This is a genomic window from Bacillus sp. CDB3 (assembly GCF_002081505.1).
GTDB lineage: Bacteria > Bacillota > Bacilli > Bacillales > Bacillaceae_G > Bacillus_A > Bacillus_A cereus_AT.
Genome location: NZ_ALBR01000011.1, coordinates 115343 through 170605, shown reverse-complemented (window position 1 = coordinate 170605; position 55263 = coordinate 115343). Strand labels below are relative to the sequence as shown.

Below are 55263 nucleotides of genomic sequence, written 5' to 3'. Positions count from 1 at the left end.
TGATAGATTTTTGCTTTGACAATAAATTAAAAAGTCATTTAAATACCATTCCGTTTCCGATACCTTCATGAAATCGCTCCTTTTCACAAATAAAAAATACCCAACGAATAAAAATCATTCATTGGGTATGTATCAAAATATTTATTGGATTGAAATCATGTTTATTGGCTTTTACCAATTACAAGATGAGCATTTAAACCCTTGTCGCTATTGAATCAGCTAGCCTTATGTTCAAGTCTCAGCTTATCCGCAACCATTGCGATGAACTCGGAATTCGTAGGTTTTGCTTTTGACATCGATACAGTATAACCAAATAAGGACGAAATAGAATCAATATTCCCACGGCTCCAAGCCACTTCAATTGCGTGACGGATTGCGCGCTCGACACGACTTGCTGTTGTATTATATTTCTTTGCGATATCTGGATATAATACTTTCGTAATAGATCCTAGTAATTCGATATCATTGTACACCATAGAGATTGCTTCTCGTAAGTACATGTACCCTTTAATATGAGCGGGTACACCAATTTCATGAATGATACTTGTAATACTCGCATCTAAGTTTTTCGGTTTTCCATCGATCGTTGTTGCTGATCGGAAAGATGGTAATGGACGTTTAATGGTAGCATTTGCTTTACCACTCACTTGACGAATATGACTCGTTAAATTCTCCATATCAAATGGTTTTAATATGAAATATGATGCACCTAAATCAACCGCTTTTTTCGTCACATCTTCTTGTCCAAATGCTGTCAACATAATAACGCTAGGTTGTCTTAACCTTTCAATATGTCGCATTTTCTCTAGCACAGCTAGACCATCTAAATGTGGCATAATAATGTCTAAAACGAGTACATCAGGCTGCTTGTCTGTCAATAAGTTTAAACATTCTTGACCATTGTAAGCAGTTCCGATCACTTCCATATCATCCTGAGCAGCAACATAGCTCTCTAGCATTGATACCAATTCTTTATTATCATCCACAAGACATACTTTAATTTTCTCCACAGTTTTTCCTCCCTTACCGAATCGATTCTTCCGACATGTGTAAGCTTCTAGGCTACATGAATTGTTCGACAATTGTGTGAAAATTCCCTTTTAAAGTTTCTTACTTTCCGATAAAAACACAAAAAAATATATTTATCGCCCATTTACTTTCTTTCGCAACACATTCCATCATAGAATTACAACGAAACGTTCAACCCTTTTCTTATATTTTACAACAAAAAACAGCTCTTGCGGAGCTTTTACAAAATTTCAACGAATTTTTCAATAGAAAAGCGAGCTAATATGCATTAGCTCGCTTTTTTCTCTTGATCATAAATATTAATTCCAGCCTCATGTAACATCCATTCAATATGAACACCGTATCCTGACGTTGGATCATTTACAAATACATGTGTAACAGCACCAATTACTTTCCCATTTTGTACAATCGGACTTCCACTCATCCCTTGTACAATACCACCCGTTTTTGCTAGTAAACGTTTGTCTGTCACTTTTATAACCATACCTTTTGTAGCTGGGAACTTTTGCGGTACCGTACTAATAACTTCAATATCAAACGCCTCAACTTTATCTTGATCAATAACTGTTAATATTTTCGCCGGTCCTTCTTTTACTTGATGGGATAATGCGATAGGCATTGCTTTATCCATTATGCCGTTTGTCATATTTGTATTTAATTTCCCGAAAATACCATACGGGCTATTTACTGTAATATTACCAATCACTTCACGATCCGGTGAAAATCTTGCTAATTTTTCTCCTGGATTCCCGTGACTTCCTCTTTCAATAGAGGTTACGGTCGAGCGCATAATTTGTCCATCTTCTACTTGAATTGGCTTTTTTGTATCATTATCAGAAATGACATGACCAAGTGCCCCGTATTTCATGGAATCCGGATGAACAAATGTCATTGTTCCAATTCCAGCTGCCGAGTCACGAATATATAAACCAATACGATAAGACGATTCCCCGCTGTCTTTTTGTGGTGTTAACTTAGTGCGAATGTATTTTCCATCTCTTAGCAAAACAAGATTAAGCGGTTCACCTGTTTCTCCACTATTATGAATAAATGGTGCTACATCACTCATTCTTTCAATTGTTTTCCCATTAATTGCAGTAATCATATCCCCAATCTGTACACCAGCTGTTTCACCAGGAGATACTTTACCCTTTTCAGTTTGAATTAAATGATGGCCTACAACAAGTACACCTTTTGTGTTCAATTTCACACCAATCGATTGTCCACCGGGGATAACTTTAAAATCTTTCAATACTTTTACATTTACTTTTTTCACTGGAAAACCAGCGAGTTGAAACACCATATCAGCTTCACCATTTTGGTGAGAATTCACCATAAGCTCTTGTTCATTTGAACTTACTGTAAATACATTACGATTTGTAGATGAAGCCTTAAAAACTGGTAATGATGCTATTTCTGATTGTTGTCCTTCAAAAACAACAAGTTGTTTCGGGGATGAAATAAACGTTCGAAGCGGTTTAAAACATCCAATAAAAACTAAAGAAACAAGGAGACAAAGACCTATTATTTTTCGAAATCTTTCTAATTTCAATTTGTTCACTCTCCTCGCTCCTACCCCACATTCAGCCTCTTGGCTTCACTTTTTAATCTCTCCTTGCAGTGCTTTATTTATAACCGGAAGAATTAAGAAATCATCATTTGAGAAAAAAAGCTATCCATTACTGGATAGCCTCTGCTGTCTGTTTGAAATGATGTGCTTGCGTAAGTAACTCTTTCGCATGTTCTGTCGTTAAATCTGTAATTTCTACACCAGAAATCATCCGAGCAATTTCTGTTACTTTTTCATCCGTACTTAGCACCGTAACAGATGTAATCGTCCGATCATTCGCCACTTGTTTTCTAATAAATAAATGCGAGTCCGCCATTGAAGCTACCTGAGGTAAGTGCGTAATACAAAGTACTTGCGAGTTTACCGATACACGATAGATTTTTTCCGCAATAGCCTGTGCAACCCGACCACTCACACCTGTATCCACTTCATCAAAAATAACTGAAGCAACACCTTGATGCTTAGAAAAAATACTTTTTAAAGCCAAAATAATACGAGATAACTCTCCGCCAGAAGCAACCTTTGAAAGCGGCTTTAACGGTTCACCAGGGTTCGTTGAAATATAAAACTCCACGTGATCGTAGCCATCCGCTGTAAGTTTCACCGGTGTTCCTTCTACAAGAGGTTCTTCTGCATTTCCTTCCCTCTTCATTATTCTCACTTCAAATTTCGTTTTTTCCATATATAATTCTTTTAATTCTTGATGAATAGCGTTTGTAAGATGGTCTGCCAGTTCATGACGCATATCACTTAACAACGTCGCTTCTTTTAAGATAACACTTTCTAATTCCTTTAGCTGCTTTCTCGTCGTTTCAATATGTACGTCTTTATTTTCAATTGTAAAAATTTCTTGTTCAATTTTATCAGCATACGCTAAAATCTCTTCTACAGTATTTCCATACTTTCTCTTTAACATACGGATTTCATTCAACCGTGTTTCAATTTCATCTAAACGTTTCGGATCATATTCCATCATATCTAACTTTTCTCTAAGCTGATATGCAACTTCTTCTAATAAGTAATAGCTATTTGCAATTGAATCATGGTTTTCTTGATACGCCTCATCTAAATGCGTAATACTCTCCATTTGGCTCATTGCATTCCTTACATGATCTAGCCCTTGGCTGTCCCCACTCAACGAACGATACGCATCCCCTAACGCTTTATAAATCTTTTCAAAATTGGATATTTTCAATCGTTCCTCAGTCAATTCATATTCTTCATCCATTTTTAAATCCGCCTTACGAATTTCTTCATGTTGGAATTGAATTAAATCTAGACGATGAGCCATTTGTTGTTCATTTTCACTTAAAGATTTCAGCTGTTTTTTTAATTTTTCATAGTCTCCGTATACGTTCTGATATGTGTCTAATTGTTTAACAATACGATCTCCATCAAAATGATCTAGCATAAACATATGACGCTCTTCATTCATTAAATCTTGCGTTTCATGCTGTCCATGTATATCAACAAGCGTTTTTCCAATCTCTTTTAATATACTAAGTGTAACAAGCTTCCCATTTACACGGCATACACTTTTTCCATTCGCAGCGATATCACGTTTCAAAATAATCATGCCGTCTTCTATTTCTATATCTAATTCTTCTGCCTTTGCGATACATGGATGCTTATCATCTTCTACATAAAATAAACCCTCTATTTCAGCCTTTTCTGTTCCATATCGAACAAACTCCGCTGAACCACGGCCGCCAACAAGCAAACTAATCGCATCAATAATAATCGATTTTCCGGCTCCTGTTTCACCACTTAAAACGGTTAAACCTTTTTGAAAAGAAATATTTAATGCCTCAATAATAGCAAAGTTTCTGATCGATAATTCCGATAACAATGCCCCATTCACCTCGTTATAAACTAATCCCCTACTAAGGGCTTTTTTTAAGTACTCTTCATTCAAATAGTTATACTATATGTTTATATGTATAAATTACTCATCTAACCCGCTCCATTGTACCAAACATTCGTTTTACGGGTCAATCCACCTATTTTCTAACTTTATTTAAAGAAAATATTATATTGCATTTAATAATTCATATTTTTAACCAATAAAAATATCTTGTTTACTTTCCACTTTACAGAGGAAAGTAAACAAGATTTTTTTGTTACAGCATATTTAAGAAACGATCAGAGACAACACCTGTATCTTCAGGTGTACGGCAAATAATTAAGCAAGTATCATCACCACAAATGGTTCCGATAATCTCATCCCACTCTAAATGATCAATAAGTGCCCCAAGTGAATGAGCGTTACCAGGCAATGTTTTTAGCACAAGCATATGTCCTGCCGTGTCTAATTTTACAAATGAATCCACTAGATTTCGTTTTAATTTTTGCAACGGGTTAAATCGTTGATCTGCTGGTAAGCTATATTTATAGCGTCCATCATGTAATGGCACCTTAACTAAGTGCAGTTCTTTAATATCGCGCGATACTGTTGCTTGCGTTACATTAAATCCCTCATTACGTAAAATATCAACTAGTTCATCTTGTGTTTCAATTTCTTTGTTCGCAATAATTTCCCTGATTTTAATATGGCGCTGACCTTTATTCATACATTTGCACCTCACACTATCTCTTACCATAGTTTAAACATTGGTATACTTCACTTATTTATGTTAACGTATAATTCGTTTCTTGTACACAATTGTTTTTACAATCATTATACAATTACAACAAAAAGAGGAACAACATATGTTATTCCCCTTTCCCTTTTTGTTTTAGAACGTCATGCGCTTCTGTAACAACTTGCTCAATAGAAACCGGCGAATGATTTTCGCCATTCTCACGCTCTCCATGCCATTTTAAATGGATTAAAAATTCAATATTACCATCCCCGCCCGTAATTGGCGAGAATGTTAAACCTTCGACATCATAGCCTTCCTTCAGAGCAAAATCGACAATCATTTCCACGACAGCTTCATGTACTTTTCTATCACGAACAATGCCTTTTTTCCCAACTTGTTCTCGTCCAGCTTCAAACTGCGGTTTAATTAATGCAGCTACGTCACCATTTAACATAAGCATTGTTTTTAAAACCGGCAATATTAGCTTTAGTGATATAAATGAAACATCGATACTTGCAAACTGAGGTAACCCGCGCTCTAAGTCTGCCGGTGTCACGTAACGGAAGTTCGTTCGTTCCATCACAACAACACGCTCATCTTGACGCAATTTCCACGCAAGTTGATTATATCCTACATCTAATGCATAAGATAACTTCGCTCCATTTTGAAGCGCACAATCTGTAAAACCACCAGTTGATGAACCAATATCTATCATAACTTTATCTTGTAAATCAAGTTGAAATGTCTCTAATGCCTTTTCAAGTTTATAACCACCACGGCTTACATACGGCATAACTTGCCCTTTCACCGTAATCTCTGTATCTTGTGAGATTTTCTCTCCTGGCTTATCGAGTCTCATTTCATTCGCATATACGAGCCCTGCCATAACAGCACGTTTAGCCTTCTCGCGCGTTTCTATAAGTCCTCGCTCTACTAATAGTACATCTACTCTTTCTTTTTTTACGCTCATTTGTTACGCCCTTTTTTGTTTTGATGGAATCATTGTATGAATACGGTCTACAACAGCATCTGTCGTTAAACCAATTTCTTCTAATAATTTTGTTACACTACCGTGCTCTATGAAACGGTCTGGAATACCCATTCTTTCAATTAATGCACTATGGTATCCATTTTCAGATGCAAATTCAACTACTCCTGTTCCAAAACCTCCGATTAAACACGCTTCTTCAATCGTTAAAATCGGTATATTTTTCCCTAAAAGCTCATGTAAATATGCTTCATCCATTGGTTTAATAAAGCGAGCATTCACTACTTTGACTGAAACTCCAGCCTTTTCAAGACGCTCAGCTGCTTCCATTGCCATCGGGATTGTCGTACCAAACGTTAAAATTGCTGCTTGTGTGCCTTCTTTTAACGTTTCCCATGAACCAATTGGAATCGCCTTTAATTCTTCATCCATATGAACGCCAAGTCCATTACCGCGCGCATAACGCAAAGCAATCGGTCCATCTTCATATTGCATCGCCGTATAAACTAAATGTTGACCTTCATTTTCATCTTTCGGCATCATAAGCACCATATTCGGCAAGTGACGTAAAAACGCGATGTCAAATACCCCTTGATGCGTTTCACCGTCTGCTCCTACTAATCCAGAGCGGTCTATTCCAATGAAAACATTTAAATTTTGACGACAAATATCATGAACAACTTGGTCATATGCTCTTTGTAAAAATGTTGAATAAATTGCTAAGAATGGCTTCATCCCTTGTGTTGCCATACCAGCCGCCATTGTTGTAGCATGCTGTTCCGCAATACCTACATCAATCATGCGATCCGGAAATTCTTTTTGGAATTTCTCAAGTTTCGATCCAACAGGCATTGCAGGCGTAATTGCAACGATACGTTCATCCGTTCTTGCTAGATTAAGTACAGTATCACTAACAACAGCACTCCATGCTGGTGCAACTTCCTTCGGTTTAACGAAGTCACCTGACTCGATTTTATACGGTCCTGTTCCATGCCAAGTTCCAATAACGTCACTCTCAGCTGGTTTATAACCTTTTCCTTTTTTCGTAATTACATGAACAAGTACTGGGCCTTTTGTTTTCTTTGCATATTGCAACGTTTCGAATAACTTTTCATAATCATGCCCATCGACCGGACCTAAATATGTAAAGCCTAATTCTTCAAAAAAGACGCCTGATACTAGTAAATATTTTAGACTATCCTTTATTTTCTCTGCTGTCGCAGCAACTTTCCCGCCAACTGCTGGGATTTTCTTTAATATATACTCTAATTCATCTTTTACCCAATGGTACTTCCCTGCGGTACGTAAACGACCAAGTACATTATGAAGCGCACCGACGTTTGGTGCAATTGACATTTCATTGTCATTCAAAATAACAATCATGTCCGTTTTTTCATGACCAATATGGTTTAATGCCTCTAAAGCCATTCCGCCTGTTAATGCACCATCGCCAATGATTGGTATAACGTATTCTTCCGTTTTCTTTAAATCACGCGCTAGAGCCATTCCCATTGCAGCAGATAATGACGTCGAACTATGACCAGTTTCCCAAACATCATGCTCACTCTCGCAGCGTTTTGGGAAACCACATAGACCTTGGTATTGCCTTAATGTGCCGAATTCTTTCGCACGCCCTGTTAAAATTTTATGTACATAGGATTGATGTCCTACATCCCATAAAAACTTATCTTTCGGACTATCAAATAATTTATGCAGAGCAATTGTGAGTTCTACTACACCTAAATTAGGTGCAATATGTCCACCTGTTTGAGAGAGCTCTTCAATTAAAAACTTACGAATATCCTCACTCAATCCCTCTAGTTCACTAATAGACATATCTTTCAAAAAACTAGGGTTTTGAATTTGCGTTAGATCCACACGGATCACTCACTTTCATTTCATAATCTGTCAACATGTCAAATATTATAAGAAATATTTACACAACACAAGAAATTCTCTTTCTATTCTTTTTATCTTGTCCTGCTTTCAGAAAACACTTCCATTTTTTTCACTTATCATATTATACATCATATTTCTTTACGCGATGAAAAAAATAGCCGCTAACACGAAGTGATAACGGCAATGTAATCTACATATATTTTTGCCAATAACAAGAAAAGAAAAACCTTTTCCTACATTTATATCATAAAATGATGAATGACTCAACAAATGAAAACGCTGTTATATTAGTTATTACGTTTTGCGATCAAATCACAAATAGATAGTAAATATTCATCTTGTAATTGCAAGGAGCTAATAGAATCTTTTGCTTTTGCAATTTTTTCCTCTAAAATAGATTTTGCTCTATCTACAGTAAATAACGTCGTATATGTACTCTTTTCATTAGAAACATCACTACCAATCGGTTTTCCAATCTCTTCTTCTGTGCCTTCTACATCCAAAATATCATCTCTAATTTGGAAAGCTAGACCGATATATTTCGCAAATGCAAGTAACTTCTCTTCCTGCTCTTCTGTAGCATCAGAAAGTATCGCTCCTGCAAGTACAGCAAACTCAAGCAGTTTACCTGTTTTATGCTTATGGATGTACTCTAATTCATTAATTGTAAGTCGTTTTCCTTCAGCTTCCATATCTGCCACTTGTCCAGCAACCATTCCTTCAGGTCCTGCTGCTTTCGCAAGCTCAAGTACAAGTCTTACTTTCTTTTCAGCAGAGATTTCTTTATGCTCATATGCCATAATGACTTGAAAAGCATATGTCAACAAACCATCTCCTGCTAAAACTGCCATTGCTTCACCAAATACTTTATGATTTGTAGGCTTTCCTCGTCTTAGATCATCATCATCCATACAAGGTAAATCATCATGAACTAACGAATATGTATGAATCATTTCAAGGGCACAAGCTGCACCCACTCCAAGATTTTTTTCTTTCCCAAACGCTTGTAACGTTGCAAATAAAAGTAACGGGCGGAGACGTTTCCCACCCGCTTCCAAAGAATATGCCATCGCTTCACGAAGCACATTTGGACATTGTAATTCATTTGCATAGCTTACAAGCTTTTCTTCTACGAAAGTTTTACTCTCTTTCAAAAAAGCATCAAAAGCTATATGTGTCACTATGCTTCATCTCCTAAAGCAGTAAACGGTTTAAGCTCTCCATCTTCCCCAAGGATAACTGCCATTTGTTCTTGTACATCTTTCAATTTCTCATCACAAAGCTTAGATAATTCCATGCCTTCTTTAAAATAAGAAATCGCTTCCTCTAAAGGTACATCACCTTGTTCAAGCTTAGAAACGAGGTGCTCAAGCTGCGAAATTGCTTCTTCAAAGCTTAACTTATTTTCCATTATTCAATTCACGCTCCTCTATGCTTGATACGCTACAATCTAGTATTCCATCTTGTAATTGAACTGAAACAGCATCTCCAAGGCTAACATCTTTCACGCTTTTTAATACTTGTTTCTCTTCATCGTATACAAGCCCATACCCTCTCATCATTACTTTAAGCGGGCTTAATACCTCAAGCTTTTGAGCCGCTCTCACAAATACGAACTCCTTCGTTTGAAGTAATGTTTGCATTTCACGTTGCAACTGCTTTTGCAACGTTTCAATTGCCGTTTTCGTTTGTATAATTTTTTGAGATGGGTGGTGCTTTTCTAAATAAAATGAAAGTTGCTTTAATTGATTTACTTTTTTATCTATATAACGCTCTTTCGCTAAAACAAGTTGTTCAAGAGCCCTGTCTAACTGCTCTTCTTTTTGTTCGTACACTTGCCTTGGATAACGGAACGCATAAGATTTTTGTAACACTTGCAGTTTTTCTTCTTTTTTATGTACTCTCTCTCTCATTGCTCTTTGCAATCTCAGAGTTCTTTGTAATACCTTTTCTTGTAACTCTATAATATTAGGTACCGCCAGCTCAGCTGCTGCAGTCGGTGTTGGTGCACGTAAATCCGCGACAAAATCTGCGATTGTAAAATCTGTTTCATGGCCTACAGCCGAAATAATCGGAATCTCACTTGTAAAAATTGCTCTTGCAACTACTTCCTCATTAAAGGCCCATAATTCTTCAATAGAGCCTCCACCACGTCCAACAATTAAAACGTCAATATCTCCCATTTCATTCGCTGTACGAATCGCTTGTACAATCGAGGGAGCTGCTGACTCCCCTTGTACAAGTACTGGAAACACAATAACATTCCCAATTGGGTAACGACGTTTAATCGTTGTAATAATATCACGAATTGCTGCTCCTGTTGGCGACGTGATTACACCTATTGTTTTAGCATACGGAGGAATTGTTTTTTTATAAACTTGAGAAAACAACCCCTCTTCCTCTAAACGAACTTTTAACTGCTCATAAGCTAAATGCAAGTTCCCAATTCCATCAGGCTGCATGTCTTGAATATAAATTTGATAAGAACCACTCGCCTCGTAAACAGATATCTTTCCTTTTACAAGTACTTTCATTCCATTTTCCGGTCTGAATTTAATGTTACGATTATGACCCGCAAACATAACCGCTGCAATTCTTGCATTTTCATCTTTCAATGTAAAATACATATGACCACGACTATGATATTTAAAGTTGGAAATTTCTCCTTTTAACCAAACAGACTGTAAATGCGGATCATACTCTATTTTTGTTTTAATATAGCGTGTCAATGCTGTAACGGTTAAATATTGTTTCTCCATTGCTCTCTCCTCATAGCCGATTCAAATTATTGACAAACAACACCTGCACGCTTTGCAGACTCCACAGTATTGTGAAGAAGCATTGTAATAGTCATTGGGCCGACTCCTTTTGGCACAGGCGTAATGTATCCTGCAACGTCTAATACGTTATCAAAATCAACGTCACCACAAAGTTTACCTGTGTCTAAACGGTTAACACCAACATCAATTACAACTGCACCTTCTTTAATATAATCAGCTGTTACCATTTTCGCTCTTCCAACAGCTACGATTAAAATATCAGCTAACTTCGATAATTCTTTTATATTTTGCGTCTTTGAATGACAATATGTGACAGTTGCATTTTCATTTAAAAACAGTTGTCCCACCGGTTTACCAACAATATTACTTCTTCCGATTACAACAACATGTTTTCCAGAAATATCAAGATTTGTTTCTTTTACTAATTCCACAATACCGTGCGGTGTACATGGAAGGAATGTATCTTGTCCCGTCATCATACGTCCAACGCTGATTGGGTGAAATCCATCTACATCCTTTTCAGGTGAAATTCTTTCAATGATAGCTTTTTCTTCAATATGTTTTGGTAAAGGTAATTGTACTAATATGCCATTAATACGGTCGTCTCCATTTAAGCGATCGATTTCAGCAAGCAAACGCTCCTCAGTAATCGTTTCAGGAAGTTCAATTAGCTCTGAATAAATCCCTACTTGCTCACAGCCTTTTTCTTTTCCTTTTACATAAGAACGCGATGCTGGGTCTTCTCCAACTAAAATAACTGCTAATCCTGGTACAATCCCTTGCTCTTTTAACTTCACAACTTCTTCTTTCAATTGTGCTCGTTTTTTCTCCGCAACTTCATTTCCTTTGATGATTACTGCTACCATTTTAAGATTCCCCCTTAAAGAAATTACAGTGTATCTTTTATATTAGATAAAACGCCGTTAATAAAACGACGAGATTCCTCATCCCCAAATGTTTTTGCAATTTCAATCGCTTCGTTAATTGTTACATTGTGTGGAATTTCTTCCATGTATTTCATTTCATACACAGCTACACGTAAAATACTGCGATCAACAATACTAATACGCTCAAGCTTCCACTTCTTTAAATTTTGACGAATTGCTGCGTCAATCTCTTCTTTGTTGTCTACAAATCCTACAACAAGTGATTCTAGAAACTCATTTGTTTCTTCACCTTCGTCTAGCGTATTTTCCACCGCTACTTTCGGTTCTAATTCACCTGTAATATCCATTTGGTATAATGCTTGCATAGCTCTTTCTCTAGCCGTCCTACGTTTCATTGTAACTCTCCTTTATACTTCAAGTCTTTCCTTATGCTTTGTTATATTATTATAATTTATAAGCCGTCAATTCACTTACTCTTGTAGTTTTCATTGATTTTCCAACCTTATAATACAATGATAATAACACAATTTATCGTTTCACACACGGGGTACAAGGCTGAAAAATAATAAAAAGATTAACTTCAAGTTCCATATCTTATCACAATGTACGTTTTTTGGAAAAATGAAACATTCCCTTTTACATTTCTTATTTTTTGAAATAGTATAATAATTTAGAGGTTTTTAATTTGTGAAGAACTGAAACGATAAAAAAGGCGCCTACGTTACTAGGCACCTTTTTCACTCTTACACTGGTTCGATTTCTGTTTTTTGTGTTTCGAATGTTACGCCAACGATGTGAACATTCACTTCTTTTGGCTCAAGTCCTGTCATTGTAAAGAGTGCCTGGCGTATATTGTCTTGAATTTTTTGTGCAACAACTGGAATTGCTACACCAAAATACATAACAACATAAAGGTCAACAATAATATCTTCGTTTGCTAGCTCAACCTTTACACCTTTACCGTGATTTTTCTTACCTAACTTCTCAACAACATCTGTAGCAAAATTACCACGCATTGCCGCTACACCTTCTACTTCAGCAGCTGCAATACCTGCAATTACTTCGATTACTTCTGGTGCAATTTCTACTTTTCCAAGAGTTGTATCTTGACCCATATCTAACATATGTTCAGCCATGAAAAAAACCTCCTTTAATGTATCACTGCGTCACAAGTTCATGCTCTTCCAAAAATTTCGTGTTAAACTCACCTTTTACAAAATCAGGATGATCTAGCAATTGCAAATGGAACGGGATTGTTGTATGTACGCCTTCAATGACAAACTCACTGAGTGCTCGCTTCATTTTTGCAATTGCCTCTTCACGTGTTTTTCCGTGAACAATTAATTTAGCAACCATCGAATCATAGAAAGGTGGAATTGAATATCCCGGATATACAGCTGAATCGACGCGAATACCAAATCCGCCTGGTGGCAAGTACATTTCTACTTTACCTGGAGATGGCATAAATTTTTTGGCAGGGTTTTCCGCATTAATTCGACATTCAATTGCCCAACCATTAAATTGTACTTCTTCTTGCTGTAACGATAACTTTTCTCCAGAAGCAACACGAATTTGTTCTTTAATTAAATCCATCCCTGTTACCATTTCTGTAACTGGATGCTCAACTTGAATTCTCGTATTCATCTCCATGAAATAAAAGCTTTTCGTTTTATATTCATAAATAAACTCAACCGTACCAGCACCTGTATAATCAACCGCTACCGCTGCTTTAACTGCTGCGTCACCCATTTGCTGACGAATATTTTCATCAAGTGCAGGTGATGGACTTTCTTCTAATAGTTTTTGCAAACGGCGTTGAATTGTACAATCACGCTCTCCTAAATGAATGGCATTTCCATGTGTATCTGCCATTATTTGAATCTCAACATGGCGGAAATCTTCAACGTACTTTTCTAAGTATACACCAGGGTTCCCAAAAGCGGTACTAGCTTCTTGCTGTGTAATTTGAATTCCTTTTACAAGCTCTTCTTCATGGCGCGCAACACGAATACCTTTTCCGCCGCCACCTGCAGTCGCTTTAATAATAACTGGATATCCAATTTGATTAGCAAGCTCGATCGCTTCTTTGGTATTTTTAATAATCCCTTGTGAACCTGGTACAATCGGAACCCCTGCTTCTTTCATTGTATCACGTGCAACGTCTTTTGTGCCCATCTTTGAAATAGCTTCTGGGCTTGGACCGATAAAAATCAAGTTACACTCACGGCACAATTCTGCAAAATCCGCATTCTCTGCTAAAAATCCATATCCCGGATGAATTGCATCACAACCTGTTAATTTCGCAACACTAATAATGTTCGTCAAATTTAAATAGCTTTCTTTCGAAATCGTTGGTCCAACACAATACGCTTCATCTGCAATTTGCACATGAAGTGACTCTTTGTCTGCTTCTGAATAAATTGCAACTGTTTCAATATCCATTTCTTTACAAGCTCGAACAATTCGTACAGCAATTTCCCCACGATTGGCTATTAATACTTTTTTTATCATCACAAAGACTCCCTTATTACGCTTTTACAAGAAATAGCGGTTGTCCATACTCAACAAGCTGTCCGTTATTAACAAGAATTTCAACAATTTCGCCTTCTACATCTGCGTCAATTTCGTTAAATAATTTCATAGCTTCAACAATACATACGATAGAATCTTTCGATACTTTGTCCCCAACACTTACATATTGAGGTGTATCAGGCGAAGAAGAGGAATAAAATGTTCCTACCATCGGTGATGTGATTTTATGCAGGTTTTCATTTTGAACAGCTGTCTTCTCTTCTTGTTTTGGCACTTCTACTTGTGCTGCCGCTACTGTTGTTTCTACTTCAACAGGTGCTGCTGGTTGCATGACTTGTTTCGTTACAGGTGCTTGCACAGTAATTACTTCATTACCACGTTTTTTCATTTTAATTGTTGTACCGTCTTTTTTGTATTCAAATTCATCAATATTAGAGCTATCAATTAATTTAATTAATTCACGAACTTCTTGAATTTTAAACATGTAAAATCCACTCCCATACTCTTGTTTGTCCCGTTTTTACAGATTCTCATCACTAAAACTAGATTGACTGTAAAAATACGATGTATTCTATTAGAAAATTTATTTCATTTACTAATAGAAATATTTACTATTCCCATCTTACGATAAATTTTTTAAACATTCCAATTTATATTTCTTTGTAATAAATCGAAACTCCTGTAAAAATATTATTCCACTAAAAAATTATTACCTAGTAATAATACCAAGTTTCACATAAAATTGGCAAGACCACTTCCTAAAAAAACATTTTTCACTTTTCAAAACTTCACATTGTAAACACGTAATTCCCTAACCACTCTTCTTTTTTCTAAGATAAAAAACATATTTTTACCAAATATTATTTTTTTGTTTACGTGCCGTTCATTCTTCCTTCATATAAGAATAGTATGTTCAAAGTGTATAAAATTTATTGTAGTGAGGTGTGGACATATGATATGGCTCATTCTATTCTTGCCTGCCGTAGTGATTTGGGCATTGGTCCTCTTCATCCACGTCAAATCTGGAAAAAGTAATCACCATTATCATGAACCATTAATCTTTTACTCACAGCGTATTTCCCCGTTTCCAATTGAAAAGACTAAATACAACAACAAAGATGAAATAGAAAAAAGCTATCGAAATCGATAGCTTTTTCTATTATTCTTTTATCTCATTTGAAGCAGCAACACCTATTATAATTTCAATTTATTTTACTGATGGATCAAATTTCACACCTACATCTTTTGAACCACCTTCACTTCTTACAAGCTGAATAATTTTATTCGCTTCTTTTTGTGAATGCTTTGCTGATTTAACCGTTACTTTAATGTCAGTTCCATCAGCTCTTACAAGAGCATCTTTATATCCACCTTGAGATTTAATCACTGTCTCAAGTAATTGTTGCTTCGTTTCCATTGTAGTGATTGCATCAAGATTATCTTTCGCTTTACTCTTTTCTTCTGCTGAAGATTTTGATGACTTCATTACATTTTGTAGCTTTTCTTTCTCTACACTACGCTGATCTTCCATTTGCATACGTAGCGCTGTGAAATTCTCATCGCTTGATTGAACTGTTACGCTAGCCTCTTTTTTACTTGTTTCCTTTTTGTCATTCTCTTTTTTGTCTGTTTCTTTATTTGTAGTTTCCTTGCTTGTACTTTCTTTTGTTGTTTCTTTTGTAACTGCTTTATCAGCACCTTGTTTTTCTTGCCCCATCTTTTCACCCGTTGCCGGTGCTGCTGTATTCATTTTTTCAGGAGTTGTTACGTAATAAACAGATAGTACAACCACTAAACTTAACATCGTTAATAGCCAAACCGTTTGTTTTTTTAACACTTTATTTCCTCCCTATCAATTTTTCGGTGATACTGAAACGCGATGAGATGGTACATCTAACAATCGCGTCACAGCTTCTTTTACCATTGCTTTTATTTGTATATTATCCACTCCCTTTGCTACGACAAGAACACCTCGTACTTTCGGTTTCTCTGTTCGCAAAACAATTGGAGTTTCTTTATCACCTTCACGTATAATGACGGTCTTTTCATCAAGAGACTCGTCCTCTACTTCCCTTTTACCGCCTGCTTTATCAGTTTCACCTGTTGTTTGCGAGCGTTTCACTGTATTTTTTTCGAGTATTTTTTCTTCAGATGAATCTAAGTTCACTTTAATAGTTACGTCTTTTACTCCAGCTATCTCTTCTAAAGAAGCTTTCAATTCTTGTTCATACGCTTTTTCATATTTTTCTACATTTGACATATTATCATTGTTTTTTTGTCCGAAAGTTGGTACATCTTTATCTTGGTTTTGACTTGTCTTTTCTTTAAACACAGGCACTTCTTCTTTTTTAGGTGCAAAGAAATTACTAGAAAACATAAGCACAATCCCAAGTATGAGTAGGACAAGCAAAAACTTAGGTGTTACTTTTTTCCCCTTCTCATTACTTTCTTTTTCATCCCCATTCAATAAGTTTCGAAAAAATGAGAACCTCGAATTTTTATCTTTATTGTCCATTTACGCTACCTGTCCTCCCTTCCATCTGAACTTGGATTTGTTTATCCTCTAGTTGCCACCTGCTTGAAAAGAAATTTTCCATTTCTACATTCGTTTCTTTTAATTTTTTTGGTGGTTCTTTCGTATTAATTTCAATTGACTTTACTGTTTCGATTGCATCATTTTTACTACGCTCTTTTTCTTTCAATGTCACAACAACAGATTGAATATCTTTCGCTGACTTTACTTCTTCTGCATGTTTCACTGCGACTATTTGTATTTCAGAGACTGTCATACCATACTTTTTCTCAAACTCTTTTCCTACGTCTTTTTTCATTTTGGTAGCCATCTCTTCTAAACTATATGCACGTGTTAGAGCTTGTATTTCTTTTTTCTTCGAATCTATCGAATTTTTTACTGATCCATCTGCTACGGACTTTTCTTCATTGAAATTTGCGATAACTTCATTTACATCTGTTTGTAACAACTTAAATAGAGGCGTTAAAATTAATACAACTAACAATAGACTTACAACGAATTTAACGTACTTTTGTAAATTTGAATTCGGAAGAATAAGATGAAGCATTGTCGCTAAGAGTAAAAAAACGATAATATTTCTAATCCACTCTGTAACAAATTGCATACTCTTCACCTCCTATCGCATCATGAGCGTAATGTTCCCCGCAGCAATAATAATCGTGATACTTAAAAAGAACATAAACGACACGATAGCTAAACAAGCAAATACGTAAATGATACTTCGTCCGATAATATCTAAACATTGAATAATTGCGCCTCCGCCAACTGGTTGCAATACTGCCGCTGCGAATTTATAAATAAATGCGATACAAAATATTTGAATCGCTGGAAAAGCGACAATTAGGCACAGAATGACGAGCCCGATAATCCCGACTGTGTTTTTTAATAATCCAGATGCACTAATAACGGTATCCGCTGCCTCAGTAAACATCCTTCCTACTACAGGAATGAAGTTTCCTGTTACAAATTTAGCAGTTTTCACAGCTATGCCATCAGCAACGGCTGAAGCGGTTCCTTGTACAGATAATACCCCTAAAAAAACCGTCAAAAAGATACCCATAATCCCAACACTAACGTTTTGCAAAAGCTTGGACAATTTCGTAACTTTATATTGATCACTCATCGTACTTACAATACTTAATATAGTTGCAAGTAATAAAAGTGGTAGAACAATATAATTCATAAGAAGCCCACTCGTGTTCATTAAGAAAATGATGATTGGATGAAAAAACGCTACAGACACGACACCGCCACCGGTTGCAATGAGTGCAAGTAAAATTGGTAATAATGCTAGTATGAAATCTACCATTGTTTGTATCGTCTCTCTTGCATATGTCATAACAACATAAAAACTATTTAAAGCGAAAATAATAAGTACCATGTATACGACTGCATCAGCAATTTTACTTACGCTACTCTTTGAAAAAGCAGATTGCAGTGATTGTAGTAATGCACTAAAAATTGTGAGCATAATGAGCGTTCCAAGTAATTTTCCATTTGCAACGAGCTCGTGAAATAAATATTTTAATAACCCTAGCATCCACTCTTTTATGGAGAATTCTTTCTCTCCCTTTACAAACTCCATAAAGCTTCCTTTTTGACTCTCTGGTAAATAACCTCCATATTTTGTAACAAGCCCGTCCCAAAATTGCTTCACATCTTCAATTCCGAGCTTATCCAATTGTTGATCCATGACGTTTGTTTCTATAGGAGAAGCTTGTACAACAATCGGTAAAGAAAAGAAAAGGAAGCAAGCAAATAGCAGCTTAGCTCCGAACTTCCTCAACATTCACTCCCCCTTATCCCGTAGGCAAAAATCCGAGAATAGTTTCAATTACAACCGTCAAAATAGGAATCGCCATGACGAGAATTAAGATTTTTCCAGCTAATTCAATTTTCGAAGCAATCGCGCTTTGACCAGCATCTTTTGTTATTTGCGCTCCAAACTCAGCGATATAAGCAATCCCAATAATTTTCAATAACGTTTCTACATATACGTTACTAACTTTCGCTTCACTCGCCACTCTCTCAATCATTTGTAAAATAGCGTGGATTTGATCAATTAACAGAAGAAACATCACGCTACCAATGAACACAATAAATAACGATGTAATACTAGATTTATGCTGGTTCAAAACAGCAGCTAAAAATGTAGCAACGAGGCCTAATCCGACAATTTGTATAATTTCGATTCGAACCGCCTCCTTTATTGGAAGAGAAAGACACTTTTAATCTTGTCGAACAGAGTATTAATTAAAAATGCAACATGAAATAAAATAACAACGAAACCGACAAGGATAACCCAATTTGCAATATCCTCACGCTTTAATTCTTTTAGTACGGTATGAATGAAAGCTAAAACAATGCCGATTCCGGCGATTTGAAATATTAATCCAACGTCAATGGACATCGCCTTTCTCCCCCCTATAGCAGTAAAATTACGATAAGTAGCCCTGCTAGTACCCCTAAACTCTTTATCATTTTTTCGTATTGTAGTTGTAAAGCTTTTGCTTCGCCTTCTTCTCTTTCCAAATGCGTAATACATAAGCGAATATGTTTTTGTTGTGATTCACGATCATGTTGTCCGAGTGTTTCACCAAATTGTTGCAAAATCTCATACTCAGTTTGTTTAAACGCCGTTAATGACCAGTTCTCCTTCAAGCTATCAATCCAAGCTTCTCTAACTGTTTGTTCCCCGCTTTCTAGACGTCTCGAAAAGCTTTGAAATATCCAATTTAATGGCTTGGGCATTTGCTTAACTAATCGCTCTGCAGCTTCAGATAAAGGTGTGTGCCCATACATAATTTCAGCTTCTAATGATTGTAATGCCGCCTTCAATAACCTAAGCTGCCGCGGTCTCTCACTATACCGCTTAGCGTATGAAAATCCGAAAAAAGTGCTAACAGCAACTATTAATACCGCACCAAATATTTTCACCATACGCCTTGAGCCTTTCTATGAGGTAATACTGGTTTTCCATCTCTGTCTTTCACTTGCATAACCGTTCCTGGTCCTCTCGCTTTTGACAATTCCACAAACCTATCAAATACACCGAGTTCCAGCACCGCCTGTAACGATGGACGTTTCACAACATCATCATAAGAAAATCCGTGTGCACTTATAAAAAGCTGAACGCCAGCATGCACCGCCTCCATAATCGCTTCACTATCTTCTTTACGTCCAATTTCATCTACGATTAATATGTCTGGACTCATAGAACGAATCATCATCATCATTCCTTCAGCTTTTGGACAAGCATCTAATACATCTACTCGCGTGCCAAAGTCATATTGCGGGACCCCTTTCACACAGCCCGCAATTTCTGATCGTTCATCCACAATTCCCACTTTACATGAAGGAATTTTCGAAGCACTCACACCTTGACTCATACAGCGTGCTACATCTCTTAAAAGTGTTGTTTTCCCCGTTTGCGGTGGGCCAATTACCATCGTGTTTAACCATCGTGATTCATAAAGATATGGTAGAAGCGGCTCAGCAATCCCTATTTTTTGACGGGCAATACGAATATTAAAAGAAGAGACATCCCGAATCATTTTCACCGCACTTTTTTCTGTAATGACTTTTCCGGCTAGGCCAATTCTATGTCCTCCTCGTAGTGTCACATATCCACGTTTCAATTCCTCTTCCATCGTATAAATCGAAAATTGACTTAATTTATTCAATAAGTAGAGTGCATCTTCCGCTGTAGCGATATAGTCATAAAAAAACACTTCTCCATGCGCGATACACTCTAGCGGCCTTCCAATTCGAACGCGAATTTCTTCTAGAGCATCGTATTGCTTACAACCTTCAACTAACTGTTTCATCGTTTTCGGTAATACCTCTAATACTTCTTTCATAAGCTTCTCCCCACTATACTCGACTTACTATTTCAACAACGCGATAAAAATGCAGCCAATTCCAAGCGCTAGAAAAAAGAGTTTCAGGAAAGAAATTTCACTTGCTACACTCGCTATGCCAATTGTCATTGTTAAAATTAATACGGTCGGTCCAACAAACGCCAACATACCATTTATAAACAATGCTTTCTTCGCATCATTCACATAAAGCATAAGCAAAGCGGCGAATATTTCCGCGCTACCTGAAAACAACCGAAGTAATCCCATCACAAGCACGGATGTTTCCATTGCCGCTAGCCACTGTTTCATTCTCTCACCTTCTCCCATAACGGTTACTAGTTCCTTATTCTAAAAAAGAATATATTTGTACAACCATATGCAGAGGTTGTCTATTTCAGAAGTAAAAACATAATTTTCCTATTCCGACCTTAATAGAATCTGAATATTCTTATTTTTTATGATATATTTAATAGAAAGGAGTATGGACGATGCAGCACGTTACTTTATTACCACTCGATTTTCGCTATGCAAATGTGATTTTCGAGCTATCAAGCAATCCACATGTAAAAAATGCATTAGGGATACAGGTAGAAAAAATTGAAGACACGAAGGCGTTTCTTCTTTTCGCAATAGAAGAAGAACGCCAAAAGAAGTCTTTATCCAGAATGATTGTAAATGAAAAAAATGAAATAATTGGCCTCACCACACTTAAACATATTAATTATGAGAAGAAGCAATCTCATATTGGTAGTTGGATTGGCTATCCATACTGGGGAAAAAGCTATAATGAGGCCGCTAAAAAAGAAATCTTTAAAGTCGCTTTCCTAGACTTACAACTCACATACGTATTCGCTGGTGCTAAAACGACTAACATTCGCTCTTTAAAGGCGCAAGAGAAACTACCTTATATTTCATTGCATGTGGAAAACAAGTTTCCCGGCGAACACGCTGCACTTGAGAAAGAAGTAAAGTCACCTTGCTCACTACATGTCGTATCACGCAAGAATTTTTTAAATTGGCTGGACGTACAAAATGAGGGGGGAAAATATGAAGGTATTGAAAATTAGTTTAACAATTGTAGTAGAATTAGCTATTATTTATCTTTTTTCAAAGATGGTCTCTTGGTCATTTATGGAGAGTTTTTTCCTTGGCAGCTTAGCAATATTTGCAATTACGTGGTTAATTATTATGAGTAACCATAGAAATAACATTACAGATCACGCAGTAAGTAAGACATTAACTGGTGTTGAAACTGGTGAAATAAAACCATTCCAAATCGTTTTCACTCCATATATCACGGGTACTCTTTCACTTGTCTTAGTTAGTTTTGTTATAACTGCCATTTACTATCTACCCTACTTTCTATAAAAAAAGCACTCGTGATAATCACGAGTGCTTTTCTACTATGCACGAGAAACGTATTTACCTTCACCAGTGTTGATGATAAGCATTTCGCCTTCGTTAATGAAGATTGGTACTTGTACAACAAGACCAGTTTCTAATGTAGCTGGTTTTGTTACGTTAGAAGCTGTGTCACCTTTAATACCAGGTTCTGTCTCTGACACTTTTAATTCAACAGTATTCGGAAGTTCAACACCAAGTACTTCATCTTGGTATGTCATAATAGATACTTCCATGTTTTCTTTTAGGAATTTTAATTCGCGCTCAATTTGGTTTTCACCAAGTTCGATTTGCTCATAAGTTCCGTTATCCATAAATACGTGAGACTCACCACTCGCGTATAAGTATTGCATACGACGGTTTTCGATGTGTGCTTTTTCTACTTTTTCACCTGCACGGAATGTTTTCTCTTGAACAGATCCTGTGCGAAGGTTACGTAGTTTAGAGCGAACGAATGCAGCACCTTTACCTGGCTTTACATGTTGGAAATCCATTACTTGCCAAAGGGCATTGTCCACTGAGATTGTTAAACCTGTACGAAAATCGTTTACTGAAATCATGTAAAAAAATCCTCCTGTGTATTACAAAATAATAAGTTCTTTTGGTGATTTCGTTATTACTTCATTACCTTCACTTGTTACAATGATATCATCTTCAATACGTACCCCGCCAACACCTGGAATATAAATACCTGGTTCTACTGTTACAGCCATACCTGGTTCAAGTACTGTATCAGAACGGAACGCTAAACCTGGTGCTTCATGGATTTCAAGACCGATTCCATGACCAGTAGAGTGTCCGAAGTATTCACCATATCCTTTTTCCGTTATGTAATCACGCGTTAATGCATCAGCTTCACGGCCCGTTAAACCAGCTTTAATACCGTTCACACCACGTAGTTGTGCTTCTAAAACGATATTATAAATTTCTTTTAATTTATCAGACGGTTCACCGACTGCAATCGTACGAGTAATATCAGAGCAATATCCTTTGTAATAAGCGCCGAAGTCTAATGTAACGAAATCTCCTTTTTCTATCACTTTTTCAGATGCCACGCCGTGCGGTAATGCCGAACGAAGACCTGAAGCAACGATAATATCAAACGAAGAAGATGTCGCTCCTTGTTTTCTCATGAAAAATTCAAGTTCATTTGACACTTCAATTTCAGATACTCCCGGGCGAATGAATGATAGAATATGCTCAAAGGCAGCATCTGCAATCTGTGCAGCTTCCTTTAATATCTTAATCTCTGAATCAGTCTTTATCAAGCGTAACTTTTCTACAAGCCCAGAAGTTGGGATAAATTCAGCTTCGATCGCTTCATTATGCGTTACGTAAGAGCTATATGTAAGAGTATCTTGTTCAAATCCTAGTTTTTGAATTCCTAGTTCTTTAACTTGTTTCGCAACTTCATCAAGAATTAATCCTGCATGCTGTACAATTTCATATCCAACCGCTTGCTTACTAGCTTGCTCTACATAACGGAAATCTGTAATAAATAGAGCACGTTCTTTTGAAATTAGTACAACACCAGCTGTTCCTGTGAAATTCGCCATATATCTACGGCTATGTTCATTCGTTAATACGATACCGTCAATACCAGCCTCATCAAAAGCACTTCTTAATCTCTCGATCTTTCCCATTACTTTATGCCTCCCTCAATTTCTCCATTAATGCAAATAACGCTAGCTTATAGCCATAAAAACCAAATCCAACAATTTGTCCTGCACAAACAGCCGCCGTCACAGATTCGTGACGGAACGATTCACGCTGGTGAATGTTAGAAATATGTACTTCAATAACCGGAATCGAAACACTTGCGATAGCATCCCGAATCGCATAGCTATAATGCGTAAATGCACCTGGATTTAGAATGATTCCTTCATATATGTCATCAGCCTCATGAATAATATCAATAATAGCTCCTTCATGATTCGATTGAAAACATTCTAACTCCACTCCCATTTTCTCTGCTTCTTGTTTCATATCTGTTTCAAGCGTCGCTAACGTTCCTTCTCCATATACATTTACCTCTCTGACACCAAGGCGATTTAGGTTAGGACCATTTACGAGGAGTAACTTTTTCATTTTCTTAAAACTCCTTAATATTAAAGAATGTCTATACGACATTTTAACATACGAATCACTTATTTGAATAGTTTGTCTTCTCGAGCCCTTCTCCTCTATTTGTATTGTTCGCTTCGAATGCAACAGAGTATGAAATAAAGACACCATATAATATAAAGATACATGCTGTTGTTACAATTGTTCCTTTCGGTAAATGAAGTGCACTTTTTATAACTGGTGCCATTATCCCCATTCCCAAAAATAATAATGCCCACCAAAATAAACCGTATAGTATACCAGGTAATACGCCTTCAAACTTTTTAAAAAGAGCTTTATAGAGCAAGGCCACTAAAATTGAAAGAAGTCCCATACAAACGATGCCTAGCATATTTCCCCAAACCCCTTCTTTCCAATCTCCAAACGCAAACGGTAAAAGGAAATAATTAGGTCCAGCTTCTGTAAACGAGAATATATGAAGGAAATACCATATACTTCCCCAAAACAAGCCTCCAAATAAACCAATTTGTACAAAGTTCCTTATCGTTGATTGTTCTTGATTCACATTGACACCTCCGCTCAATAGTATGCCCGAAACTATTTTGAAGCATGTTTAAATTCTGCGAAATTTGTCTATAAAAAGAATAAGAAATGTCCTACTCTCGTAACATTTCCCCTTGTCATCTGCTTGTATTTGTCGATAAAATAAAGGAAACTCGGTGATTGTCTCATTTCAAAATGGCAGGACCAAGTATGACAATTACCTCTTTTTCTACATAAGAGAGAAACAAATACAGGTTGGTGTTAACATGGCAGAAGAGTCAAAACAAATATATGGCGGGCAAGCAGTCATAGAAGGAGTTATGTTTGGCGGTAGAGAATATACTGTTACAGCGGTTCGTCGTAAAGATAAATCGATTGAATTTTATCGATTACCACGCGTTCGTAATAAAGCATTATCTATCCTAAAGAAGATTCCATTTATACGAGGTATTGCCGCTATCGTGGACGCAAGTGCGAATGGAGCGAAGCATTTAAACTTTGCTTCAGAACGATTTGATGTCCACCCAGAAGAAGATGAACAAATTGCAAATAAAAAAGAAGAACAATCAAAATTAACGATGATATTAGGAGTTGCAGCAGTTGGCGTTTTATCGTTCATATTCGGTAAAGTAATTTTCACAGCAGTTCCTGCACTATTAGCTGAACTAACGAGACCGATTTTCCCATCTCATACAGGGCAAATCATTGTCGAAAGTGTCATTAAGCTCATGTTATTATTGAGCTATATATACTTTATTTCTTTAACCCCACTTATTAAGAGGGTTTTTCAGTACCACGGTGCAGAGCATAAAGTAATTAATGCTTATGAGAATAATCTTCCACTAACTGTAGACAATGTTCAAAAGCAAACTCGCCTCCATTATCGCTGTGGCAGTAGCTTTATAATATTTACAGTTATTATTGGAATGTTTGTTTATTTCCTAGTTCCTACAGATCCACTTTGGGCAAGGGTAGTAAACCGAATTTTATTAATTCCAGTTGTTCTCGGCATTTCTTTTGAAGTATTACAATTTACCAATCGATTACGAGATGTCCCTGTTTTGCGAGTACTTGGATATCCAGGATTATGGCTGCAACTATTAACAACGAAAGAACCAACAGATGATCAAGCGGAAGTTGCAATCGCATCGTTTGAAGAATTATTACGTTTAGAAAACAAACAATAATTATTTAAAAATGGTGTTCAACTCCTTTCCTCATCGTTAATATACTAATTTTAATATATGTTTTTAGGAGGTGTCCCTTATGAACGGTCGTTCGTTTACATTCGCTATATTTGTGCTTATTATCGGATTAGCAATATTCGGCCTTGTTTCATCTGTTATTACAGATCCAATGGGAGTATTGAAAAACATTGGTATCATGTTAGCTGTCGTCGGTATCTTTTACTTACTCTACAAAATGTTTACAAACTCTAGTGGTTCTGCAAATTCGCAAAGCTCATATAAGCGTGCAGCGAAACAATCGAACCGCAAACACGGGAAACAAAATGTAGCACCCCTAAGTAATTCTTTCTTGAAACGAAATGCTTCTGATGACAAGGGGAAAAAGGGTAATTCTCCATCGTTGAAAAGAAAAAGAAAACAATCTCATTTAACTGTCATTGAAGGTAAAAAAAACAAAAAAAAGACCGTGCTTCCTTTTAGGAAATACGGTCTTTTTTTATCTCAATTAGTATGGGCAAATAATCAGTGGGGATGAGAAAAGCCCCCATTGATTAAAGTTTCACTTTATATATTGAAGTACTTCTTTCAAACTTTTTTCTTTCATACTTTCGATACGAAGGTGATGGTTTTCAAATTGTAAATTTCTTGTCACATCATTAGGTACGACGACACATTTTAATCCTGCTGCAATTGCTGCTTTCAATCCATTTAATGAATCTTCAAATACAACAGCTTCCGATGGTTCAACTCCTAATTCGTCTATCGCAACTTTATAAAGAGCGGGATCTGGTTTTACCTTCTCGACATCTTCTCTCGTTTTAATCACTTCAAAATACTCTCTAATCTGTAGCTCTTCTAAAAAACGAACGACCCACTCTCTAGATGAGCTAGAGGCTAATGCGATTTTTAATCCAACTTCTTTCGCTTCTTCTAAATATTCTTTTACACCGTCACGTGCTTTCGGTATTTTCATTTTTTCTTTATGTAAAGTTGTTACTTTTTCCTTTAATGTATGCTCATTAAACTTTTCTTTTAATTGCTCTTTTAAATATGCATAAAGCACTTCATCTGTCGTTCCAATACATTTTGCAAATTCCTCTAAAGGTAACTCGCCGCCGTATTCACGAACAGCATCTCTGAAAGAGTGAAACCATATTGTTTCTGTGTCCACAATTAATCCATCAAAATCAAAAATAATTGCTTTCATTATTCTCCCGTCCTTTTCAATTGAAATAAAAAAGGAAACGCGACACGTTCCCCTTAATTACTTTTCTCTTCATTTGCTTTTTGAACACCACGAAGTGTTTCTACTCGAACTTCATCTTGTTCAAAGTATTGTACTAAATCACCGATACGGTCAATTGATTCCCAACTTAAATGATGTTCAATTCCTTCTACATCATTATAAATTTTACTTTCATCCACACCGATAATGCGCATAAACTGTTCTAACAATTCATGACGATATACGAGACGTTCCCCAATTTTTTTACCTTTTGATGTTAATACAAGCCCTCTATATTTTTCATAAATTAGATATTCGTCTTTGTCTAATTTTTGTACCATTTTTGTTACAGAGGATGGATGTACACTAAGCGCTTCAGCAATATCAGATACACGGGCATAACCCTTTTCATCAATCAACAAATAAATTTGTTCAATATAATCTTCCATACTAGGGGTAGGCATCGGTTTCCTCCATCCAATTTCATTTTGCTTATTCCGTACGAAGCAATCAATAAAATGATACACCAGAAAGAATAACGTGACAAGGTGGAAACGAGCCTAAATATATAAAACAAAAAAGAATCCATATTCGCATACAGATTCCCCTTATGTAAAATATTGAATTTCTGCATCAGGAAAATACTCATGTATATAACTTCTTATTGTTGCCTCCAGCACTTCTGCATCATCCTTTTGATATACATATTTCCCAATCCCGTATCGTCCCCATTTATATTTCCGCTTCTCTTCATCCATTTCAAGCTTTGTATTTGGATAACGCTCTTGAATGACCTTTTTTGCCGGTTTCGTAAAGCGATGTTGAATTAATTCGAACGTTAAATTTGGTATCGTCATGTCTTTTAACGCATTGTACAATCGTTCAAACAATTCACGGTACCCTTCTTCCCACCCTTCATGCATATAAAGTGGAGCAACAATAAAACCAAGAGGATAACTAGCCCCCGCTACTTTACGTGCAGCCTCAATTCGTTCTTCAAATGGCGATGTCCCTGGTTCAAAATTTTTAATCACATAACGTGAATTAATACTAAACCTGAAACGCGTTTTCCCATTATGCTTTGCATCTAATAAATGATCAACGTGCGAATATTTTGTAACGAAACGTAAACGTCCATGCTCACTTTCTCCGATAAACTCTATCGCCCGCTTTAATGCATGTGTTAAATGATCAATTCCGACGATGTCTGATGTACACGCCGCTTCAAATCTTGTTATTTCAGGGGCCCTTTCATCCATATATTGCTTTGCCTGCTCAAATATTTCATCTAGATTCACATACACCCTTACGTAAGGTTTACTACCAAGTGTCGTCTGCAAATAACAATAATGACAATGTCCCATACACCCTGTTGCAAGCGGGATTGCATATTCAGCTGATGGCTTTGATGTATCAAACTTTAATGTCTTCCTCACCCCAACGACTAGTGTCGCTTTTGCATTACGATACTTTTGCAATTCATTTTCGCCTGGCAAATTTCTAATTTGATTGTGTGATGTCGTTTCACGAATTTCTAATCCCATCTTCGTAAACTTCTCATAAAGCTCTTTTCCAAGCGGATATTCGAGTGCCCTCGGTTCAAAGTAAACGAGTTTTGGCATAAATGGTTTCATATGCTTCCCTCCTCTCGTTAGTATGGGAAACAAAGTAAAATTAACACAGATTAAAGTTTTCCACTTCAGTAACTTGCGTTGCAAGTTACTGAATGTTATAATTTGGATATCAGCTACCTTGCAACGCAAGTTACCTGGATAAAAGGTGGTGAAATCATGCACAGCCAAATGTTAAAAGGTGTACTAGAAGGGTGTATTCTATACATCATTTCACAAGAAGAAGTGTACGGATATGAACTGAGTACAAAATTAAATAAACATGGCTTTACATTCGTAAGCGAAGGAAGCATATATCCGTTATTGTTACGCATGCAAAAAGAGAAACTTATTGAAGGTACATTAAAGGCTTCCTCTCTTGGACCGAAGCGAAAATATTATCACGTAACTGATAAGGGATTAGAACAGCTTGAAGACTTTAAAAAAAGTTGGGGAATGGTTTCAACGACGGTAAACAATTTATTACAAGGGGAGTGATAGGGATGAAGGCGAAAGACATGGTTGAATTAAACAACAAAAAACGAGAACTCTTAACACCTGAAAACGAAGGAGCTTATGGTGATATGTTAGTATATCTTCGATTATCTAACGTACCCGCGCAACAAATGGAGGAACTTTTACTAGAAATATTAGATCATCTTATCGAAGCACAAACTGAAAATAAAAATGCTTACGACATCTTTGGAGATGATTTACAATCTTATTGCGATGAACTTATATCCGCTTCACCAACCCAAACAAAGCTAGAAAAAACTTCTTTAATTGGATTTTCTATTAGTTTACTTCTTGCTATACAGTTTGGAATCGATGCAATTGTTTCATTTTTCATTTTAACCTTTGGAAAGAATACTGAACAATTCACCCCAGCTTTTAGTATTCCTGGAACTACTTTGTCTATTTCACTTATCGTACTAGGTATACTTTTCATTTTATATTTATTAAAACGCTATTCTTTTGATCAAAAGATGGATTGGAAAAGAAGAGTTCTCTTTGGATTCGCGTTTGCTACTCCATTTTGTTCAGCTGTATTTTTAAATGTCTATTTTAAAAAACAACCTTATCTCATTTATCATCTAACATTTTGGCAAAACGCCTTAATCGCTATCCTATTCTTTATTTTATATAAATTACTATACAAAAAATCAAATTTTTAACAGCCTTTCAAAAGGCTGTTTTTCTTCTGTCTAATTTTACAAATTGAAAAATTTCATAAAGAAAATAAGAAAAATGCAAAATAATTAAAGTTAATTGTTGACGTGATGCTTTTATTATCGGTATCATAAATCTTCGTGAGCAATTATTTTTCGTTATACGATTTTTTTATTATTACTGAATTTTTGAGAGGAGAAATTAGATGTCAGTTAAGAAGAAAACGCAAGTACGCACCGGCAAAATGGTACGTGAACTAATGTTAGCAGACGAAGATGTAAATGCTTCGCTAATTATGGTATATAGTGAAAACGGTGTAAACGCAGAAATTAAAATCGAGGGCTTAACGCCGAAATGTAACGAAGAATTATTTTTGAGCGGAAACGTGGATTGGAACAAGAGTGTTATTTATAAAATTGTTGATTTCACTGGGAACGCTGAAGTTGGTAAAGTTACATTAACAGCGATGAACAAAAATAATGTTTCTCTAGAAGTTGAACGCGTTATGTGGAGCAAAGAAAATAAAGAAGCTGCTGAGCAAGAAGAAACAGTTGCAGAAGCTACTCCGAAAAAAGAAGTAGTTGTAGAAGCTCCAAAAGTAGCTACACCTGCTCCAAAACCTGTTACGCGAGTAGAAACACCTGCTATGGCACCTAAACCTACTCCGGTACCAACACCGAAGCCAGTAAGTGTTGAAGCAGCTGTAGAACTATCTACTCCAGCACCTGTGAAAAAAACAGTATCTACTCCAGTTACAAAGCAAGAGACAGCACCGGTTACTCCTGCAAAACCAAAGCAACCTGCTTTGACTGAAACAAATACAAAACTACAAGAAAATTATGTTAAACTTGTGAAAAAGACAATTGAAGTTTGTCAAGATTACGAGCTTGGCATCGACATAGATGATTCTATTGAAGGATTAAAAGAAGAGCTACAAAGCCAAGGTATTAGCGTTACATTCGACAAAGAAATTATGGACGTTGTAAATCGCCTTCGTTCTTTACAAGATAAAGGAATCAAAGTAGAAAAAGTACTTAATTTACTATAAAAATAAGGAGATGGCGGTCGCCATCTCCTTATTTTTTATAATTCCATTCATTACTTTCATACTTCTCTTTTGCTAACGTTTGAACTTCATGAAGCTGTTCTTCTGTTAGTTCATACGGCACAAGCTCTATATCTAATCCTTTTTCAAATCCAGTTTCAAACGCTTTAATTAACTGTTCAATCGTAAATGTACGATCTGTTAATTCATTAATCGCTACCGCTTTAGAAGAAAACATGTTTTTCATACGCTCTTTTACACGTTCATTCGGGAATAAAAATAGATCGTATAACTCATCTAAATCTATTTCTAACGGAATAGAACCGTGCTGTAAAATAACACCTTTTTGACGTGTTTGAGCACTACCTGCGATTTTTCTTCCTTCAACTACAATTTCATACCAAGATGGTGCATCAAAACATACTCCTGAACGCGGATTTTTCAAATTTTCACGATCCGCTTCTGTTTTCGGAACTGCATAATATGCTTCTAATCCTAATGCCTTAAAACCATCTAATAAGCCTTGCGAAATAACACGATATGCTTCTGTAACTGTTTTTGGCATATTTGGATGATCTTCAGACACAATAACACTGTACGTTAATTCTTTGTCATGTAGTACACCCCTGCCGCCTGTTTGACGACGAACGAATCCATATTTCTTTTCATTAACTACATCCATATTTATATCTTTTTCAACACGCTGAAAATACCCGACTGTTAATGTTGGTACTTCCCATTCATAAAAACGAATTGTTGGAGGCATTTTCTTTTCACTTTGCCAATTTAATAAACATTCATCTAACGCCATATTAAATGCCGGTGAACATTGACCAGAGTTAATATAACACCATTTTTCTTTTCCCATCCTGCACCTCATATAACCAATTATTTTTCACATTCTCTAGTCTACCAAATTCGACAAAATTTGTGAAAGAATACGAAATTTCTTCTTATATGCAAATGAATCTGTTGCATAAATACATATGGTCATTATAATATTGAAAGTAGGATAAGAAAAAAGGGAGCGATAGAATCGTGTCAACAAACTTGATTATTATACTAGCCGCAATTGCAGCATTCATCGGCTACACTGTATGGATGTATTTCTATCAGAAAAAATTAATTAAAACACTTTCAGAAGAAGAATTTCGCGCTGGCTACCGTAAAGCACAGCTTATCGATATTCGCGAAGCAGACGAATATAACGCAGGGCATATTTTAGGTGCACGTAACATTCCGTTATCACAAGTTCGCCTTCGTCATAAAGAACTTCGTAAAGATCAACCTGTTTACTTATACTGCCAAAGCGGATTCCGTACAGGTCGTGCAGCACAATACTTAAAAAAGCAAGGCTACAAAGATTTCTACCAATTACAAGGTGGATTTAAATCTTGGACAGGCAAAATTAAAAAGAAATAACATACAAAAAACTAGCTGTGTAATTCAGCTAGTTTTTTCATTCCATATTGTTCGCAATGTATAATAAATTTTGCTTGATTACATCTTCATCTTTCTCGTCTACATTACGATATAATAGCTGATATTCAATTCCCTGCTCTTTCCATATAAGCGTAGCGAATTCATCTCCTCGTTCGTAATCATCCTTATTTTTAAAATAAGCAGGCGCTCCATTATTCAGCCTCATTTGTTCTTGAAATCGATTCTCTTCTACGAGGTATGGAAAACTGTAAGAAAAGTTTGCTACTGTTAATTCTATATAGTCGTGCCTTCCTTTCTCTTGTTGCTTATATTTAATCGTTACGACAACATTCTTCTTGCCCATCATCCTTACCTCTCCCATCACATCACTCGTAATGTCATAAGGTAAAAATGTTGGAACTTTGAACTTCGCTGGAAAATATTTCGGTAGCTCCTTTAGCGGGATAGGATCAGTAACACGATCCTTAGCCCCCCCTGTTGTTCCCACAAATGTTTTTTCTTCTTGCATCGTTTGCTGAAATGAACACGAGCTAAGTAATACACTAGAAAACACGAAACAAACGATTCCTTTTTTCAATTTGTTTCCGCCCTTTCATACCGCTCTCTTAACGACCGAAGCGTTTATACTCTCTTCATATTCGCTTCGTTATGAAACGCCTCCTCCGAAAACTTTCCACGTTATTCTCACACATTTTGACAAAAACTCTTTGCAAACATACAAAAAAGACCCCGCTACTCTCACGCCCAAATAAAAAGGTTACGCGAATAACAGAAGTCATGTTTATAACATAGTTTGTGAAAAGCTTTTCAGGTCAAGATTTTTTCATTCTTATTATTTTCCCCTTATAATTAAGTAAAGAGGTGATACATATGGCCAATATAAAACAGATTGCAAAAACTGCTGGTGTATCCATAGCAACTGTTTCCCGCGTCCTTAATAATCACCCTTACGTAAAAGAAGAAAAACGTAAGCGTGTTCTAGATGCAGTTGAAGAATTGAACTATGCAAAAAATATTAATGCTATTCATTTAATAAAGGGAAAAACATATACAATCGGGGTTATGCTCCCTTTCATTAATGTTCCATACTTCAGTACCATTATTGAAGGAATCGGAAACGAAGCATTAGCAGCTGGATATCATATTAATTTATGCCAAACGAATTACGATAGTATTGAAGAAATTCGCGTTCTTGAAATGATGAAAATGAAACAATTCGACGGGATGATTATTTGCTCTCGAACGAGTTCATGGGAACAAATTGAACCGTTCGCAAAATTTGCCCCCATTATTTCATGTGAAAAAATGAAACATCCGCTCATTTCATCTGTCTTTGTAGATCATTATGAAGGATTCCGCCTTGGTACTTCCTATTTACTCAGTAAAGGTCATGAAAAAATCGGCATTTGTTTAGCAAGAAAAACAAGTGTTAATTCAATCGAGCGTAAAAAAGCTTTCGCCGATACTCTTCGTCACGAAGGAAAAACAGTGCACCCTGATTGGATTTTCCATCAATGTTATACGATGCAGGACGGGGCAAAAATACTTCATCGTATTTTAAACATGAAAAATCGTCCAACCGCTATTTTTACAGCGAACGATCAAGTTGCAGCTGGTTTATTAACAGAGGCGCGAAAACATGGCATTCGAATACCTGAAGACCTCGCTATCCTCGGATTTGATAACCATGAAATTTCAAAAGCATTAGAAATTACAACTATTGAACATCCCGGTCTCACAATGGGCTCACATGCTTTTTCTTTATTCCATAAACAAATTCAAAGTGAACAAATTATCGGCAACGCAGAAGAACTTTCATTCCATTTAATTGAGCGAGAAACAGTCTAAAAAGGAGCGTTAACTATAGCGCTCTTTTTTCAACTCTTCACCTATTGACTTTATATTTTCCATCTCATATAATTAAACTAACGAACGGTAGGTAGGGGATGAAAATGACAGCAAACCGCATTAAAGCTGTAGCACTTTCTCATTTCGCACGCTACGGCTACGAAGGAACTTCATTAGCAAATATTGCTCAAGAAGTTGGGATTAAAAAACCATCGATTTACGCACACTTTAAAGGAAAAGAAGAGTTATATTTCACATGCTTAGAATCCGCTCTTCAAAAAGATTTGCAGAGCTTCACAGACGATATCGAAAATTTTTCAAAATTGTCCACTGAAGAATTACTAGTAAATCTGTTAAAAGGTTATGCAAAACGATTTGGTGAAAGTGAAGAATCAATGTTTTGGTTACGAACTTCTTATTTTCCGCCGGATGCATTTCGCGAACAAATTATCAATAAAGCGAATGTACACATTGAAAACGTCGGAAAACTTTTATTCCCTGTATTTAAAAGGGCAAGCGAGCAAGATGAGCTGCATAACATTGAAGTAAAAGATGCCTTAGAAGCTTTTCTATGCTTACTTGATGGTCTTATGGTTGAACTACTATACGCAGGTTTAAATCGTTTTGAGACACGTTTAGACGCCTCTTGGAAAGTATTTTGGCGCGGACTTTCAAACTGACGGATTGCTCCTTTGCAATGCGTCGTTTTTAAGCCCTTTACCTAACGACTGGTAGGAAGGAGAAATGACACATGGCATGGATTTATGTAATCTTAGCTGGTATTATTGAAATCTTTTGGGTAATTGGACTAAAACACGCGGAGACACCACTTGAGTGGATAGGTGTCGCTCTATTAATTACAGTAAGTTTCGTCTTATTATTTAGAGCTTATAAAGATTTACCTGTCGGTACTGTGTACGCAGTCTTTACAGGAATCGGTGCAGGCGGAATCGTTCTTACAGAGATTTTCATCTTCGGAGAACCATTCTCTATTGTAAAAGTATTATTAATCGGTTTAATCTTCTTCGGAGTAATTGGTTTAAAACGAGTAACAGAAGAAAAAGAAACGAAGGAGGCTGCATAAAATGGCTTGGGTATTTTTAATTCTAGCTGGTATTTGTGAAATTATTGGTGTACTCTTTATGAAAGTAGCCACTGAAAAGAAAGGCTGGGCACCAAAAGTTATTTTAATCGCTAACTTCGGCGTAAGCTTCTTCTTCTTATCCCTTGCGATGGACACATTACCGATGGGAACTGCTTACGCGATTTGGACTGGAATCGGAACTGCTGGTAGTGCACTTCTAGGTATTCTTATTTTCCGTGAATCAGCGGATTGGCGTCGTCTTGCTTTCTTAAGCTGCATTCTATGCGGCGCTGTTGGCTTAAAACTATTAAGCTAACTTGAGGTGAATGTCATGTGGAAAGAAAAAGGAAAACAAATGTTAGCATGGATTACACTTGGTATCGTCATTCTATTACAGATAAGTTTTCATATAATAGAATCATTGTTTCATAAAGTAGTATCCATTCTCACATTCCTTCCTAACATGACACTTGAAATTATATCAATCGTTTGGTCCATTATTGCCTCCATTGCAATCGTTATTATATGGAGTATCGCCAAGCTATGGAATAAGTTATTTAAAAAGGACAGTACTTCTAAAAAAGAGTAACTGTCCTTTTTTATATTCATTCAGATTTTCTGTAGAAGTTTGATGCGATAAGACAAAGCAGACCAACTATGACAATACTTATACCAACCCCTTTATGCAAATTAGGAAATGGTGATGGTATATCTGAATAAAAATTTGATAACAAAAGACCCAGTGAAAAAAACAATACCCCTATTCCAAATAACAATTTTCGTTTCCCCATTGTTCCCCCTCCAATTTTTTTTCATACACTCCTTTCTTTTGGACATACTACCGAAAAAAGGAGTGAATCATATGCAAAATTCTATACATAAGCAGATCCTATTTTTATTTTTCCTCTTTCTCATTTTCATCATTGTTTTCAGCTTTATATTACATACTCCGAAAGATGTTGTACCGAATAGCGTTTCTTTCTATAAACTACTGCTCTCGTATTGTCGTTATTGAAGAAGGTGCCTTTTTTAAGGCACCTTTTAAAATTCTCTTTTTTCATATATTTTTACTGAAACGAAGATAGATGCTATGAACATGCATATTGAACTAACGAATAACATGCTGTTATATAGTTGAATTTGTTCTAGGTTGATTTGAAACAAAGTTTCTACAATAACAATCGGTGCCATGAATATGACTATCGTAATAAAAATAGTTTTTTTATATCCTAGCCAAAACGATATCGGTAGAACAAAACTTAAATACACTAAAATAAAGCTAATACTAGTAAACACTGTTGTTTCAATAAATTCAAATATATTAGTTCCATTCTTTATCCCCATCGTAAAACAACCAATTGATACACTTATAAAAAGAATAATAATCGATACGACATATTTTGCAAATACAATTTCTTTTTTCACTATCGGTAAACTATTTACTATTATTTCACTCTCATTTTTACCATCCGCTTCAAACGTTTTTATCGTCGCCATAACTGTAAAAATGACCGACATAATTACGAATACATTTCCTGTATCTTTTAAGGCCATATAAAAGAGAATGGGATAGAGTATGTACCACATTAAGAATTTCCATTGAACGATGCAATCTTTTAAGATTAGTTGTTTCAAAGCTATTCTCCTCCCTATTACAAATCACGCTCACTATACAAATTAATTGAGAGTAACATAGACATAATATATAAAAGAAGCAGCCCAGCTATAAAACAAACATTTACGACTAAACTCGTGCTCCAAGCATTCTCTACATCTAACCATATGTTATTTACAATCACTCCACATAGTCCACCAACTATGGCTCCCATAAAATAAGCGGCCTGTTTCGAACTGCTATATTCTAACGAAAATTCAATTGGAAGTACGATCATGCTATAAACCAATCCTCCCGTTATTCCGCCAAGAATCGCTCCCCACACCATAAATCCATTTATATGTTCATTTTGCAATTGAATTAGACCAACTAAAAGTGAGAAAACCACACCTAAAACAACTAAAATACTTACAAATATGTATTTGGCTATGACAATTTCCTTACGTTGAAGTGGTAAACTATTTAATATCTTTTCACTCTTATTTCTAGCCTCATAACTCGTCGACCATATTGTTCCAAGGAGAGGTATAGTTATACTAAGCGTCATAAGAACATTGTCGCTACCGAAATCAATAATTGTAAAGAAAAGCAAACATATAAAACTAATAAATCCTAACTTTCTTTGCAACATCATATCTTTTAAGACTAGTTGCTTGATCATGTATTACACCTCCTAGTACGAAAAGAGTCTGTTCTATAAATCACGCGTTCCATAAATTTTAATTGTAAGAAACATAGAGGTGATATATACACTAGCTAATATAATTACTCCAACTAAAAACCACACAAAATGCGAAGGAGTTATAACCCATTCAACAAACGATAGTGCCGCCGTTTCTCCATCACCTATAAATATCCCTGCAAAAACAGCTACCATAGCCGCTCCACCTGTAAATAGCCCAAGTGCCATTTTAGATCGCGTTCCGTAATAACTAGGAAACAGTACTGCTATATAAACTAAAGAGCATATCGCCCCTCTGACTACTGCATACCAAGGGATTTCAATATATAAATTCGGATGATATGCACGAATATCACTAATGACAACAACACCTCTTATTAGAAAAATAACGAACATCGTTACAAACATACTTCCAGCGATAAATATTGCACAGGAAATATATCTAGCGATAACGATATCCTTTCGACTTAGTGGTAAGCTATTCATAATGACATCACTTTTATTTTTTTCATCCATCCCTAGCAATATCATTGATGTGGAAATTGTTATAAGTAAGCAACTTGTAGAAAATACCGTTTCGCCAACTGGCTCTATAAAAGAAAACATTAGTGGCACAATTAGATAAACTAACCACATCACTCGAAAAAAGAACAAATCTTTATATACGAGCTGACGCATAGGCACCTCTCCCTTTCGCTGTGTAAACGATGATATCGTCTAATGTAGGCTTTTCTATTACAACCTCATTTCCAAACCAATCAATAATTGCTTGTTTATCCTTTGCTAAACCTTCGAAACCAAATTTATTTTTTCGTAAGCCAACAAATAGTTCTTTTCCTTCTCGATCTAATAAATCATTACTTCCCTTTACGATTACGTAGTTCTCCATTAATTCGTCTTTTTCACCAGTAAATATAATTTCTCCATCGTTGATGAACGTAATATAATCTGCAATACGTTCTAAGTCTGTTGTAATGTGTGTTGAGAATAATACAGATACTTCATCTTCCATTACAATTTCTTGCAACATATCAAGTAATTCACTCCGTACAACTGGATCTAATCCTGCTGTCGGTTCATCCATAATGATAAACTCCGCGTGATGTGAAAGTGCAATTGCAATCGCAAATTTCATTTTCATCCCTTTAGATAGCTCTTTAATCTTTTTATACTTTGGAACTTGTAATCTCTGCATATACGATTGATACTGATTTTCGTCCCACTTTTTATATAACGGTGCAATAATACGCTTCATTTGCTCACACGTTAAATCTTCGTAATAATGATTTTCATCATATACAAAACCGATATTTTGTTTTATTTCCTTTTCAGCTTTCTTATTGTCCTTACCAAAAATTTTTATATCACCGCTATCTTTTCTAATCAAATTCATAATCATTTTGATCGTCGTACTTTTTCCAGCTCCATTCGGTCCGACAAATCCCATAATATATCCACGTGGCAATGTAAAACTTATATTTTTCACTGAGAAATCTTGGTAACTTTTACAAACGTTTTTTATCTCTAACATCTCTTATTCCCCCTCGTATAAACACGCAATCATCTGCTGTAATTCTTCCAGTGAAAGCTGCAGCACTTTACTTTCTTTCACAATGTCTTCAGCTTTACTTTCCAATAGACGTAGCCGCTGTTCTTTTAATAATTCATTATTTTTACGTGAAACATAAGTCCCCTTACCCGCAACAGTTTCTATATATCCTTCTTTTTCAAGTTCCTCGTACGCACGCTTCGTTGTAATTACGCTAATTTGTAATTCCTTCGCTAAGCTACGAATAGACGGTAATTGGTCTCCACCCTTTAAACCACCATTTAAAATAAGTTGGCTTAATTGTTTCCTTATTTGCACATAAATAGGGTCTTGGGAAGAATTCGAAATAATAATATTCATGTTTTCCTCCAATGTGTATATACTGTATATACCTTATATACACAGTATATACAGAACATTCTATTTTTGGCAAGAAAAAAAGACCAACATTTTCCTGTTGGTCTTTCGTATATGTATCACTTTTCAAAGCGATCTAACATTTCGTCTCTCATTCCGAAACTAACAACCGCAATTCCTACATACATAAATAGAAGGAATGCCGGATGAACTGTATTGTACCAGCTACTATCAACAATTAAATAAATTGTTAACGCCACAACAAGAACAAAAGCTAAAATAAACATATAAAAGTGTCTTGTACTACCCATGATAAACTCCTCTCTGCTCTCTTCACCATTCAACAGTATATTTTATCGAATAATTCGATATGACTCAAGGTTAACTTTCTGTTATGTAATCAAGTTCTACCTTTACAATGTCCTCACACGCTATTGAAATGATTGTTCCCTGTTTATCAATCGCTGTCACTTCTCTATTGTCCATTACACGATGAGCTACTCTTTCTAGCACTTTCCCTTGGTCTCGGTAACAAAATTCTTTTATATCTTTAATTGTTTCTCCATTTTCTAAATGGTATACCATTCTATAACATCGATATCCCACACTTTCACCCCCATATTGCTCGTTTTTTTCACATATACATAAAAATGAGTAGTTTTTGCCTCATCACATCTTCTTAATTTCAATAAAATTCTAACAAAAATAAATACTTTTATCAAACCGACTTTTTCAACAAAATCGGCTATAAAACTGCTTCTTTACAGCAATATGAAACAAAAAATAATAATTTTTAACACTTTTTTCATCCTACCTGCACAAAAAAAAGAACCCGCATATAGCGAGTTCTTTTTTATTCTAATCAAACTTGTACAGGAGCTAGCTTTTCATAACGTAAAATAGGTTTACGTGCAGCCATCGTTTCGTCTAAACGTTTAATGACGGTAGTATGCGGTGCTTCTTGTACAACTTCTGGATTTTCTTCTACTTCTTTAGCGATTTGAATCATCTTATCAATGAAACCATCTAACGTTTCTTTTGATTCTGTTTCTGTTGGCTCAATCATAATACATTCTTCCACATTTAATGGGAAGTAAATTGTTGGTGGATGGTAACCGAAATCAAGCAGACGTTTTGCAATATCTAACGTACGTACGCCAAGTTTCTTTTGACGACGACCTGATAATACAAATTCATGCTTACAATGTCTATCGAACGGAAGATCATAGAATGGTGCTAATCTTCTCATCATGTAGTTCGCATTTAATACAGCATACTCAGTTACTGCACGCAAGCCATCTGGACCCATAGAACGAATATATGTGTATGCACGAACGTTAATTCCGAAGTTACCGTAGAATGGTTTCACACGCCCAATTGCTTCTGGACGATCATAGTTGAAGTGATAGCCATTTTCCGTTTTCTCCAAAATCGGTTTTGGTAAGTACGGAATTAAATCAGCTTTCACACCTACTGGACCAGAACCTGGACCACCGCCACCATGCGGACCTGTAAATGTTTTATGAAGGTTTAAATGCACAACGTCAAATCCCATATCTCCTGGGCGCGCTTGGCTTAATACAGCATTTAAGTTTGCACCATCATAGTATAATTTACCGCCTGCGTTATGGACGATTTCTGCCATTTCTAAAATGTTTTCTTCGAATAAGCCTAACGTATTCGGATTTGTTAACATAAGTGCTGCTGTTTCTTCGTTTACAACACGTTTTAAGTCTTCTAAATCAACAAGACCATGTTCATTTGATTTTACTGTAATTGTTTCAAAACCAGCTACAGTTGCAGATGCTGGGTTCGTTCCGTGAGCAGAGTCAGGAACAATTACTTTCGTACGGTTAAAGTCACCATTTGCTTCATGGTATGCACGAATTAACATTAAACCTGTCCATTCTCCGTGTGCACCAGCTGCTGGCTGTAATGTAACAGTATCCATACCTGTAATTTCGATTAAATGCTCTTGTAAGTCGTACATTAATTCCATTGCACCTTGCACTGTCTTTTCATCTTGAAGTGGATGAATATTTGCAAATCCTGCGAAACGAGCTACGTTTTCATTAATTTTCGGATTATACTTCATCGTACAAGATCCAAGTGGATAGAATCCAGAATCAACGCCGTGGTTACGGTTTGAAAGTGCTGTATAGTGGCGCATAATGTCAAGTTCAGATACTTCCGGTAGCTCTGCATCTTCTACTCGAATATAATCGCTCTCAAATACATCTTCTAGTTTCACTTCTTCTACATCTAATTTGGGTAAGCTGTATCCTACGCGTCCTTCTTTAGTCACTTCAAAAATAAGTGCTTGGTCTTGGTTCTTCATTGGATAGCCCCCATTTCGTTTACAAGTGTGTCAATTTCCTCTTTTGTACGAAGCTCTGTTACTGCTACAAGCATATGATTTTCATGCTCTTTATAATCACGGCCTAGGTCGTAACCGCCGATAATATTCTTTTGTAATAATGCATCATTTACTTCTTTAACTGGACGTTTGCAATCTACAACGAACTCATTGAAGAATGGACCAGCGAACGTTACAGTGAAGCCTTTCGCTTCGAATTGACGTTTTGCATATTGTGCTTTAGAAATATTTTGACGTGCCATTTCTTTCACACCTTGTTTTCCAAGCGCAGTCATTGCAACTGATGCTGCTAATGCATTTAATGCTTGGTTTGAACAAATGTTAGACGTCGCTTTATCACGACGAATATGCTGTTCACGTGCTTGTAACGTTAATACAAATCCACGTTTACCATCTGAATCTACAGTTTGTCCAACAAGACGTCCTGGAATTTTACGCATAAATGCTTTCGTTGTTGCAAAGTAACCACAGTGTGGTCCACCAAATTGCGTTGGAATACCGAATGGTTGTGCATCACCGATTACAATATCAGCACCAAATTTTCCTGGTGGTGTTAATGCGCCTAATGATAATGGATTTGAAGAAACGATAAATAATGATTTTTGTTGATGAACGATTTTTTCGATATCAGCTAACTTTTCAACTTGTCCGAAGAAGTTTGGATATTGAACGATTACACAAGCAACTGTATCATCTACTTCACTTTGTAATACGTCTAAATCTGTTACACCATCTTTATGATTAATTTCAACAACTTCTAGATGTTGACCTTTTGCATATGTTTCAAGTACTGCTCTTGATTCCGGGTGCACTGCACTAGATACAAGAATTTTCTTTTTACGAGTATGGCCAGCTGCTAGCATTGCCGCTTCAGCTAAAGCTGTACCTCCGTCGTACATAGAAGAGTTTGCTACATCCATTCCTGTTAATTCACAAATCATTGTTTGGAATTCAAAGATTGCTTGTAATTCCCCTTGTGAAATTTCTGGTTGGTATGGCGTGTAAGCTGTATAAAATTCTGAGCGAGAGATAACGTGATCTACAATTACTGGAGCGTAATGATCGTATACGCCTGCTCCTAAGAAAGAAGCGTATTCTTTTAAGTTAGCATTTTTGCTAGCCATTTGAGTTAACTCTTTTAAAAGCTCTGGCTCTGATTTTGCTTCTTTAATTTTTAAATCCCCTTTAAAACGAACACTCTCTGGAATATCAGAGAATAACTCATCGATCGTTTGAACGCCGATCGTTTGTAACATTTCTTTTTTGTCTTCTTCTGTCATTGGAAGATAACGATGCAACATGAAATCTACCCCTCTCCCCGTTACTTTGAACGTTTATAAAATGGTGTTGGAACAACTACTGCTTTGACGCGTTTATTACGAATTTCAATTTCTACTTCTGTATCAACTGCTGCGTATTTTACATCAATTAGTGCTAAACCAATGCTTTTCTTTAACGTTGGAGATTGTGTACCACTCGTTACTTCCCCGATTTTTTCTTCCCCAATAAATACAGGGTAATGCGTACGAGGAATACCACGTTCGATTACTTCGATGCCGACTAACTTACGAGATGCACCGTTTTCCTTTTGCTCTTTTAACGTTTCTTTTCCAAAGAAGTCTGCTTCTTTATTTGGTTTTACCGCAAAGCCAATTCCTGCTTCAATCGGTGTAATATCTTTTGATAATTCTTGACCATAAAGTGGTAATGTTGCTTCGAAGCGAAGTGTATCACGAGCACCTAAACCACATGCCTTTAAGCCTTCTTCTGCTCCAACTTCAAGAAGTTTCTCCCAAAGTTTTGCAGCATCTTCACTCTTACAGTAAATTTCAAATCCATCTTCACCTGTGTAACCTGTACGAGATACAAGTGCAGGAATTCCATCTACAAGAATATCGTTTTTAAATTTAAAGAACTTAATTTCTTTCAAATCTTCTGACACAACTTTTTGTAAAATGCCTTCTGCTTTTGGTCCTTGAATTGCAAGCTGTGCAACTTCACTAGAAACATTGACTACTGTCGCATCGCCAATTACATGGCTAGCTAACCATTCGTAATCTTTCTCGATATTTGATGCATTGATTACTAATAAATAGTCTTCTTCACCACGTTTGTAGATTAATAAATCATCTACTGTACCACCATTTTCGTAGCACATAGCTGTATATTGTGCGCCTCCTACCTTTAAGGTAGAAACGTCATTTGTAACAACACGTTGTAAAAATGCTAAACTATCTACACCTTTTACCTCAACTTCTCCCATATGAGACACATCGAACAAACCTGCCGCTGTACGTACAGCTTCATGTTCTTCTTTAATGCTTGAAAATTGAACTGGTAACTCCCAACCACCGAAGTCGATTGTTTTCCCACCATACTTCGCGTATACATCAAATAACGGTGTACGTTGTAATGTAATCATGCTCTCTCCCCCTTATGCTCTGACAAATCAATAAAAGTTGTTTCCCTTATCTAAACATTTTCACTCTGAAAAGATAGGATATACGGAATCTCATTATATTTTTTTATGAAAGCGTAAATAAAAAATCACTTTCTTGGATAAAATACGAAAGATTCCATACATTTCACACCATTATCCTAACATTATTCGCTATATTTCATCAATATTCTAGCATAAAAAATAATTTAGAATTTTTTATTCTTAATCTTATTAAATACAACTTTTGAGATTTATCCCTTTATCTCGCATTAACTGGCAGTAAGACTCCCTCCTCAAAATTCAGCGAATGCGAGGAAGTTAGGTGGGAGATAACTGCCCGTAAATGCCCGATTCGTTCAACTAATAATCAGTGGGAATGAACCCTCCCCACTGTTTAAAGTTTCACTTTATCATTGCTTATTCTTTAATTTTTAGTAATTGTGATAATGCCTTATAACAAGGCTTATAATAAAGATTTTTTTAATAATCACTTTAGTTTATAAAAGGTGGGAGCGTCTGAATGAATGTCGATATTTCCGTAGATCGAACGTGGCAAAATAATTTTTTAAAAAGAATTGATGAAGATGGTCCTTGGACAAATTGGGATTTATATCAATTAGCTTATAAAACTGAAAAATCATTACTCGTCCCTACTTTTGATGGATTACAAGCACCAAAACACTTATCACATTTCACGCCACTTCCGCATCAATTAGAAGTCGCTCAAAATGTTATTGAACAAATGAATGGTAAAGCGATTTTAGCAGATGAAGTTGGACTTGGAAAAACAATCGAAGCTGGTCTTATTTTAAAAGAATATATGGTGCGGGGGCTTGTAAAAAAGGTACTCATTCTAGTTCCAGCTTCGCTCGTATCTCAGTGGGCATATGAACTAAATACAAAATTTTTTATTCCTGCGGTCGCTCAAAAGAAAAGTTATTCTTGGGAACAAGCTGATGTCATCGTTTCATCAATTGATACTGCGAAACGGTCGCCACATCGCGATATCGTTTTAAACTTAGAATATGACCTTATTATTATTGATGAAGCACATAAACTAAAAAATAATAAAACAAAAAACTATGAATTTGCACAACGATTAAAAAAGAAGTTTTGTTTATTACTAACCGCTACTCCTGTTCAAAATAAAATCGATGAAATCTTCAACCTCGTTTCTTTATTAAAACCAGGTCATTTAGGCAACCAATCTAATTTTGAAGAATATTATGCTTCAAAAAATCGCTCGGCTGAATCAGATGAAGATTTAAAAGCTCTCATCAACAAAGTAATGGTCCGAAATCGACGTCATAATACTGGAATTGATTGGCCAAAAAGGCATGTACGTACAATTTTTGTTGAGTTTAATGAAGAAGAACAAGCGTTATATAACGCGATTGAAAATTGGCGAGGTCAAGATGCCTTCACGTCGGCTTTCTCATCTTTAACTTTAAAACGGGAAGCATGTAGTAGTCGCGAAGCTGTTTACTATTCATTAAAAAAACATGTAGAAAAAAGACAGAAAGAAAATGAGCACTACATAAAGGAACCACATATCGATGTGTTAATGGACAAAATTAATCATATTCCTTTCAACTCAAAAGCAAATAAAGCTCTAGAGCTTATAAAAGAAATCGACGATAAAGTTGTCATTTTCACTGAATATAGAGCATCGCAAATGTATTTACAATGGTTCTTACAACAACATGGAATTTCCTCTGTTCCATTTCGTGGTGGATTTAAACGCGGAAAGAAAGATTGGATGAAGGAACTTTTCCAAAATCATGCTCAAGTGTTAATCGCGACCGAAGCCGGCGGTGAAGGAATTAACTTACAGTTTTGTAGCCATATGATTAATTATGACTTACCGTGGAATCCAATGAGACTCGAACAAAGAATTGGGCGTATTCATCGTCTTGGACAAAAAAATGATGTTCATATTTATAACTTAGCAACCAAGCATACTGTTGAAGAGCATATTTTAAAACTGCTGTATGAAAAAATTAATTTATTTGAACGAGTAATCGGTGAACTCGATGAAATTTTAACGAGAATCAACATGAAAAATATCGATGCGCATATTCAAGAAATTTTCGCACAGTCAAAAAGCGAAGGAGAAATTCGAATCAAAATGGAAAATTTAACATCTATTATCGATTTTGCGAAGCGCAATGAAGCAGAGGTGCAGGGCTATGCAGCAAAATGAAATTCATAATTACTTATATAACTTTTTTGAGGCGAATAACTGCGAAATTTTAGAACGTTCCCCTCACTTATTAGACGTGCAGTTAACAATTGAAATGGATAAATTATTAATGAACCGCCCTTTCTATTGGCACTATCTTGAAAAAACAGGAGGCGTTCCGAATCCGATGCGCCTTACTCTTATTACAAATCCAGAAAACGAAGAAAACGATGGTGAACTTATTCATTACGGTTCACCACGTTTGCATCAAATCTTTGAAACAACAAAAGAACTAGGCTCATACATACGGTTATACGAGGACGTGAAACATAGCGGGGCAACACATACCCCACTCCACCCTTGGCTTGGTGTAAATATTAAAGTATCTTATCAATGTGATCGAAAAAAAGACATCCTTCACTCCATTGGTATTCATCTCATTTCTGGCACAATGATTGCAAACTTTCATGAAACATTAACAAGCATTAAACTTACACCGAAAATACCTGACTTTTGTTTTACACTCTCGCCTATCATTAAACCGCAAAGCGGTTTACAACGTATAGAGGACGCTTTAAAGAATATAATTGCAGAAGATGACCATACGTGGGCGAAAGAAGCAAGAGTGCGCTGGAATCACGATTTAGATCTTTTAAATCGTTTTTATGAAGAAAGTGATGAACTTCCCGAAAGCTATGAAATTGAAAAACAAGCCTTGCAAGAACAATATGAACCCCGCATTACAGTACAAATTATTAACGGTGGGCTCTTTTATGTTACCGCGAATCATTTTCTATCTTAAAGAAGCTCCTTCTGCTTTAGAAGGAGCTTTATTTTGAGTTACTCTCTATCTTCATTACGCTCTTGTTGTTTTTGCTTTGCCATACGTTTTTGATACGCACGATCCTTTGCGCTCACATGATTTGCATCGGTTGGAAGGTTTTCTTTTGAACGTCCAATACCATTACTCATCTGTTCCACTCCTTCTTATGTCTTTCAAAATACACCCTTATTTTCAGCTAGAGGCACAATCCTTATACAAAAAAAATAAGAGCAGCCATTGGCTACTCTTATTCACTCACATATTTTTGAAACATATCATGGATGCCTTGATTTACGAGGTTCGAGATCTGCTCGTCAGATTTATTCGGATAACGATCACGCAATCTGATAGATGCCTTCACCATTAAATTTTCTAATACAGAACGGCCACCTTCTCCATAAATAATTTCAGCATATTTAACAAGCCTTCCATCCTCTACTGTTGCTGGATTATGATTGAAGAAAAATTTACTCATTGTCTCCACCTCTCTCTTTTGATAACGTTTACATTTATATAGATTATTTATGTTATTTATTTCACAATATTGTATGCATGTATATTTAATTAGTTTCATTATAAAGCAACATATCGATAGTAAATATGTGATTTTCCGTCCATTTTGTGAACAAACCAAAAATGAAAGCGTTTCCTTTATTATATACTAAAAAAACTTACTACGCTAGGGGCAATTTTTTCAATCTACTAATCCCTCAAAAAGTGATTTATTTTTTCTTTTCCCATTAAACCTTATACAATTTTCAGAAATTATATTATAAAATATATATATGACTTAAGGAGGCTGTATATGAATCAAAATAAAAAAGCTATATTAGATCTTGTCTTTTATCTCGTATTCCCATTCCTCATTTGGAAATTCGCAAAACCTTATATCGATCCTTATTACGCGATGTTAATTTCCTCTGCTCCGGGGATTATTTATACACTGTATACCTTTAAGAAAGAAAAACAGTTTAACATAACAGGGTTCTTTATTTTAATTACACTCATTTCTAATACAACAGTAGATTTATTATCTGGATCCGCTGAACGAATGTTGTGGAACGATGCGTATTATCACATCGTACTCGGTATTATCGTTATATGTACAATCTTTATAAAAAAACCACTGATGTTATATTTCGCTGCAGACATTGCTGCATTGCAAGGTCATGACCGCGATAAAAGTCGTGAGCTTTACCGAGATAGCCGTATATATCCAGCACTGCAATATTTAACACTATTTTTCGGTCTTCAATTTATATTAAAAAGTTTCTTAAAAATCTATTTCATCTCTGTTTTCGGTGTAGATGGATATGGTGAAATGAGAGCTATTATGACCGCTGTTGGGTGGGGCATTTCTATTTGTATTGGAATTGGATTTGTATGGGTAAACAATAAAATACATGCAGTTACTGAAAAAAAAGAGTCTGTGCAATAAAGTGAAACTTTAATCAGTTGGGGTGTTGTCCTTCCCCTACTGCCTCGCATTCGCCGGATTCTGAGGTGGAAGCCCTTACTGCCCGTTAATGCGAGATAAACAAAAAAATCCCCTAGCATCTTGTTATACTAGGGGATTTTTATTGGCTATACGCCTCACAAGTGAACGAAGAATGATTAACTTGATTTTTTTCTTTTATTTTTTACATTTCGATAAAACAAAGCAGCGCTCAATGGCATAACACCAAACCATTTGTTTAAGAATGGCTCTTTCTCCGCACGACGTTGTTCTTTCTTTTGTTTTCGATCCTCTTTTGGAGCATCCATATACGACACAAATTGCTGTGTCACAAAGCGTACATAATCATTAGTAGACATATTATCATCACCTCTACTTGATTAGTATGTCCACTTTTTTATTCATTAATCTTTTCCTTTAATTCATTCATGATTTGCTTTACCGACTTACTTGTCGTATCGATATGAATATGTGCCTCTTCATAATAAGCTCGGCGCGATTCGAATTTCGTTACAAATGCATCTATATTTTTTTTCTGAAATAGTGGACGTGTCGTATCTTCACGAAGCCTTTCTGCAATTACATGTGGATCACAGTATAAATACACGACAGTTCCATTTTCCTTCATCCACTTTCGATTTTCCTCTCGTTCAATAATCCCTCCACCAGTTGTAATAATTACATTCTGAACCGGTAGTGAACGTAACATCTCACTTTCATATTCCCGAAAAGCCATTTCGCCTTCTTCTGCAAAAATATGCCGAATTGCCTTCTCTTTCTTCTCTTCGATTTTTTGATCTGTATCTACAACATCGATATGAAGTTCTTTACTTAACGCTTTTCCAATTGTTGTTTTCCCGGCTCCCATATAGCCAGTTATGTATATAGATTTCATTTTCGTTCCTCTCAATCATCCGTTATTATTTGTTATTATAACGAAAGTTGTTGCTTTATTTAATAAAAAAACGTTTTGTTCTTCTTATACTATGAAGAACAAAACGTAACATACTCGCTATTTTCTCGCAATCAAACAAGCTGGTCACTTTTACTTATAAGTACCTCTTCTCACCCACTGCGTCGCAATCCACTTCTCGCCTTTCGTAACAGGTGCCCCTCCATGTAACGTAAGCTCATTTAGTGATTGATCTTGATAAAAATACTCAAAGTATACTGCCATTCCCTTTCTAGGATGCACAGAAAGATTTAATTTCGGAAAGAATGTTTCCCCGCCTTCTTCTACATCATTTAAGTACATGACAAGCGTACTAATACGATTATTAGCAGCTGATCTACTATGTTCCGCAAAATAATCATAGTGCGCTTTATATTGTTGATCCACTTCATAATTTAAAATGTGTAATCCTTCTCCATGCGACGCAGGAACATTCATGATAGATGAAATTCGTTTTTCAATCTTCTCAGTAAGTTCATTATCGTCCAAAAATGCACCACGACTCGTTCGAATATCATTTACATCACGTGATGAACCAACTTTTGAACGTGCTAACTTGCTTTTAGACAATTCAATTAATTCGTCACATTCTTCATCACTTAATACATTTCCTAACACGACAATAAGAGGTTCTTCGAATTTTGAAATAATTTGTATTTCCCTATCCTCTGTCATAATCGTATTTCCTTTATGATCAAAAATAGTTTGTTCCTTATTTTCGCCTATTTGATTGTTATTTGTCATTTCCTTATCTCCCTAGAAAAAATGATTGGATAGCATGAATATATCATATTCTTTCTACCTTTCTCTTTTTTGAGAAAATTTAAACTTTTGACTATCGTTTTATCCCTTTCCTCAAAGAAATTAACTCACTCCACAATAGGAATTAGTGGTTCTCTCCCGCTTATTTTACACACTATCCTTCTACCCAATCAAATATTTTATTATCCCTTTTCCTATAGCGAAAACTCACTGTATAGAAAACTCTCTGCTTTGTAACACATTGCAACGAAATGATAATAACATCATTTTCAAAGATGTACTTTCCACTCACTTCTCCTCTTTCATACTGAAACAAAAAAATATCCTCTTTTTCTTTTTGCTGTAAGTCTCTTTTTATATCTGAAATAGCTCGATCAATAAGTTCCTCCATGAAAAAATTTTGTTCTATTTCAGCATAAAATTTTTTATCCAAAAGTAACATATTCGTTTCGCACATCAAAAAAGAAATTAATAAAATAAGAAAAATAATTGTTCCTGGCATTGCAAATCCATCTTGTTTTCTCATGTTTCTGTCTCAATTTCACTATAGCGTACAACCACGCCTTCATATATTTCACCACCTATATCTTTCACACGTATATATAGCAACTGAGGTGTTAATTTATACGAAATCGCTTCAATCCTTTGTAATATAACTTCCCTTCCGCGCATATTTACTTTTCTTATTAAATTACTATTCACTTTTTCATACGTCACCTCATCATCATTACGAAGTTGGAAACGCAAAATATTCCCATCATTTTCTCGTTCTATCTTCCTCCCACTTATTACTTCACGAAACTCTAATTGCATTTGCCCTAAAAACACATCCCACTCCCAGTCATTTAATCCTTTTGAATGTGTATTTTCTATCCCCATAATATGAAGACGCGGTAAAATTAAAAAGAACATCGATAAAAGCAACAAACATGCAATCATTTCTATTAATGTAAATCCCGCTTCCTTTTTATCTTTTTTCTGCATAAAGGCATTGCTCCATCGCTTTTCCTCTCATATCTTTCCACACCGCACAAACTTCATCTCCTCTCCAATATGTGTAATATACAATCCCTTTTATGACTTGCTCTTTTTCTCGCTTTTCCCCATCCTCATACTTAAACAAGGCCGCTTCTTTTTTTAATAATATTAATGCTTTATAGCTCATGTTTATATTTTTTCTTTCCTGCATAATTAATAATGTTTGCGGGAGTAATAACGATACCGCCACCATTATTAAACTTAACGCTACAACCATTTCAACCATTACTGATCCTTTTTGACACTTCACGATACGTAAATCTCCCTCTTCCAAGCTGAAATACAATCTCATATTTATACCCTTGATAGGAAAGTAAAATCGTACCACCTCTATTAATATTTCCGCTCGGATTATATGTCATTGGATTTGGAAAGGTATGCAAATCAAATTGGATATCTTTATTGTATTCTCTCTTAACAATTAAAAAATCCGTCTCTGATTCCGAAATATAATACATCTGTTTCCCTTTAAACCAGCGTAACGTATAATGTTTTTGACGCTTAATTGCCAACTGCTGCATATACAAAACATCATTTGAAAACTGTTTTAAAAACTGCTCAACTCTTTGTTTTTCATGTAATGAAGTAACGTTAAAATACGTAACAACACTCAGTACAGAAATAGCAAATAAGACAAGTAGCATCTCTAAAAGAGTAAAACCTTTTTGCTTCACGATTTCCCTGCTGATACCGTGCCATCATCAGAAATATGGATTGGTTTACCTTTCGGACATTCATCAACAGCAATATATTTTTTAGTTTTTAATTCCTCGATTGTAGGTATTTTATTATTTTCGAGTTGATATGCCTGTATTTGTGCTTCTACAGATTTCACGTAGGCTTCACACCCTTTTTCCTGCACCGAGGATCGCTGCTTAACTACATTTGGAATAATTAATAGTAATAATACAGTTATGACAACCATAACTAACAACATTTCTAAAAGAGTAAAACCTTCTTCATTCTGCATGTAAATGCCCCCTAAATAGAATTCATCATTTGAAACATCGGCATAATCATCGCTAAATACATCAGAATGACTATAACCCCAAGACATGTAAATAAAATAGGTTGAATCACAAATAACATACGTTTAATTTTTTGTTCTACCTTTTCAATAATGAGCTCACTGTAATCACCAAGCTCATTTGCTAAATTACCGTTTGCTTGTCCATGCGTAATGATATAAGAAAGTTCTTTCTCGTAATAACCGTTTTTATCAATAATAGATTGTAACGGTTCTCCTGCAATTAATTGCCGCTTAATTCGGGCTGCTTCATACTGAAAGAACGGATGATACTTTTGCTTCATCATTATTGTTAATGCTTCGTGTACTGACAATCCACCGTGTAATAAACCACTTAATTGAGCGGAAAAATAATGCGAATGATTTAAAATAAGAAATGTTTTCATAAGGGGAATACGGATCATAATCTTTACCTTTTGAGTAGGCGGAAGTTTTCGAAAATAAAATATATATAAACTAAAGCCTGTTATAACGATAAGAAAAATGCTATAAATGAAGTAGGGTAATAATTTAATTGCAACTAAAATTTGCTCCGTAAGTGGTGGTGCTGTAGAATGTAAAGAACTATACATCATTTCAAACTGAGGCAATAAAATGAGGTTAAAAATAGAAAGCATAATCATTAAAAAGAACGATAAAAACATAGGATATCGTATTACTTTCATCATATCTTTCCTATATTTATCCTTCTTGTAAAGAAGTACACTCCCTTGTTGCAAAGCAAAAGACATGTCACCATGTCGCTCTGCATAAAACAAATAACTTAACACCTCAGGGTGAAACATTAATTGGTGAAAAGAAGCGTGCAAACTTTGTCCATTTTTCAATCCCTCGATCATACGCTGTAACTGTAGTTTCTTCCCTAATGGTAGTTGCAACTGCAAAAATTCTAACGCCTGCAAAAGTGAGTAACCTTTCTCTAATAAATCACTTAATCTTTTCCATAATAATGCTTGATCACTTAAACTCCATTTCCTCTTAAACATATACATCTTCTTCTAAAAATCCTAAAGCATACCCTTTTCGAACCGATGATTCCAACGTTTCATAGTGATACGTAACATGTTCTCCACTTGCTTCTTTAATCGCTTGTTTTAATTCATATCCATATAACAGTTCATAAATACTTGCCTGTCTCACTTGCCTCATTGATTTACATAAAGTTGAACACTTTCCTCTGCAAAATGGACATTTTAATTCGACGAGCCGCTGAGCAGCTACTGCTAATAATGATTGTTCAATTTCTTGTCTTGTAATACCATAATCCATAAATCGTAGTATCGCTCCTTTCGCATCATTTGTATGCAAGGTTGTCATTACTAAATGTCCCGTCAAACTGGCCCTTACAGCTACTTTTGCTGTTTCTTCATCACGAATTTCGCCAACTAAAATAATATCTGGATCATGACGCAAAATAGCCTTTAATCCCGTTTTATATGTGATACCAGCTTTTTCGTTTATTTGAATTTGTAATAAACCGTCTTTTCTTTGCTCAACTGGATCTTCCAGTGTAATGATGCGACGTGTTTGCCATTTTCTAGCTACTTCTAATAACGCATACATTGTTGTTGTTTTTCCAGAACCAGTCGGCCCAGTAAATACGAGTAACCCATGCGAATGCTTTAAAAAAGAGAGTAATTTTTCCGCTGAACTTGGAAATAACGAAAGGTGAGACAACGGCTGAGCAGATGCTTGTAAATGGAGACGAATAACGAGACTTTCTTGATATACTGTTGGAAGTGTTGAAAGGCGTAAATACACTTCTGATCCATCAATTTGCAAATATAATGAACCATTTTGAGGCTTTCTCCTCTCTCCTATATCCATTGATGCTAAAAACTTAAAGTGCGAAACAAGCTTTTCTCCAAATTCCTTTTCAATACACCGTTTCGTAATTAAATCTTTTCCTATCCGTAATTGAATCGCCACATCCTTCTGCCTGGGCACAATATGTAAGTCCGATGCTTGCACCCCACAAGCTTCTTTCATAATCATATTTGCAAAAAGCTCGATACCATTCATCAAATTTCCCTCCTCACCATGTATATATCATGAAAAGCTGCAAAACAAAAATTAGCAATTTTTTATTTTCACTAAGACAAAAAGGAAAAATATGTTTGTGAAATTATGAACAATTTCCGAATTATTGTCTAAAATTACCTATATAGAAGTTTATCTGTATTATAATGTTAATATCTTGGATAAAGTGATAAAGGTGGAGATCCTAATGGAACAAGCTTTAAAAATTACAGGTGTGTTATCTGACCCTACTCGTTATTATATTTATAAATATATTTCTCAAAAGCATAGTTACGTAACTGTACAAGAAATAGCAGATGAGTTTGACATTCATCCAAACGTAGCTCGTTTACATTTATCTAAATTAGAAGATGTTAATATGCTAAAATCAGAAACAAAAAAAACTGGGAAAGGCGGCAGGCCAAGCAGACTATACGTCTTGTCTCAGGATGTCATCCAGTTACAATTCCCATTTCGCGATTATCAATTATTAGCACAGATAGCATTTAATTCACTGCTAAGCTTAGGTAGCGCTGGTGAAAAAGCGCTATATGAAACAGGGAAACAATTCGGCAAAGAATTAATGCAACAACATATGCATCGCTTAAATGTAAGTGCAGAAGCATTGACGATAGAACAAAAAATGCAAATCGCAAAAGAAGCATTCTCAACAGCTGGTTTATCTCCTGCTTTTGAAATAAGTA

General features: G+C 35.8%; 75 protein-coding genes (2 of these 75 only partly in view). 19 read left to right on the top strand and 56 right to left on the bottom strand.

Features of this window, described 5'->3' with window-relative positions:
* The 15 genes from CDB3_RS03175 to accB all read right to left on the bottom strand — a co-directional run.
* On the bottom strand, positions 1–69 hold the beginning of the coding sequence (locus tag CDB3_RS03175; RefSeq protein ID WP_128853441.1) for a tyrosine-type recombinase/integrase. 912 nt of this gene lie to the left of the window's left edge; only the first 69 of its 981 coding nucleotides appear in the window; it begins with the start codon at positions 67–69; the stop codon falls past the left edge of the window.
* A 146-nt stretch (positions 70–215) separates the two neighbouring features.
* Positions 216–1010: a sporulation transcription factor Spo0A gene (gene spo0A / locus CDB3_RS03170; protein ID WP_000411416.1), complete on the bottom strand. Its 795-nt coding sequence runs from the start codon at positions 1008–1010 to the stop codon at positions 216–218.
* A gap of 287 nt (positions 1011–1297) precedes the next feature.
* Positions 1298–2590, bottom strand: coding sequence for a SpoIVB peptidase (gene spoIVB / locus CDB3_RS03160; RefSeq protein ID WP_128853440.1), 1293 nt, complete (start codon positions 2588–2590; stop codon positions 1298–1300).
* A gap of 118 nt (positions 2591–2708) precedes the next feature.
* Positions 2709–4448: a DNA repair protein RecN gene (gene recN / locus CDB3_RS03155; RefSeq protein ID WP_128853439.1), complete on the bottom strand. Its 1740-nt coding sequence runs from the start codon at positions 4446–4448 to the stop codon at positions 2709–2711.
* A gap of 271 nt (positions 4449–4719) precedes the next feature.
* Positions 4720–5169: an arginine repressor ArgR gene (gene argR / locus CDB3_RS03150; RefSeq protein ID WP_001032581.1), complete on the bottom strand. Its 450-nt coding sequence runs from the start codon at positions 5167–5169 to the stop codon at positions 4720–4722.
* Positions 5170–5311: 142 nt separating this feature from the next.
* Positions 5312–6151, bottom strand: coding sequence for a TlyA family RNA methyltransferase (locus tag CDB3_RS03145; protein ID WP_097830735.1), 840 nt, complete (start codon positions 6149–6151; stop codon positions 5312–5314).
* Between the two features lie 3 nt (positions 6152–6154).
* Positions 6155–8047, bottom strand: a complete 1893-nt coding sequence (gene dxs / locus CDB3_RS03140; protein WP_097830734.1) for a 1-deoxy-D-xylulose-5-phosphate synthase — start codon at positions 8045–8047, stop codon at positions 6155–6157.
* Between the two features lie 308 nt (positions 8048–8355).
* Complete coding sequence (gene ispA / locus CDB3_RS03135) at positions 8356–9249, bottom strand: (2E,6E)-farnesyl diphosphate synthase (RefSeq protein ID WP_128853438.1); 894 nt, start codon at positions 9247–9249, stop codon at positions 8356–8358.
* The gene (xseB, locus tag CDB3_RS03130; RefSeq protein ID WP_000428422.1) at positions 9249–9479 is read right to left on the bottom strand and encodes an exodeoxyribonuclease VII small subunit; all 231 of its coding nucleotides are present in this window, start codon (positions 9477–9479) and stop codon (positions 9249–9251) included. The genes ispA and xseB overlap by 1 nt, the downstream gene beginning before the upstream one ends.
* Positions 9469–10827: an exodeoxyribonuclease VII large subunit gene (gene xseA / locus CDB3_RS03125; RefSeq protein ID WP_128853437.1), complete on the bottom strand. Its 1359-nt coding sequence runs from the start codon at positions 10825–10827 to the stop codon at positions 9469–9471. Before xseA ends, xseB begins: the two co-directional genes overlap by 11 nt.
* A gap of 26 nt (positions 10828–10853) precedes the next feature.
* The gene (folD, locus tag CDB3_RS03120) at positions 10854–11714 is read right to left on the bottom strand and encodes a bifunctional methylenetetrahydrofolate dehydrogenase/methenyltetrahydrofolate cyclohydrolase FolD (protein WP_128853436.1); all 861 of its coding nucleotides are present in this window, start codon (positions 11712–11714) and stop codon (positions 10854–10856) included.
* 23 nt (positions 11715–11737) lie between these two features.
* Positions 11738–12130, bottom strand: a complete 393-nt coding sequence (gene nusB, locus CDB3_RS03115) for a N utilization substance protein NusB (protein ID WP_000830246.1) — start codon at positions 12128–12130, stop codon at positions 11738–11740.
* Between the two features lie 348 nt (positions 12131–12478).
* Positions 12479–12871, bottom strand: coding sequence for an Asp23/Gls24 family envelope stress response protein (locus tag CDB3_RS03110; protein WP_000807630.1), 393 nt, complete (start codon positions 12869–12871; stop codon positions 12479–12481).
* A gap of 22 nt (positions 12872–12893) precedes the next feature.
* Positions 12894–14246 (bottom strand): acetyl-CoA carboxylase biotin carboxylase subunit, encoded by a 1353-nt coding sequence (accC, locus tag CDB3_RS03105; protein WP_128853435.1) that lies wholly within the window; start codon positions 14244–14246, stop codon positions 12894–12896.
* 16 nt (positions 14247–14262) lie between these two features.
* Positions 14263–14751: an acetyl-CoA carboxylase biotin carboxyl carrier protein gene (gene accB, locus CDB3_RS03100; RefSeq protein WP_128853434.1), complete on the bottom strand. Its 489-nt coding sequence runs from the start codon at positions 14749–14751 to the stop codon at positions 14263–14265.
* A gap of 468 nt (positions 14752–15219) precedes the next feature.
* Between accB and CDB3_RS03095 the strand changes: the two genes are divergently transcribed.
* Positions 15220–15417, top strand: a complete 198-nt coding sequence (locus tag CDB3_RS03095; RefSeq protein WP_002094415.1) for a hypothetical protein — start codon at positions 15220–15222, stop codon at positions 15415–15417.
* Between the two features lie 57 nt (positions 15418–15474).
* On the opposite strand, the gene CDB3_RS03090 is transcribed toward CDB3_RS03095, so the two are convergent.
* Genes CDB3_RS03090 through CDB3_RS03050 form a run of 9 tightly spaced genes read right to left on the bottom strand, consistent with a single transcriptional unit; the run spans position 15475 to position 20969 of the window.
* Positions 15475–16104 (bottom strand): SpoIIIAH-like family protein, encoded by a 630-nt coding sequence (locus CDB3_RS03090; protein WP_128853433.1) that lies wholly within the window; start codon positions 16102–16104, stop codon positions 15475–15477.
* Positions 16105–16119: 15 nt separating this feature from the next.
* The gene (gene spoIIIAG, locus CDB3_RS03085; protein ID WP_071747083.1) at positions 16120–16782 is read right to left on the bottom strand and encodes a stage III sporulation protein AG; all 663 of its coding nucleotides are present in this window, start codon (positions 16780–16782) and stop codon (positions 16120–16122) included.
* Positions 16772–17404 (bottom strand): stage III sporulation protein AF, encoded by a 633-nt coding sequence (gene spoIIIAF / locus CDB3_RS03080; protein WP_128853432.1) that lies wholly within the window; start codon positions 17402–17404, stop codon positions 16772–16774. Before spoIIIAF ends, spoIIIAG begins: the two co-directional genes overlap by 11 nt.
* Before the next feature lie 12 nt (positions 17405–17416).
* On the bottom strand, positions 17417–18589 hold the full coding sequence (gene spoIIIAE, locus CDB3_RS03075) for a stage III sporulation protein AE (protein ID WP_000944631.1): 1173 nt from the start codon (positions 18587–18589) through the stop codon (positions 17417–17419).
* A 10-nt stretch (positions 18590–18599) separates the two neighbouring features.
* Positions 18600–18983, bottom strand: coding sequence for a stage III sporulation protein AD (gene spoIIIAD, locus CDB3_RS03070; RefSeq protein WP_128853431.1), 384 nt, complete (start codon positions 18981–18983; stop codon positions 18600–18602).
* 23 nt (positions 18984–19006) lie between these two features.
* Positions 19007–19210 (bottom strand): stage III sporulation protein AC, encoded by a 204-nt coding sequence (spoIIIAC, locus tag CDB3_RS03065; RefSeq protein ID WP_000020914.1) that lies wholly within the window; start codon positions 19208–19210, stop codon positions 19007–19009.
* A gap of 14 nt (positions 19211–19224) precedes the next feature.
* Positions 19225–19740: a stage III sporulation protein SpoIIIAB gene (gene spoIIIAB, locus CDB3_RS03060; protein ID WP_000238700.1), complete on the bottom strand. Its 516-nt coding sequence runs from the start codon at positions 19738–19740 to the stop codon at positions 19225–19227.
* Positions 19734–20660 carry a stage III sporulation protein AA gene (gene spoIIIAA, locus CDB3_RS03055; RefSeq protein WP_128853430.1) on the bottom strand — a complete coding sequence of 309 codons (927 nt, stop codon included), beginning with the start codon at positions 20658–20660 and terminating at the stop codon, positions 19734–19736. Before spoIIIAA ends, spoIIIAB begins: the two co-directional genes overlap by 7 nt.
* A gap of 27 nt (positions 20661–20687) precedes the next feature.
* Positions 20688–20969 carry a YqhV family protein gene (locus tag CDB3_RS03050; RefSeq protein WP_000816054.1) on the bottom strand — a complete coding sequence of 94 codons (282 nt, stop codon included), beginning with the start codon at positions 20967–20969 and terminating at the stop codon, positions 20688–20690.
* 179 nt (positions 20970–21148) lie between these two features.
* Here CDB3_RS03050 and CDB3_RS03045 point away from each other — a divergent pair, with 179 nt between their 5' ends.
* Together CDB3_RS03045 and CDB3_RS03040 are read left to right on the top strand one after the other, a co-directional pair.
* Positions 21149–21727: a GNAT family N-acetyltransferase gene (locus CDB3_RS03045; RefSeq protein ID WP_128853429.1), complete on the top strand. Its 579-nt coding sequence runs from the start codon at positions 21149–21151 to the stop codon at positions 21725–21727.
* Positions 21708–22028, top strand: coding sequence for a hypothetical protein (locus tag CDB3_RS03040; protein WP_128853428.1), 321 nt, complete (start codon positions 21708–21710; stop codon positions 22026–22028). Before CDB3_RS03045 ends, CDB3_RS03040 begins: the two co-directional genes overlap by 20 nt.
* Positions 22029–22063: 35 nt before the next feature.
* Here the strand turns inward: CDB3_RS03040 and efp are convergent, their stop codons facing one another.
* From efp to CDB3_RS03020, 4 genes are read right to left on the bottom strand one after another with little or no spacing between them, the layout of a single operon-like run.
* Entirely contained in the window at positions 22064–22621 is a 558-nt protein-coding gene (gene efp / locus CDB3_RS03035) for an elongation factor P (RefSeq protein ID WP_000626521.1), read from the bottom strand.
* Positions 22622–22642: 21 nt separating this feature from the next.
* Positions 22643–23704, bottom strand: coding sequence for a Xaa-Pro dipeptidase (gene pepQ, locus CDB3_RS03030; RefSeq protein ID WP_098498679.1), 1062 nt, complete (start codon positions 23702–23704; stop codon positions 22643–22645).
* Positions 23705–23708: 4 nt separating this feature from the next.
* The gene (gene aroQ, locus CDB3_RS03025; RefSeq protein ID WP_000735138.1) at positions 23709–24149 is read right to left on the bottom strand and encodes a type II 3-dehydroquinate dehydratase; all 441 of its coding nucleotides are present in this window, start codon (positions 24147–24149) and stop codon (positions 23709–23711) included.
* Positions 24150–24204: 55 nt separating this feature from the next.
* Positions 24205–24690, bottom strand: a complete 486-nt coding sequence (locus tag CDB3_RS03020) for a YqhR family membrane protein (RefSeq protein WP_128853427.1) — start codon at positions 24688–24690, stop codon at positions 24205–24207.
* Positions 24691–24934: 244 nt separating this feature from the next.
* Between CDB3_RS03020 and CDB3_RS03015 the strand changes: the two genes are divergently transcribed.
* Both CDB3_RS03015 and CDB3_RS03010 read left to right on the top strand, forming a co-directional pair.
* Positions 24935–25855: a DUF1385 domain-containing protein gene (locus tag CDB3_RS03015; RefSeq protein ID WP_097830723.1), complete on the top strand. Its 921-nt coding sequence runs from the start codon at positions 24935–24937 to the stop codon at positions 25853–25855.
* A 79-nt stretch (positions 25856–25934) separates the two neighbouring features.
* Entirely contained in the window at positions 25935–26390 is a 456-nt protein-coding gene (locus CDB3_RS03010; RefSeq protein ID WP_128853426.1) for an SA1362 family protein, read from the top strand.
* Positions 26391–26414: 24 nt separating this feature from the next.
* Here the strand turns inward: CDB3_RS03010 and CDB3_RS03005 are convergent, their stop codons facing one another.
* The 3 genes from CDB3_RS03005 to splB form a co-directional block, all read right to left on the bottom strand.
* Entirely contained in the window at positions 26415–27062 is a 648-nt protein-coding gene (locus CDB3_RS03005) for an HAD family hydrolase (protein ID WP_128853425.1), read from the bottom strand.
* 53 nt (positions 27063–27115) lie between these two features.
* A complete protein-coding gene (mntR, locus tag CDB3_RS03000) occupies positions 27116–27544 on the bottom strand; it encodes a transcriptional regulator MntR (protein ID WP_001143080.1) in 429 nt (142 codons plus the stop codon).
* A 144-nt stretch (positions 27545–27688) separates the two neighbouring features.
* A complete protein-coding gene (splB, locus tag CDB3_RS02995) occupies positions 27689–28714 on the bottom strand; it encodes a spore photoproduct lyase (RefSeq protein WP_128853424.1) in 1026 nt (341 codons plus the stop codon).
* Positions 28715–28870: 156 nt separating this feature from the next.
* On the opposite strand from splB, the gene CDB3_RS02990 reads away from it, so the two are divergent.
* The 3 genes from CDB3_RS02990 to CDB3_RS02980 all read left to right on the top strand — a co-directional run bounded on the left by CDB3_RS02990 (position 28871) and on the right by CDB3_RS02980 (position 30908).
* Positions 28871–29188, top strand: coding sequence for a PadR family transcriptional regulator (locus CDB3_RS02990; protein WP_128853423.1), 318 nt, complete (start codon positions 28871–28873; stop codon positions 29186–29188).
* Positions 29189–29193: 5 nt separating this feature from the next.
* Positions 29194–29865 (top strand): DUF1129 family protein, encoded by a 672-nt coding sequence (locus tag CDB3_RS02985; RefSeq protein ID WP_128853422.1) that lies wholly within the window; start codon positions 29194–29196, stop codon positions 29863–29865.
* A 200-nt stretch (positions 29866–30065) separates the two neighbouring features.
* Positions 30066–30908, top strand: coding sequence for a hypothetical protein (locus tag CDB3_RS02980; protein ID WP_128853421.1), 843 nt, complete (start codon positions 30066–30068; stop codon positions 30906–30908).
* Between the two features lie 28 nt (positions 30909–30936).
* Here the strand turns inward: CDB3_RS02980 and CDB3_RS02975 are convergent, their stop codons facing one another.
* Entirely contained in the window at positions 30937–31773 is an 837-nt protein-coding gene (locus tag CDB3_RS02975; RefSeq protein WP_002122474.1) for a lipoate--protein ligase family protein, read from the bottom strand.
* A gap of 170 nt (positions 31774–31943) precedes the next feature.
* Between CDB3_RS02975 and CDB3_RS02970 the strand changes: the two genes are divergently transcribed.
* Positions 31944–32327, top strand: coding sequence for a rhodanese-like domain-containing protein (locus CDB3_RS02970; protein WP_128853420.1), 384 nt, complete (start codon positions 31944–31946; stop codon positions 32325–32327).
* Between the two features lie 37 nt (positions 32328–32364).
* On the opposite strand, the gene CDB3_RS02965 is transcribed toward CDB3_RS02970, so the two are convergent.
* Positions 32365–32901 (bottom strand): DNA polymerase III subunit delta, encoded by a 537-nt coding sequence (locus tag CDB3_RS02965; protein ID WP_128853469.1) that lies wholly within the window; start codon positions 32899–32901, stop codon positions 32365–32367.
* A 317-nt stretch (positions 32902–33218) separates the two neighbouring features.
* Here CDB3_RS02965 and CDB3_RS02960 point away from each other — a divergent pair, with 317 nt between their 5' ends.
* From CDB3_RS02960 to CDB3_RS02940, 5 genes are all read left to right on the top strand, one after another.
* Positions 33219–34196, top strand: coding sequence for a LacI family DNA-binding transcriptional regulator (locus tag CDB3_RS02960; RefSeq protein WP_097830712.1), 978 nt, complete (start codon positions 33219–33221; stop codon positions 34194–34196).
* Between the two features lie 98 nt (positions 34197–34294).
* Positions 34295–34876, top strand: coding sequence for a TetR/AcrR family transcriptional regulator (locus CDB3_RS02955; protein ID WP_128853419.1), 582 nt, complete (start codon positions 34295–34297; stop codon positions 34874–34876).
* A gap of 71 nt (positions 34877–34947) precedes the next feature.
* The gene (locus tag CDB3_RS02950; RefSeq protein WP_002145771.1) at positions 34948–35280 is read left to right on the top strand and encodes a DMT family transporter; all 333 of its coding nucleotides are present in this window, start codon (positions 34948–34950) and stop codon (positions 35278–35280) included.
* Position 35281: 1 nt separating this feature from the next.
* On the top strand, positions 35282–35596 hold the full coding sequence (locus CDB3_RS02945; RefSeq protein ID WP_000312621.1) for a DMT family transporter: 315 nt from the start codon (positions 35282–35284) through the stop codon (positions 35594–35596).
* Between the two features lie 15 nt (positions 35597–35611).
* Positions 35612–35869, top strand: coding sequence for a DUF3975 family protein (locus tag CDB3_RS02940; RefSeq protein ID WP_128853418.1), 258 nt, complete (start codon positions 35612–35614; stop codon positions 35867–35869).
* A gap of 16 nt (positions 35870–35885) precedes the next feature.
* Here CDB3_RS02940 and CDB3_RS02935 read toward each other — a convergent pair whose 3' ends face one another.
* From CDB3_RS02935 to gcvT, 11 genes are all read right to left on the bottom strand, one after another.
* Positions 35886–36071: a hypothetical protein gene (locus CDB3_RS02935; RefSeq protein WP_071747105.1), complete on the bottom strand. Its 186-nt coding sequence runs from the start codon at positions 36069–36071 to the stop codon at positions 35886–35888.
* A gap of 250 nt (positions 36072–36321) precedes the next feature.
* Positions 36322–36915: an ABC-2 transporter permease gene (locus tag CDB3_RS02930; RefSeq protein WP_098629387.1), complete on the bottom strand. Its 594-nt coding sequence runs from the start codon at positions 36913–36915 to the stop codon at positions 36322–36324.
* A gap of 17 nt (positions 36916–36932) precedes the next feature.
* Positions 36933–37556 carry an ABC-2 transporter permease gene (locus CDB3_RS02925; RefSeq protein WP_128853417.1) on the bottom strand — a complete coding sequence of 208 codons (624 nt, stop codon included), beginning with the start codon at positions 37554–37556 and terminating at the stop codon, positions 36933–36935.
* A 33-nt stretch (positions 37557–37589) separates the two neighbouring features.
* Entirely contained in the window at positions 37590–38255 is a 666-nt protein-coding gene (locus CDB3_RS02920) for an ABC-2 transporter permease (protein ID WP_128853416.1), read from the bottom strand.
* Positions 38236–39108 carry an ABC transporter ATP-binding protein gene (locus CDB3_RS02915; RefSeq protein WP_128853415.1) on the bottom strand — a complete coding sequence of 291 codons (873 nt, stop codon included), beginning with the start codon at positions 39106–39108 and terminating at the stop codon, positions 38236–38238. The genes CDB3_RS02920 and CDB3_RS02915 overlap by 20 nt, the downstream gene beginning before the upstream one ends.
* Positions 39109–39111: 3 nt before the next feature.
* On the bottom strand, positions 39112–39486 hold the full coding sequence (locus tag CDB3_RS02910; protein WP_128853414.1) for a GntR family transcriptional regulator: 375 nt from the start codon (positions 39484–39486) through the stop codon (positions 39112–39114).
* Between the two features lie 116 nt (positions 39487–39602).
* Positions 39603–39794, bottom strand: coding sequence for a hypothetical protein (locus CDB3_RS02905; protein WP_000535934.1), 192 nt, complete (start codon positions 39792–39794; stop codon positions 39603–39605).
* A 70-nt stretch (positions 39795–39864) separates the two neighbouring features.
* A complete protein-coding gene (locus tag CDB3_RS02900) occupies positions 39865–40068 on the bottom strand; it encodes a DUF3929 family protein (RefSeq protein ID WP_000262494.1) in 204 nt (67 codons plus the stop codon).
* A 277-nt stretch (positions 40069–40345) separates the two neighbouring features.
* Positions 40346–41821, bottom strand: a complete 1476-nt coding sequence (gene gcvPB / locus CDB3_RS02895) for an aminomethyl-transferring glycine dehydrogenase subunit 2 (RefSeq protein WP_000795709.1) — start codon at positions 41819–41821, stop codon at positions 40346–40348.
* Positions 41818–43161, bottom strand: a complete 1344-nt coding sequence (gene gcvPA / locus CDB3_RS02890; protein ID WP_048531122.1) for an aminomethyl-transferring glycine dehydrogenase subunit 1 — start codon at positions 43159–43161, stop codon at positions 41818–41820. Before gcvPA ends, gcvPB begins: the two co-directional genes overlap by 4 nt.
* Before the next feature lie 20 nt (positions 43162–43181).
* Complete coding sequence (gene gcvT, locus CDB3_RS02885; RefSeq protein WP_000631767.1) at positions 43182–44282, bottom strand: glycine cleavage system aminomethyltransferase GcvT; 1101 nt, start codon at positions 44280–44282, stop codon at positions 43182–43184.
* 538 nt (positions 44283–44820) lie between these two features.
* Between gcvT and CDB3_RS02880 the strand changes: the two genes are divergently transcribed.
* Together CDB3_RS02880 and CDB3_RS02875 are read left to right on the top strand one after the other, a co-directional pair.
* A complete protein-coding gene (locus tag CDB3_RS02880) occupies positions 44821–46503 on the top strand; it encodes a DEAD/DEAH box helicase (RefSeq protein WP_097830706.1) in 1683 nt (560 codons plus the stop codon).
* Positions 46490–47284: a YqhG family protein gene (locus CDB3_RS02875; protein ID WP_097830705.1), complete on the top strand. Its 795-nt coding sequence runs from the start codon at positions 46490–46492 to the stop codon at positions 47282–47284. Before CDB3_RS02880 ends, CDB3_RS02875 begins: the two co-directional genes overlap by 14 nt.
* 38 nt (positions 47285–47322) lie before the next feature.
* Here CDB3_RS02875 and CDB3_RS32145 read toward each other — a convergent pair whose 3' ends face one another.
* Both CDB3_RS32145 and CDB3_RS02870 read right to left on the bottom strand, forming a co-directional pair.
* Positions 47323–47454: a hypothetical protein gene (locus CDB3_RS32145; protein WP_000064668.1), complete on the bottom strand. Its 132-nt coding sequence runs from the start codon at positions 47452–47454 to the stop codon at positions 47323–47325.
* Between the two features lie 98 nt (positions 47455–47552).
* Positions 47553–47780, bottom strand: a complete 228-nt coding sequence (locus tag CDB3_RS02870; RefSeq protein ID WP_128853413.1) for a hypothetical protein — start codon at positions 47778–47780, stop codon at positions 47553–47555.
* 73 nt (positions 47781–47853) lie between these two features.
* On the opposite strand from CDB3_RS02870, the gene CDB3_RS02865 reads away from it, so the two are divergent.
* On the top strand, positions 47854–47970 hold the full coding sequence (locus CDB3_RS02865) for a hypothetical protein (RefSeq protein WP_003279814.1): 117 nt from the start codon (positions 47854–47856) through the stop codon (positions 47968–47970).
* A 140-nt stretch (positions 47971–48110) separates the two neighbouring features.
* Positions 48111–48743 (top strand): VC0807 family protein, encoded by a 633-nt coding sequence (locus CDB3_RS02860; protein ID WP_128853412.1) that lies wholly within the window; start codon positions 48111–48113, stop codon positions 48741–48743.
* Positions 48744–48919: 176 nt separating this feature from the next.
* On the opposite strand, the gene CDB3_RS02855 is transcribed toward CDB3_RS02860, so the two are convergent.
* The 10 genes from CDB3_RS02855 to comGA all read right to left on the bottom strand — a co-directional run bounded on the left by CDB3_RS02855 (position 48920) and on the right by comGA (position 54562).
* Entirely contained in the window at positions 48920–49120 is a 201-nt protein-coding gene (locus tag CDB3_RS02855; RefSeq protein ID WP_071747116.1) for a YqzE family protein, read from the bottom strand.
* A 38-nt stretch (positions 49121–49158) separates the two neighbouring features.
* Positions 49159–49656: a shikimate kinase gene (locus CDB3_RS02850; protein ID WP_128853411.1), complete on the bottom strand. Its 498-nt coding sequence runs from the start codon at positions 49654–49656 to the stop codon at positions 49159–49161.
* Between the two features lie 150 nt (positions 49657–49806).
* Entirely contained in the window at positions 49807–50457 is a 651-nt protein-coding gene (locus CDB3_RS02845; protein ID WP_128853410.1) for a 2OG-Fe(II) oxygenase, read from the bottom strand.
* A 172-nt stretch (positions 50458–50629) separates the two neighbouring features.
* Positions 50630–51001, bottom strand: a complete 372-nt coding sequence (comGG, locus tag CDB3_RS02840; protein ID WP_097830701.1) for a competence type IV pilus minor pilin ComGG — start codon at positions 50999–51001, stop codon at positions 50630–50632.
* A complete protein-coding gene (gene comGF / locus CDB3_RS02835; RefSeq protein WP_128853409.1) occupies positions 50998–51459 on the bottom strand; it encodes a competence type IV pilus minor pilin ComGF in 462 nt (153 codons plus the stop codon). The genes comGG and comGF overlap by 4 nt, the downstream gene beginning before the upstream one ends.
* Positions 51443–51739 carry a type II secretion system protein gene (locus CDB3_RS02830; RefSeq protein ID WP_128853468.1) on the bottom strand — a complete coding sequence of 99 codons (297 nt, stop codon included), beginning with the start codon at positions 51737–51739 and terminating at the stop codon, positions 51443–51445. The genes comGF and CDB3_RS02830 overlap by 17 nt, the downstream gene beginning before the upstream one ends.
* Positions 51732–52187: a competence type IV pilus minor pilin ComGD gene (gene comGD, locus CDB3_RS02825; RefSeq protein ID WP_128853408.1), complete on the bottom strand. Its 456-nt coding sequence runs from the start codon at positions 52185–52187 to the stop codon at positions 51732–51734. The genes CDB3_RS02830 and comGD overlap by 8 nt, the downstream gene beginning before the upstream one ends.
* A complete protein-coding gene (gene comGC, locus CDB3_RS02820; protein ID WP_002145747.1) occupies positions 52184–52483 on the bottom strand; it encodes a competence type IV pilus major pilin ComGC in 300 nt (99 codons plus the stop codon). Before comGC ends, comGD begins: the two co-directional genes overlap by 4 nt.
* Before the next feature lie 11 nt (positions 52484–52494).
* Complete coding sequence (gene comGB, locus CDB3_RS02815) at positions 52495–53532, bottom strand: competence type IV pilus assembly protein ComGB (RefSeq protein ID WP_128853407.1); 1038 nt, start codon at positions 53530–53532, stop codon at positions 52495–52497.
* Positions 53519–54562, bottom strand: coding sequence for a competence type IV pilus ATPase ComGA (comGA, locus tag CDB3_RS02810; protein WP_128853406.1), 1044 nt, complete (start codon positions 54560–54562; stop codon positions 53519–53521). Before comGA ends, comGB begins: the two co-directional genes overlap by 14 nt.
* Positions 54563–54767: 205 nt before the next feature.
* On the opposite strand from comGA, the gene CDB3_RS02805 reads away from it, so the two are divergent.
* A protein-coding gene (locus CDB3_RS02805; RefSeq protein ID WP_000434127.1) for a helix-turn-helix transcriptional regulator crosses the window boundary here: on the top strand, positions 54768–55263 show its 5' portion. The gene runs 200 nt beyond the window's last position; the window shows 496 of its 696 coding nt (coding positions 1–496); it begins with the start codon at positions 54768–54770; its stop codon lies off the right edge, out of view.

Coding starts and splice junctions, on each gene's coding strand:
- spoIIIAG (WP_071747083.1), bottom strand. CDS start 16,782: ATGGACAATAAAGATAAAAATTCGAGGTTCTCATTTTTTCGAAACTTA.
- CDB3_RS02980 (WP_128853421.1), top strand. CDS start 30,066: ATGTCAGTTAAGAAGAAAACGCAAGTACGCACCGGCAAAATGGTACGT.
- CDB3_RS02940 (WP_128853418.1), top strand. CDS start 35,612: ATGTGGAAAGAAAAAGGAAAACAAATGTTAGCATGGATTACACTTGGT.
- CDB3_RS02975 (WP_002122474.1), bottom strand. CDS start 31,773: ATGGGAAAAGAAAAATGGTGTTATATTAACTCTGGTCAATGTTCACCG.
- CDB3_RS02900 (WP_000262494.1), bottom strand. CDS start 40,068: ATGGTATACCATTTAGAAAATGGAGAAACAATTAAAGATATAAAAGAA.
- CDB3_RS02870 (WP_128853413.1), bottom strand. CDS start 47,780: ATGAGTAAATTTTTCTTCAATCATAATCCAGCAACAGTAGAGGATGGA.
- xseB (WP_000428422.1), bottom strand. CDS start 9,479: ATGGAAAATAAGTTAAGCTTTGAAGAAGCAATTTCGCAGCTTGAGCAC.
- gcvPB (WP_000795709.1), bottom strand. CDS start 41,821: ATGAAGAACCAAGACCAAGCACTTATTTTTGAAGTGACTAAAGAAGGA.
- CDB3_RS03145 (WP_097830735.1), bottom strand. CDS start 6,151: ATGAGCGTAAAAAAAGAAAGAGTAGATGTACTATTAGTAGAGCGAGGA.
- CDB3_RS03015 (WP_097830723.1), top strand. CDS start 24,935: ATGGCAGAAGAGTCAAAACAAATATATGGCGGGCAAGCAGTCATAGAA.
- efp (WP_000626521.1), bottom strand. CDS start 22,621: ATGATTTCAGTAAACGATTTTCGTACAGGTTTAACAATCTCAGTGGAC.
- CDB3_RS03045 (WP_128853429.1), top strand. CDS start 21,149: ATGCAGCACGTTACTTTATTACCACTCGATTTTCGCTATGCAAATGTG.
- CDB3_RS02880 (WP_097830706.1), top strand. CDS start 44,821: ATGAATGTCGATATTTCCGTAGATCGAACGTGGCAAAATAATTTTTTA.
- CDB3_RS02910 (WP_128853414.1), bottom strand. CDS start 39,486: ATGAATATTATTATTTCGAATTCTTCCCAAGACCCTATTTATGTGCAA.
- CDB3_RS02905 (WP_000535934.1), bottom strand. CDS start 39,794: ATGGGTAGTACAAGACACTTTTATATGTTTATTTTAGCTTTTGTTCTT.
- comGG (WP_097830701.1), bottom strand. CDS start 51,001: ATGAGAAAACAAGATGGATTTGCAATGCCAGGAACAATTATTTTTCTT.
- CDB3_RS02985 (WP_128853422.1), top strand. CDS start 29,194: ATGAAGGCGAAAGACATGGTTGAATTAAACAACAAAAAACGAGAACTC.
- CDB3_RS02950 (WP_002145771.1), top strand. CDS start 34,948: ATGGCATGGATTTATGTAATCTTAGCTGGTATTATTGAAATCTTTTGG.
- CDB3_RS03040 (WP_128853428.1), top strand. CDS start 21,708: ATGAAGGTATTGAAAATTAGTTTAACAATTGTAGTAGAATTAGCTATT.
- spoIIIAE (WP_000944631.1), bottom strand. CDS start 18,589: ATGTTGAGGAAGTTCGGAGCTAAGCTGCTATTTGCTTGCTTCCTTTTC.
- CDB3_RS02845 (WP_128853410.1), bottom strand. CDS start 50,457: ATGACAAATAACAATCAAATAGGCGAAAATAAGGAACAAACTATTTTT.
- CDB3_RS02875 (WP_097830705.1), top strand. CDS start 46,490: ATGCAGCAAAATGAAATTCATAATTACTTATATAACTTTTTTGAGGCG.
- CDB3_RS02855 (WP_071747116.1), bottom strand. CDS start 49,120: ATGTCTACTAATGATTATGTACGCTTTGTGACACAGCAATTTGTGTCG.
- CDB3_RS02850 (WP_128853411.1), bottom strand. CDS start 49,656: ATGAAATCTATATACATAACTGGCTATATGGGAGCCGGGAAAACAACA.
- CDB3_RS02945 (WP_000312621.1), top strand. CDS start 35,282: ATGGCTTGGGTATTTTTAATTCTAGCTGGTATTTGTGAAATTATTGGT.
- CDB3_RS03095 (WP_002094415.1), top strand. CDS start 15,220: ATGATATGGCTCATTCTATTCTTGCCTGCCGTAGTGATTTGGGCATTG.
- CDB3_RS32145 (WP_000064668.1), bottom strand. CDS start 47,454: ATGAGTAATGGTATTGGACGTTCAAAAGAAAACCTTCCAACCGATGCA.
- xseA (WP_128853437.1), bottom strand. CDS start 10,827: ATGGAGAAACAATATTTAACCGTTACAGCATTGACACGCTATATTAAA.
- CDB3_RS02865 (WP_003279814.1), top strand. CDS start 47,854: ATGCATGTATATTTAATTAGTTTCATTATAAAGCAACATATCGATAGT.
- comGA (WP_128853406.1), bottom strand. CDS start 54,562: ATGAATGGTATCGAGCTTTTTGCAAATATGATTATGAAAGAAGCTTGT.
- gcvT (WP_000631767.1), bottom strand. CDS start 44,282: ATGATTACATTACAACGTACACCGTTATTTGATGTATACGCGAAGTAT.
- argR (WP_001032581.1), bottom strand. CDS start 5,169: ATGAATAAAGGTCAGCGCCATATTAAAATCAGGGAAATTATTGCGAAC.
- folD (WP_128853436.1), bottom strand. CDS start 11,714: ATGGTAGCAGTAATCATCAAAGGAAATGAAGTTGCGGAGAAAAAACGA.
- aroQ (WP_000735138.1), bottom strand. CDS start 24,149: ATGAAAAAGTTACTCCTCGTAAATGGTCCTAACCTAAATCGCCTTGGT.
- pepQ (WP_098498679.1), bottom strand. CDS start 23,704: ATGGGAAAGATCGAGAGATTAAGAAGTGCTTTTGATGAGGCTGGTATT.
- CDB3_RS02830 (WP_128853468.1), bottom strand. CDS start 51,739: ATGGTTGAAATGGTTGTAGCGTTAAGTTTAATAATGGTGGCGGTATCG.
- CDB3_RS02960 (WP_097830712.1), top strand. CDS start 33,219: ATGGCCAATATAAAACAGATTGCAAAAACTGCTGGTGTATCCATAGCA.
- CDB3_RS02920 (WP_128853416.1), bottom strand. CDS start 38,255: ATGCGTCAGCTCGTATATAAAGATTTGTTCTTTTTTCGAGTGATGTGG.
- CDB3_RS02935 (WP_071747105.1), bottom strand. CDS start 36,071: ATGGGGAAACGAAAATTGTTATTTGGAATAGGGGTATTGTTTTTTTCA.
- comGB (WP_128853407.1), bottom strand. CDS start 53,532: ATGTATATGTTTAAGAGGAAATGGAGTTTAAGTGATCAAGCATTATTA.
- CDB3_RS02860 (WP_128853412.1), top strand. CDS start 48,111: ATGAATCAAAATAAAAAAGCTATATTAGATCTTGTCTTTTATCTCGTA.
- CDB3_RS03005 (WP_128853425.1), bottom strand. CDS start 27,062: ATGAAAGCAATTATTTTTGATTTTGATGGATTAATTGTGGACACAGAA.
- CDB3_RS03050 (WP_000816054.1), bottom strand. CDS start 20,969: ATGAAACAGTGGCTAGCGGCAATGGAAACATCCGTGCTTGTGATGGGA.
- comGC (WP_002145747.1), bottom strand. CDS start 52,483: ATGCAGAATGAAGAAGGTTTTACTCTTTTAGAAATGTTGTTAGTTATG.
- gcvPA (WP_048531122.1), bottom strand. CDS start 43,161: ATGTTGCATCGTTATCTTCCAATGACAGAAGAAGACAAAAAAGAAATG.
- accB (WP_128853434.1), bottom strand. CDS start 14,751: ATGTTTAAAATTCAAGAAGTTCGTGAATTAATTAAATTAATTGATAGC.
- accC (WP_128853435.1), bottom strand. CDS start 14,246: ATGATAAAAAAAGTATTAATAGCCAATCGTGGGGAAATTGCTGTACGA.
- splB (WP_128853424.1), bottom strand. CDS start 28,714: ATGAAACCATTTATGCCAAAACTCGTTTACTTTGAACCGAGGGCACTC.
- CDB3_RS02925 (WP_128853417.1), bottom strand. CDS start 37,556: ATGATCAAGCAACTAGTCTTAAAAGATATGATGTTGCAAAGAAAGTTA.
- nusB (WP_000830246.1), bottom strand. CDS start 12,130: ATGAAACGTAGGACGGCTAGAGAAAGAGCTATGCAAGCATTATACCAA.
- mntR (WP_001143080.1), bottom strand. CDS start 27,544: ATGCCTACCCCTAGTATGGAAGATTATATTGAACAAATTTATTTGTTG.
- CDB3_RS02990 (WP_128853423.1), top strand. CDS start 28,871: ATGCACAGCCAAATGTTAAAAGGTGTACTAGAAGGGTGTATTCTATAC.
- spoIIIAC (WP_000020914.1), bottom strand. CDS start 19,210: ATGTCCATTGACGTTGGATTAATATTTCAAATCGCCGGAATCGGCATT.
- CDB3_RS02915 (WP_128853415.1), bottom strand. CDS start 39,108: ATGTTAGAGATAAAAAACGTTTGTAAAAGTTACCAAGATTTCTCAGTG.
- spoIIIAF (WP_128853432.1), bottom strand. CDS start 17,404: ATGCAATTTGTTACAGAGTGGATTAGAAATATTATCGTTTTTTTACTC.
- CDB3_RS03110 (WP_000807630.1), bottom strand. CDS start 12,871: ATGGCTGAACATATGTTAGATATGGGTCAAGATACAACTCTTGGAAAA.
- CDB3_RS03010 (WP_128853426.1), top strand. CDS start 25,935: ATGAACGGTCGTTCGTTTACATTCGCTATATTTGTGCTTATTATCGGA.
- spoIIIAB (WP_000238700.1), bottom strand. CDS start 19,740: ATGGTGAAAATATTTGGTGCGGTATTAATAGTTGCTGTTAGCACTTTT.
- CDB3_RS02955 (WP_128853419.1), top strand. CDS start 34,295: ATGAAAATGACAGCAAACCGCATTAAAGCTGTAGCACTTTCTCATTTC.
- comGF (WP_128853409.1), bottom strand. CDS start 51,459: ATGCAGAAAAAAGATAAAAAGGAAGCGGGATTTACATTAATAGAAATG.
- spoIIIAA (WP_128853430.1), bottom strand. CDS start 20,660: ATGAAAGAAGTATTAGAGGTATTACCGAAAACGATGAAACAGTTAGTT.